We start from the raw sequence: 56,293 nt of genomic DNA on the forward strand, positions 1-56,293 counted from the left end.
ATGGTCGGCAGCGGGCGCGGCGCAGAACTTGGTGTTTTGTTTGCACGCGGTGATGCTCTGCAACGCCTCGCCGAAGTTGACGTGGTTGCCTTTGACAAGACCGGCACTTTGACCCTTGGCAAACCCGAAATCGCTAACATTGCGACCCACCCCGACACAACTCGGGAAAACGTCCTGCAATTGGCCGCTGCCGTCGAAAGCGGCTCGGAACATCCGATTGCCAAAGCCTTTCTGCGGGGAGCAGAGGGGTTGACCTTGCCTAAGGCCACAAATGTCAAAGCGCAAGTCGGACACGGGCTGAGCGCAGAGGTTGACGGCAAAACGGTCTACCTCGGCTCCATCGGCTTTGCCGAAGACCTCAAGCTGGATCTTGCGCCCTTTGCGGACGCACTTAATACGGCGGCTGAAAAAGGCCAGACGCCGGTCTTTCTTGCCGTCGAAGACGCGGTTCAAGCGGTCTTTGCCCTTGCAGATCAGATCAAACCAGAGGCCAAAGCCATGATCCGTACCCTTCAAGACAATGGCGTGCGCACGGCCTTGATCTCTGGTGACAGAGACGAAGCAGCCCGCCATATTGCCACGCAACTCGGCATCGACGAAGCCTTTGGCCGTGTCCTACCGGCAGAGAAGTCTGCAAAGATCAAAGTCTTGCAAGACAAGTTCGGCACCGTCGCCTTCCTTGGCGATGGTATGAACGACGCCCCGGCCTTGGCGCAGGCGGACGTTGGGATCGCCATGGGTGACGGGACTGACATTGCCATTGAAAGTGCCGATGTGGTGTTGATGTCGGGCGACTTGTCTTTGTTGCTAAAAGCACGCGCGCTGTCCAAGGCAACGCTCAAAAATATCCGCGAAAACCTCTTTTGGGCCTTTGGCTACAACGTTCTGCTGATCCCGGTGGCCGCAGGGCTGTTCTATCCTTGGCTCGGCTGGCAGCTGTCACCGATGTTGGGCGCAGGAGCGATGGCGCTAAGTTCGATCTTTGTGGTGATGAACGCCCTGCGGCTGCGTGGCTTTGGCACCTCACAGTCCCAACAAGGAGCAAGCGCATGAACATCGGTGACATTTCCAAGGCCTCTGGCCTGCCGACAAAGACCATCCGCTATTACGAGGATATCGCCCTTGTCACCCCGAAACGCGGCGACAACGGCTACCGCAGCTTTTCCGAAACGGACCTGCGCCGCCTGCAATTCCTCGCCCGCGCACGCGCGCTGGGGTTCAGCATCGATGAATGCCGCAGGTTACTTGCGCTATATGACGACGCAGAGCGCAGCAGCGCCGAGGTCAAAGCGCTGGCACTGGAGCACCTCGCAGATATCGAACGCAAGATGGCCGACCTGCAAGGAATGCACGACACCCTCAGCACCCTGATCAAAGGGTGCGCAGGGGATCACCGCCCCGATTGCCCGATCCTTGAAGACCTCGCTGGCGAAATGACCTGATCCAGCCGGGCTGGTCATTTAGGTGCAATGCACTATCTCGATCATTGGCGGCTGAAAGCCCGAAAATGAGAACAAGAGGCACAAATGGGCAAGCATCTTCATTGGTTTCGCAAAGACCTGCGGCTGGCGGACAACCCGGCGCTGAGCCGCGCGGCCAAGGGGGACGTGCTGCCTGTTTACCTGTTTGACCCATCGGAACTGGCGGCAATGGGCGCGGCCAGCAAAGTCTGGCTTTTTCATAGCCTGCACGCGCTCAACCAATCGCTTGACGGGCAGTTGCGCCTCCTTTCAGGCCCGTCGCAAACAGCCTTGCCCGAATTCGTTGCCCAGAACGAAATCACCACGGTCACATGGACCCGCCGCTATGACCCGGCAGGCATTGAAATGGATCAAGCGCTAAAGGCGACGCTGCAAGGCAATGGCGTTGAGGTCCATAGCCTAAACGGTTCCCTGCTGTGGGAGCCTTGGGACGCCAAGAAACCTGACGGCACCCCCTACCGCGTCTTCACTCCGTTTTATAAACGCGGCTGCCAAGCTGCCGCCCCGCCGCGCGCACCTTTGCCCGCGCCCAAACTGGATTTGGTGAAAAAGCCCCACGACGACCTCGCACTGCTGGATCAACTCCTGCCAGATCGCGACTGGCACGTTGACATGATGGATGGCTGGAATCCTGGCGAAGCCGGTGCAAGGATTGCGCTAGAAGCGTTTATTGATGGGCCGCTCGATGGTTACAAATCAGACCGCGACGTGCCCGCGGCGAACGCCACTTCGCGCCTTTCTCCGCATCTGCATTTTGGGGAAATCTCTCCGAACCAGATCTGGCACGCGATAGCAAAGCAACCCACCACCCACGACACCGCGCATTTCAAATCAGAACTGGCGTGGCGCGAGTTTTCCTATCACCTGCTCTACCGCCACCCGGACCTTGACCACAAAAACCTGAACGACAAATTTGATGCCTTCCCATGGCGCGACGATGACGCAGCGCTCCAACGCTGGCAGCGCGGCCAGACCGGCATTCCGATTGTCGATGCGGGCATGCGAGAGCTGTGGCAAACGGGCTATATGCACAACCGCGTGCGCATGATCGTCGCGTCTTTCCTGATCAAGAACCTGTTGATCCACTGGCGCGAGGGCCTCGCATGGTTCCACGACACACTGGTAGATGCCGACCCCGCCAATAACGCCGCCAGTTGGCAATGGGTCGCCGGATCAGGGGCCGACGCCGCGCCCTATTTCCGCATTTTCAACCCGGTCACACAGGCACGCAAGTTTGATGCAGAGGCCACCTATATCACAACCTACGTGCCAGAACTTGCGGCGCTGCCGGTGAAACACCGGCATGCCCCATGGGAGGCCCCGGCCGAGATCCGAAAGGCGCTCCAGGGCTATCCAGAGCCGCTTGTGGACCTCAAAGATTCGCGCGCCCGCGCCCTCGCGGCCTTCTCATCCCTGCCCTAGGCCATGTTATCGCAAACGGTGTCGCCACCGTTATCGCCAACGGTCCCATACACCCCGCCGTTATCGCTAACACATTGACGAAAAAGGTGTTTTTTCTTTTTCTTGTGACAATTGAGGTCTATACCGCCCCCAAACCGGAATGATCGAGCGAGGACACTCAGATGACCGTCACAGTTGGTATCAATGGCTTTGGCCGTATCGGACGCTGCACATTGATGCACATTGCCGAAGCGGCGCGCGAGGATGTGAAAGTGGTGAAGGTCAACGCGACCGGCCCCATTGAAACCTCAGCCCACCTGATCCGCTATGACTCTGTCCACGGTCGTTTCGCCAATGACGTTGTCGTTCAAAATGGCACCATGGATGTCGGCCAAGGCCCGATGCGGATGTTCTCGACCTACGATATGGATGACCTGGACTGGACCGGTGTCGACATCGTTCTGGAATGCACCGGCAAGTTCAACGATGGCCAAAAGGCGGCCAAACACCTCGAACGCGGCGCAAAGAAAGTCCTGATCTCTGCCCCAGCGAAAAACGTGCAGAAAACCGTGGTCTTCGGCGTCAACGACAATCTGCTGACCGCCAATGACAATATGATCTCTAACGGCTCCTGCACCACCAATTGCTTGGCCCCGCTGGCCAAAGTCCTGCACGAGGCGATTGGCATCGAAAACGGTCTGATGACCACGATCCACAGCTACACCGGCGACCAGCCGACGCTCGACCGTCGCCACGCCGACCTCTACCGTGCCCGCTCTGCCGCCATGGCGATGATCCCGACCTCCACCGGGGCGGCCAAGGCGCTTGGTGAAGTGCTGCCTGAACTTAAAGGCAAACTCGACGGCACCTCGATGCGCGTCCCGACACCAAACGTTTCTGCCGTGGACCTGACCTTCGTGGCCTCCAAAGACGTCACGGTCGAGGATGTGAACGAAGTGGTGCGCGAAGCTGCGGCGACCCATATGAAAGGCGTCTTGGGCTATGACCCAGAAGCCAAAGTGTCCATCGACTTCAACCACACCACCGAAAGCTCTATTTTTGCGCCCGACCAAACCAAGGTTGTTGGCGGCCGCACCGTGCGCGTTTTGGCATGGTATGACAACGAATGGGGCTTCTCTGCCCGTATGGCAGATGTCGCGGCCAAGATGGGGCAACTGATCTAACAGCGGCCCACCGCCCACTATCTTATGTATAGTTGCGCCCTTCCGGGTCCCTCTGGCATAGTCTTGCCATCGGGCAAGAAGGGCACAACCAATGACAAACTCACTCGCGATTAGTCTCGCGGCCTCGCTGATTGCAGCAGTTGGGGCAGATCAGGTTTGGCTAGACGGCGACGGCGCACTGATGACAGCGCGCAAATTCGCCGAGATGGTCGAATACGTAGCGTTCTGGCGCTAGACACTTATCAAGCTACACCGCCGTCATCGACACCTTAACCGCGACCCCGCCGGTCAATGGCTCTTGCCAGTTAAGCCGGATTTGATCGCCATTGCTCCCCTGTTGCAAATCCACATAAGGCACCGCCCAGCGCGTCTGATTGGCAGATGTGCGCAAACGATCCGTTGTCACAACCGACTGCACCGACCGCGCCTGCCCGCCAAAGGGCAACTGCCCGCCGGTTTGCACGGTCCAACTGCTCGCCGCTGAATTCTGATCGTGGGTGACCATCAGCGGATTGTAGATCGGCGTCGTAATCTGATGGAAGGTATTGCCGTCCACTAGGATGTTCTTGCCCTTGGACATATCCAGCGACGCAAAGCTTTCATCCACCCGGTCCACCCGATCAATCGCGCCATCGACGCTGCGGAACTTGTTGCCGGTCACACTCAGCCCGCCAATGAAATGTCCGGCACCATAGGGTTTGACCACCAAATAGCCAAACCAAGACGCCACATCACCTGACAGGAATACATTGTTGTCGATGCTTAGGGCTGCGAAGGAAAAGCCACTGCTAAAGTCAGGGGTCGCATCCCGCTCGTTTGTCCATTCGATCGAACAATTATCGACATAGTTGTCGGCAATCGTGGTCGAGCAATAACCCGAACAGACAACAATCCCCGCCGTCCGCACGCCATCTGGTTCGGAATCTCCTTGGAAAAAATGGTTGCCAATCACCATATTATTGGACCCGCCCAAAACCGCGAAATGCCGAAACTGCGTCGCGCGGTTGTTGCGCAGTTTCACGTCGTTGGCGTTGGTGTTCAGCACAATGGTGCTACGATCCTGCGCCCGTTCATCTGCTTCGTCTGTCAGGAACTGGCAGCGGTCAATCAACATGCCCTGACAGCCCTCTCCATGGCTTGTGATCCCCCGGTCCTTGGGCCGCGTGATCCAGCTGTCGCGCACATGAAAGATCACCCCGGCGGGCGGCAAAAGGATGCCACTTGCCTTGCTGTTACACAGCAATTCCACATGTGACAGAGAGAACCGCTGCAGCTTGCTGAAGCCCGAGAAATCCATGATGTATTTGAAACGCGTGAATGTGTAAGTCTGCGTGCCGACGGCGTCATAAAGCGGCGCACTCAACTCGATCTCTTGCGTCGCGTTGTTCTTGGACTTCACATAGACCTCACGCCCAACGCCATTGCCCGTCACCAAAGACCCAACCTGCACATTGGCCACATTGGTTACATTGGTCAGGACGCGCGCATTCGACGTCGAATAGGTCCCGCTGGAGGTGGCAACATCATCCTCCCAAGCGCTGTCGCCCGACACGTAAAACTGCGCATTGATGATATTGCGCCGCTGGGCATAACTGTCCCGATTGGGCACCAGCGCCTGCATATCCATCGGCTCTGTGATGGTAATCTTGCGCCCACCGCAATCCAGCGACTCGTGTTCGGCGCTATTGAGCAATGACTGAAACGCCTTTTCAAAGGCAAGTTGTTCATTGCCAAAAGCATCAATATAGGCGGGCAGATCGAAGTTCTTGGTCAGGCTAAAGATTGCCTCGCGCGGCATGGTCACGGTGCCCTCAAAACGGACGCGCTCGGTGAACACCATCCCCCCTGACAAAAGGTATGTCCCAGCCGAGACCAGCACCGTGCGCCCGTTCGCAGCCGCATTAGCCGCCTCAAAGGCGGCGGTATCATCGGTCGTGCCGTCGCCAACAGCCCCGTAATCACGCACATCAACCATCGCCATCATGTCGCGATGAAAGGCCGAAGTCAGATCGACCACCTCAATATCGTCAATCCGCACGACACCCCCGGTCGCACCAGTCAGATCAAGCCCGATATGAGCGTAAATCGGCGTGGTCCCCCAGGCCATATCAACCCCACCCCGATTGCCAGACCCGATAATGGCCGTGACCTCGACAACCTCTCCGTATGAAGTCAGTGCAACAGTCGGCCCCACCTCGACCAAACCGGGCACATGGCTTTCGGTCCCATCCCCGGCCCAAGCAGCAATGCGCACATTGGGCAGCGCGCCACTCATGGCTTTGACCCGCGCCTTGATTTGCAGATAACACCCCGGTTGCAACGGCGTTTGCCCCATGTAACGCAAGCGCTGCGTGGCTTGGTTTTTCAACAGCTCCAAACAACCCGCAAAATCTGCATCCGCCGGCACATAGGCCGCATTCACCGCCCCATCGTAGGTCTCTGATCCGGGTGTCCCGTCCTCGCTTGACCAGACATTCAGCCCTGCCGAAAACGCAGGCGGCATCAATAGCAAACCCTCAGTGATAGCCTTGTTCATCCAATTCCCTTTCCTGATCCAGCGATAAGCGACAAGCGGCGGCGTGGATCAGGGTAGGCAAAAAGGGATTAAGCGCGGGTCATCTATGCGTTCGGTGACGGTTCAATGGGGTTAGGCAGCGGGCCCCAGCGGCACCATCCAAACACCATTGATGCGCCATTCTCCATCGATCTGGACAAGCTGGTATTCCAGCAAATGAGAGGCCCCGGACTGGTCGAGAAACAGCACCTGCTGACGGTAGCCGATTTCATCCTGCCGGGTCTGAAAATACCGGACCTCTTTTGGTTCAACCACCATGGGATAGCCCCTACGCACCATGGCCTCAAACCGATCTTCGTCTCCAAAAATCCTTTGGATCGAGGGGCTTGCGTAGGAAAACGCTTTCGCGAAATCATCCTCAGAAAAGGCTGAAATCTGCGCATCAATTGTGGCTTGGATGTCATCACCCTGCGCGTAGGCAACGCTCCCCAGCACCACTAAGACAACCGCAAACAATTTCCGCATCTTCAGCCCTCCATTCCGAACAACTAGCGCGATTTTTACCAAAGGCCAGAGGCCGTTCTATCCGCAGCAAGACCGCGCCGTTGCATTGCCTTTGCAGCAATCCTCCAAAAGGTAGCGCGCCAAACCACCCATCGCTTCAAACCGCACCGCATAGCGCACGCTTCGGGACTGCTTTGTCGACGTGACCAGTCCCGCGTCCGCCAAGGCCGAAAGGTGAAACGAGGCGCGCGACGGCGTCGCCCCCAACCTTTCGGCAATCTCCCCCGCACTCAAGCCGTCAGGCCCTGCTTCCACCAAGGCTTTGACAACGCGCAAGCGGCTTTCGTTGGACAGCGCCGCAAAGGCGGTCAGGGCAGATGTCTCATCCATATTTCAAAATCTCTTGAAACGTTAGCTTTCCCATGCAATATATTTCAAGAATCATTGAAATGAAAGCTCTAAACAGAAAGAGGACCCATGCACCTAAATGATCTTGCCGATTTTCTGGCCGAACAGCCTGCCGACTTTCCGGTTGTCTATCACACCGCTGATGCGACCATCGGCGCGGGCTATCACCTGACCGAACTGAAATCAGCGCCCGTCACCAGCATTGATTGCGGTGGCAATGTCGCGCGATTTTCCGAAGTCACGATGCAACTGCTGGATGGGCGCGACGGCGCTTACATGAAGGCGGGCAAACTGCTTGGGATATTGCGGCACAGCCTAAAGGAAATCCCCGCCCTAAACGACGCAGAGGCGCGCGTGGAATTTTCTCATTCTAACAATGGATTAGAACTATTCGCCCTTGGGGAGCCAAAAGTGGACCGGAAAGTAGTGACGCTGCCGCTGATCGCGCTGGGCGCACAGTGTAAACCTGCTGTGGCGGCACGAAGCCGGTCAGTCTCACCCGCCCAAAGCGGCTGCTGCGGCGCAGCCTCAGGCTCAGGCGGGGGCTGTTGCTAATGAAAAGCCCGGGCAAAACCCGGGCTTTCTCATAAATGCAGACTTAATCCTTAGCTGGCGAATTCCCCAGCCAAGGCGCTGTTGATCAGGTTGATGGTCTCTTGCACGCCGTAAAGCGCAATGAAACCGCCAAACCGTGGCCCCTGAGAGGCACCCAGAAGAACCTCATAAATCGTCGAGAACCACGCCCGCAGCGGTTCAAATCCGTGGATCTTACCAATGGCAAAAACCACAGATTGCAGGAACTCATCGCTGGCAAAATCCGCCACGGGCAGCGGATCATCATTGCCAACAATCTTGTTTTTCTCTGCAATCGCCGCCAATGCCGCGTCTTCAGAGGCCAAGGCCGCTGCCAAGGCCTGCAGTGCCGCGCGTTCCTGATCGGTTGGCGCGCGGTAGGTCTTGGTGGGCTTCACAAAGTCATGGAAATAACGCACGGCAAACCCAGCTGCCGCATCCATCGCGGGGTGTGTTTCCGCCGTCGCCTCCGGGGCGTATTTGTTGATAAAGCCCCACATTGTATCTTTGTCTTCGGCAGAGGACACGCTGGCAAGGTTCAACAGCATCGAGAACGGCACCACCATGTCTGACGCAGGCACGTCCTGCCCGTGGATATGATAAACCGGGTTGTTCAACTGCCCCTTCAGGTCTTGGCCCGGATAGGCACGCAGCTGCTGGTGATATTCATCAACTGCCTTCGGGATCACATCAAAAAACAGCCGCTTCGCGGTCTTTGGCTTTTGATACATAAAATATTGCAGGCTTTCCGGCGCAGCATAGGTCAGCCATTCCTCCATCGACAGGCCATTGCCTTTCGATTTAGAAATTTTCTGCCCCTGTTCGTCGTTGAACAATTCATAAGACAGGCTTTCCGGTGGGCGTTGCCCCAAAGCGCGGCAGATTTTGCTGGATTGCGTGACAGAGTCGATCAGGTCTTTGCCCGACATCTCATAATCCACGCCCAGCGCGGCCCAGCGCATCGCCCAGTCAGGCTTCCACTGCATCTTAACGTTGCCGCCGGTGACCGGAATTTCGATTTTCTCGCCATCCGGTTCCTGATAGACAATCGTGCCTTTCGCAACATTGCGTTCTAGAGTCGGCACCTGCAGCACATGGCCCGTTTTTGGGCTGACCGGCAGGAAGCACGAATAGGTCGCCCGGCGTTCTTCACCCAGGGTCGGCAACATGATTTCCTGAATTTTTTCAAAGCGTTCCAAAGCGACCAGCAAGGTTTCATCAAACTTGCCGCCGGTGTAATAGTCGGTTGCAGAGGCAAATTCGTAGTCAAACCCAAAGCTGTCCAAAAACGCGCAAAGCCGCGCATTGTTGTGCTGCGCAAAGCCTTCGTGCGTGCCAAATGGATCACGCACTTTGGTCAGCGGCAGATGCAAATCCTGCGCCAGTTCTTCCTGGTTTGGCAGATTGGTCGGCACCTTGCGGAAGCCATCCATATCGTCCGAAAAACAGATCAGCTTGGTCGGAATATCCGACATCTGCTCAAACGCGCGCTTGACCATCGTGGTACGCGCGACCTCTCCGAATGTACCGATATGCGGCAGGCCCGATGGCCCGTAACCCGTTTGGAACAGCACATAGCCCTTCTCCGGCGCTTGCTTTTCATAGCGTTTGAGAACCCGGCGCGCCTCTTCAAAGGGCCAGGCTTTTGAACTCATCGCAGCATCGCGCAGATCAGACATTGTACTCTCCAGTAAATCGCCGCCCTGCCCCATGCAGAGGCGACCGGCGTTGCATAGTTTGCTCTTGCAGCATGGTCAATGTTTGTTGACCCGCTGGGTGCTGAAACGGAAGCGACCCTTAGTCTTTTGAAGGGCCAAATGCAGGATTTCGCCGCCCAATTTCCTTTCGCGCTTGCCCGCCCTACGCACGCACCATATCTTATTTCCAAGCACTTATTCCAAGAAAGCCAAAACAATGACCCAAGAAGCCCCGCACCCATGGACACCTGCAGACTGTCTGGTGGCGGTCATGGTGGCAATTTCCGCCTCTGATGAAAACATCCGCACGGCGGAACTGATTAAGATCCAATCGGCGGTCAATAACCTGCCGGTGTTTGGTGACTATGATATCGACCGGCTGACCGTGGTCTCACAGACGGTCTTAGACCTCTTTGAACAGGAAGACGGGCTGGCAGCGCTGTTTGGGCTGGTGCGTGACAACCTGCCAGAACGACTGTTTGAGACGGCCTATGCGCTGGCCTGCGATGTGGCGGCAGCGGATGGGATGATCCTGGAGCCGGAACTGCGGCTGTTGGAAGAAATCCGCTATGAGTTGTCAATTGACCGGCTGCATGCGGCGGCAATCGAACGCGGCGCACGAGCGCGACATATTACGCTTTGATAAATGGGGAATGTTTGGGGCTTTGCCCCTCTGCGCTGCGCGCATTCACCCCAGAGTATTTGAACAAAGGTGAAAGGCGCGGCGATTTAAGCCGCGCCCTTTTCTTATACGTCCTTTATCCGCGACCGCGATAGGTTGGCACGCCCTGGTCTGGAATCCAGACATGCGCCAACTCTGGGCCGGTCTGGTAAAAAACATCAATCGGAATGCCGCCACGCGGATACCAATAGGCCCCGACGCGCAGCCATTTTGGGTCCAGCAGTTCTTCCAGCCGTTTGCCGATGGTCACAGAACAATCTTCGTGGAAAGCACCGTGATTGCGGAAAGACCCGAGGAAAAGTTTCAGCGACTTGCTTTCCACCAGCCAATCCCCCGGCACATAATCAATCACGATATGCGCGAAATCAGGTTGCGCCGTTAGCGGACAAAGCGAGGTGAACTCCGGCGCGGTAAAGCGCACGGCATAGTCATTGCCCTTTTGTGGATTGGGTACACGTTCCATGACCGCCTCTTCAGGGGTCGCGGGCAGTTCTGTTTGGCCGCCCAATTGGGTCAGGCCTGCATAGATGCTTTCATCAGCCATTTTGCTCTCCTATCAAACGCCGCGTTTGTTGCCCCAAATCAGGACATGCAGTTGCGGCAGGATTTTTGGGGCGAACCAACGGTCCGCCAAGGTGCGATCAATCAGCCACTCATATCGGTGCATAATGCCGTCCATATCAATCTTGGCATCTTCAGCATCGGGCGGCGGCGGGGTGTGGTTTCCGGGTTGAATATATAGCGGCAGCTCAGGGTAGCGCGCGGCGGCCTCTTTGGCCCAAAGATAGTCGGCCTCGTCAAAGATCACGATTTTTAGCACGGTTTCAGCGTTACCGGCTGCCTTTACGCAGGCATCAAACGTGTCCCAATCCACCTCCTCGCCAGACGAGGGCGGCTTGGGCGACAGGATCAGCGGGGACAGCTCTGAAAACCAGTCCCGCGCAACAGAGCCTTGGGTCTCCAGCGCGAAATCAAAGCCCTTGGATTTGCCATGTGCGATTAGCGGACCAAAATCCTGAATGGCCGGATTGCCGCCCGAAAGTGAGACGGTAAGGGGCACACCGCCTGATAGGCGCTCGACCTCATCCCAGATGTCTTCCGTGGTCATCTTAGCCCAAGTGTGCCGATATTCGCTGTCGACCGCATGCAGGCTGTCACACCATGAACAACGGTAGTCACAGCCGCCCGCGCGCACAAAAACGGTTGGCGCGCCAATCACGGCCCCTTCGCCCTGAATGGTCGGGCCAAAGATTTCTGCAATCCGCAGGATGGTCATGGTCGATACTCTGCCCATGTTTTGGGGGTCTCAGACACGCGCACAGCGCTGACCGCATCCCACCGCGCTTTGGCCCAGTCATAGACCTCTTTTGCCAGCCGTTCTGACGTCACCATATCGTGGCCAAAGACATCGTTCAGATGGCGGTGATCCAGCGTTTCGTCGATCCAGACTTTCAAAGGCGCGAGTTCGCGGTAATCCAGCACAAAGCCCACGGCATCGAGTTCCGGCGCAGATAGTTCCACCTCGACAATATAGTTGTGCCCATGCAGCCGCGCACAGGGGTGATCGTCGGGCAGACCTTTCAGTTGGTGAGAGGCCGAGAAATGAAATTCCTTGGTAATGCGATACATCACGCACCCCCTTCTGCGTCGATGGTGACGGATTTCCAATAGTCCGGGTCGGCATATACGGTCGGGTCCTCGACTCCGGCGATGTGGAAGGCCTCGCGCCGTTCCACGCAGGTGCCGCAGCGCCCGCAGTGGGTCTCTCCACCTTTGTAGCAGGACCATGTGTCGGCGAAAGGCGTGTTCACCTTCGCGCCTTCAAGCACGATGTCAGATTTCGGGATATGTACGAAGGGCGTGTAGAGCTTGACCTCAGCATAACCTTCAAGCGCCGCATCCTGCATTTTCTGGAAGGCATCGATAAAGCCCGGGCGGCAATCTGGATAGATAAAGTGATCCCCGCCATGCACCGCTGCCGCCACGGCATCCGCGCCCTTGGCCGCGGCCACGCCAAAGGCCACCGCCAACATGATCGCATTGCGGTTCGGAACCACGGTGACTTTCATATTGTCTTCGGCATAATGCCCATCTGGCACGTCAAGATCATCCGTCAAAGCAGAGCCTGACAGAAACGCGCCGATCGCGGTCATATCAATCAAGTCATGCGGCACGCCAAGGCGTTCCGCTGCGCGGGCCGCATAGCCCACTTCTTTCTTATGGCGCTGCCCGTAATCAAACGAGATCAGCCCCACCAATTCGTGTTCCGCAGCCACTTTGTAGGCCAGCGACACGGAATCCAATCCGCCTGAGCAGATGACAAGAGTCTTCATAATTTGATCCTTGTTTTAGCAAACCGGGTAGGCTGCGACCGGTATCCGAGACCATCCCGAACGGGCGGGATGTAGCAAAGGTTTGACCGGATGGAAAGGAAATTTCAGAGCGGTGACCGTTAGGTCAGCCGTTCTAGCCGACCTTTGCGTTTTTGCACGTTCTTATAGTCCCACTGCAAAAGCTTGCTTTGCGCAAGCCACAGGCGCAGCTTTCCAAGGTCAATATCTTCGACAGCCTGAAACCGCACTGAGGCATCTTTGAACTTGCCCGTTCCGGGTGTCAGACCCGGTTCATCAAAATCCGCACCGCTCCAGAACATCAGACGGATACAATCCTTAAGTTTTGAGTAGCCAACAATCGGATTGCCATCCAGAAACCAAACTGGGTGCGCGTGCCAGATTTTCCCTTCGGCGTCGGGCAATTCAGTTTGGATTGCAGCATGCAACGCATCGCAGATCGCACGGTCTGTCGCGGTCATATATCCGTGAAATTCAGCAATCGTTTTTGGTTTCATGCGGTCATCTTAGGGCAAGCCTGTCTTTGGGCAACATGCATTGCGCATCTGGCGCGCGCCATCCCGCCCCCTCAACTCGCGTATAGCGCACCCCAGCGTTCAATCAGCGCCTGCTGCAGTTTTTTCGCCCGTGAATTCCAACTGCGTGCACCCTGCGGGCGTTCACGTTGGGCGCGGGTCAGGCTGTCGCGCAAATCGGTGTCGGCGGCAAAGATTGCAAAGGCCAGCTCTTCACCAGAGGCGGTTTTCATATAGCCCCCCAAGCCGCTCACGAAATTAAGCGTCCCGGTTTTGGCGCGCACGGCAATGGGGTGGTTTTTCACCGGACGCCCTTTAGCATCCTTCATCGTGAATCCCTTGAGGATCGGATGGACCCGGCTTTTCTGCGCGAGGATCGCTAGCGCCTTTGCCAATTCATCGGCACGGATGCGCGACTGATCACCAAGGCCAGAATGATCAACAAACTTCGCAGCCGTGATGCCCAGCGTTTCTGACGCCCAGGCCTCCATCTCTCGCCCAGATGCGCGCAGCGACGCGGCATAGACCCCGCGCGCCTTGGTGGCAGCAAGGCCGACCATTTCAGCGGTGATATTGGTGGAATAGCGCAACATGCCGCGCAGAATTTCTTCAAGCCGCGCACTTTCTAGGATCGCGACCACCTCTCCTGTGGGGCGGCTTGTGGTTTTCACAGGCGGCGGCATTGTGATGCCCTGCGTCTTGGCGAGTTCGCGGAATACCTCGCCCGCATAGACTTCGGGCTGCCGGGTCGGCAACCAGCGTCCGCCTTCTTTGTTCAACGCATGGCGCGAGACCGTCCAACGGTCGATGCCATCGCTGTTTTCATAGGAAAACACGGGTGCTTTGCGATCACTGAGCGCGATCCGGGCGACGCGCACCTTGGGCCGGTGCTTTTCGCTGCGCGCCTCCATGGCGGTCTCAAAGTCGCCATTGACCTTTTTCCAGTCAAAATAGACGCGGTTGAAGTTGAGGCAAATCCCCGAAACCGAGGTCGCATAGCCCACATGTTTGGGCTGGCCGGGATCGATGGCTTCGACATAGGGCAGCGCGCCGCCATAAACGACAAACCGCCCGTCCACACGTTTGATCCCATGCGCCGCCAGCTTTGCCACCAAACTCGCCATACCATCGGTGTTCAGTGTCGGATCACCACCCCCCACCAAAGCGAGATCACCGGTGAGGACGCCATCAACAATCGGGCCATTTACCACGACCATTGTTTGAAAGCGGTGATCCGCCCCTAACAAATCAAGCGCATAGAGGGCTGTGACAGCCTTGGCGACACTGGCCGGGGGCAAGCCAAGCTGCGGTTCTGAGGCTTCTAAGATGCGCCCGGTGCCAAGCTCCGCCACCGCGAAACTGACAGCGCCCCCAAGATTTGCCGCCTCCAACAGCGCGTCCGGCGTGCCCGGCGCGCGGGCCGCGACGCTGCCCGGACGCGGTATTGGGCGCAAGGACGTGCTGGGCGCATTGGCCCAAAGGGGGGTGGCGAGAAGGCTGGCAAGACCGCCTAATAGGGCGCGACGTGTAGGTGCTCTGGACATGAAGCGAATTTAGTCAGCCCGCCTGCGAAGGCAAGATCGAAGACGATTGGGCGGCGGTCATTCACCGAAATTTCATGTGCGTGAAAGCGCGCTACCGCTCTGGCTTCGCCACCCATTTGCCCGTCGCCCGGATCTGGGTGGAACTGAGGTTCACCATCGGCACATTGGCAAAGCACCAAGCGGGTGCCGGGGTTGTCGCCAAAGTCTGACTGTAGCGCCCTTTGATCTGATAGGCGCGGTAGACATCGGCGGCTTTCGCAGTGCGCGCGGCGATCCGGTCTCCGGGGCGGGCCAGAACGCCCACCGGCACAGAATCCATGATCAGCCGCCAGTCTTTCCAGCGATGAAACTGCGCAAGATTATCGGCCCCCATCAGCCAGACGAAACGCACGCCGGGATAGCTGTCTTTCAGGCGCAACACGGTTTCCGCGGTGTAGCGCGTTCCCGCGCGGGCCTCAAAATCGCTGACGGTGACGCGTGGGTGCTGCATGATCTGCTGCGCCGCCTGCATCCGCCGCGCAATGGCCGCCGGGCCGCGCGCCTTCAACGGATTGCCCGGCGTCACCAGCCACCAGACCCGGTCCAAATTGAACCGCTTCAAAGCCTCCAGCGTGATATGCACATGCCCCTGATGGGGCGGATCAAACGAGCCACCCAGCAGACCCACGGTCATGCCCGGTTCCAGATGTGTCACGCGTTTTCTGATGCCACTGCCCATATGCGCAATAGAATCTGCTGCCAAAAGTTTGTCCAGAGCCAAAGCGCACCCCGCTTTACATCTTTGGAAACACAGGAAAGATAGGCAACAAACCGAGGAAGACGCGACACAAGGCACCATGACAACGCCCATCACCATAAAGCAACTCGATCCGACCGATCCCATTGCCATTGCCTGCCTTGAAAGCTACTACACCGAACTCGCCGCGCGGTTTGAGCGCGGGTTTGATGTGTCTTTGTCCCGAGACCCAGAGGCCCAGAACATGATGCCCCCATTGGGTGCCTTCTTTGTGGCCATGTCAGGCGGTGCGGCGTTGGGGTGTTGCGGGCTGAAAGGCGACGGGTCCGAGGTGGCAGAGATCAAACGGCTTTGGGTCAACCCCACCGCGCGCGGCATGGGGCTTGCGCAGCGGTTGCTGGCGGAATGTGAGGTCGCGGCGCGCGGGTTGGGCATCACGGTGTTGCGGCTGGATACAAACTCCGCCCTGCCCGAGGCCGAACGGCTGTACCGCAAAACCGGCTGGACGCAGATTGAGCGGTTCAATGATGATCCCTACCCGGATTTGTTTTTCGAGAAAGCGGTGCCGGTTGGGTAAACCCCACCCTACGGGTCGCATGTAGGGTGGGGTTCCACTCCACCCTCCCACGTTGTCCCGTAGGCCGGGCTTCAGCCCGGCATCCATCCCCGATTGTTTGCCACATCGGTGCGTGAAATCACGCACCCTACATTTGGTATTCCATATTGAGCCGCCCGTAGGGTGCGTGCGAGTACGCACCGCGCCAGCGTTTCAAAGCCGGGCTAAAGCCCGGCCTACGCATTTTGTTTTGTCTGACATCCCCACAAAGGGCGGCGCACCCCAAACCACATCTGTTTGAACCGCCCCACCCCATCAACAAAGGGCGGCGCCTGACCCTGGGTGGGTGCGAAGCGCCCTCCCGTGGGGAGGGTCGGGCGCTGACCGGCGGTGCCAGGCTTAAGGCTAAGCAAGGCGTCACGTACGTTTAGGCATTGGAAAGTATACAGGTAAGCTTATGTCACGAGAAGAGGCTACAAATTGGTCATCCAACGTATAGACCATATCTTTTTTGACATCTTTATTGAGTTTATCCAAAAATACGGACTTTGATGCCCAGTGAAATTCCGTGACGATTGTATTCGAAGCTTCGATTAACCACCTCAGATAGCGCTCATATCGAACTTGATTATCTTCAACCCCGTCAAATTTAGAAAAGTGAAAGTTTAGAAAAGAGGCAAAAACCAAGTCATCACAAGCAATGAAGGATGAATTGGCCTTGGTTTCGTGAAACAAGAAGCGGTTCTCAGCGTTCGTACCGATGTGGGGCAACCATTTTTTGACTTCTCGGATTGGGGTATGACCAGTCAGATGCTTTCGCATCTCGTAGGCGAGCTTCATAAATTCACTTGCCTCCAATTGGTCGTCAATTTCATTCCAACGGTTGAGAATTAACTCGGTCGTCTCACACTCATTCATTTTTTGCTTTTTTTTGCATTGCAACAGAAGTTGCGAAACCTTTGAAAGCGTACTTTGCTTCCACCACTTTTAAATTGAGAATGCGAACTAACGCATGTGACCTAGATGACGAAGCTTTTTTGAAAACGCTATCATCTGGCCAAGGATGCAATGACATCAAAAGAAGATGTTGAAATTGCATTAATTCTTCAGCGAATAGACCCAAGGTCAACAGAGCTGCTGTTAAATCACCACCAAGTTCTTCTCTGTCTTCTTTTGTAAATTCGATTTGTGTAAAATTTATTTCCATATTTGACATCTAGACACAGCTTCCTAGCGAATTCCACCTCCCCATTTGCCATCCCCCACCCCATCCGCTATCACACGCTCCAACGCGACAACGCGCATCAGAATCCCCTAATTTCCGGAGCCCGACATGGCAGCTTATCAGTACGTCTATCACATGCAGGGGGTCTCCAAGACCTACCCCGGCGGCAAGAAATGTTTTGAGAACATCCACCTCTCCTTTCTGCCCGGCGTGAAAATCGGTGTCGTCGGTGTCAACGGCGCGGGTAAATCCACGCTGATGAAAATCATGGCGGGTCTGGACAAGGATTTCACCGGTGAGGCCTGGGCCGCAGAAGGTGCCAAAGTGGGCTACCTGCCGCAAGAGCCGAAGCTCGACGAAAGCCTGACCGTGCGGGAAAACGTCATGCTGGGTGTGGCCGAGAAAAAGGCCATTCTGGATCGCTATAATGAGCTGGCGATGAACTACTCGGACGAGACCGCCGAGGAGATGGCCAAGCTGCAAGACGACATCGACGCGCAGAACCTCTGGGATCTGGACAGTCAGGTGGATGTTTCCATGGAAGCGCTGCGCTGCCCGCCGGATGACGCGAAAATCTCTGACCTGTCCGGGGGTGAGCTGCGCCGCGTTGCGCTCTGCAAACTGCTGCTCGAAGCACCAGACATGCTGCTTTTGGACGAACCGACCAACCACTTGGATGCAGAAACCATCGCCTGGCTGCAACAGCACCTGATTGACTACAAGGGCACCATCCTTTGTGTGACCCACGACCGCTATTTCCTTGACGATATTACGGGCTGGATTCTGGAACTCGACCGTGGCCGCGGCATTCCTTACGAGGGCAACTATTCCAGCTGGCTGGAACAGAAAGCCAAACGTCTGGAGCAGGAAGCCCGCGAAGACAAATCCAAGCAGAAGACGCTGGAGCGCGAACTCGAATGGATGCGTCAGGGTCAGAAAGCTCGTCAGGCGAAATCCAAGGCGCGTATTTCGGCCTATAACGAGATGGCGTCGCAGTCCGAGCGCGAAAAGGTCGGTCGCGCGCAGATCGTCATCCCGAATGGTCCGCGTCTGGGGTCCAAGGTGATCGAGGTTGAAAACCTGTCCAAGCACTTTGGCGACAAGCAGTTGATCGAAGGGCTGGAGTTCTCTTTGCCGCCGGGCGGCATTGTCGGCGTGATCGGCCCGAACGGCGCGGGTAAATCCACGCTCTTTAAAATGCTGACCGGTCAGGAGCAGCCTGATGGCGGCTCTGTCACCTATGGCGACACGGTGAAATTGTCCTATGTCGACCAGTCGCGTGACGATCTGAACGATAAAGACACCGTTTGGGAAGCGATTTCCGGCGGGGCGGAGATCATTGAGTTGGGCGACGCGCAGGTGAATTCCCGCGCCTATTGTTCCAGCTTCAACTTCAAAGGCGGCGATCAGCAAAAACCGCTGAACCTGCTGTCAGGCGGTGAACGCAACCGCGTGCACATGGCGCGTCTGCTTAAGGAAGGCGGCAACGTGCTGCTGCTCGACGAACCGACCAACGATTTGGACGTGGAAACTCTCCGCGCCTTAGAAGACGCGCTGGTGGACTTCGCAGGCTGTGCGGTTGTGATCTCGCACGATCGTTTCTTCCTCGACCGGATCTGCACGCATATTCTGGCCTTCGAAGGCGAGGCGCATGTGGAGTGGTTTGAGGGGAACTTCGAAGACTACGAAGAAGATAAGAAGCGTAGGCTGGGCGCGGACGCGCTGGAACCGAAGCGCTTGAAGCATAAGAAGTTTTCGCGGTAAGATTTTGAGGCGGCTTTCGGGCCGCCTTTTTTATTCTGTTTTTCGTTGTATTCACAAGTGAATGTTCTCATAATGTTCTTAGACTGAGAATCGGACAGCGGGACGCTGAACCCGAAACTCTTTCAGCGCTTAGCAGCGCTATGTCGAAACCCTAGCGGGAAGTAGGCTAAGGCGGCCCTAACCACGTGACGTGCGAGGGAAAACTGCCGGCGGCAGCTCCAAGTGATCATAGGAGAAGCCAACATCCTGCCTCGTTAGGGCAGGTTAAATATACTGAGTAGACAATGGCTGCTCATCCGGATGGGCTTCACTGAGGAAACTCTGATGAGGTTTTCGTTCAAAATAGAAGGGCGAGTATCATATGGTGACATTATTGGAACCATTTCACTCTTGCTAGCGATGCTAGGTTTTTTCCTATAACGCTGGGCGGCAGAACTGCCGCCCTTCTTTTTTGCTTTCTACCGTAGGGTGGGCTTCCAACCCACCATCCTCGGTCGCAACCGTCTCGCGACGGTGGGGTGAAACCCCACCCTACAAATCGAACACCTGTAGGCCGGGCTTTAGCCCGGCATATCTGCCATTTCGGACAACGGGTAACGTGGATGGCGGGCTAAAGCCCGCCCTACGGAGCTTCATTGTAAATCGCGCTTTCATCGCACCAACGCGAACACCCAGGCCACAATCCCCGTCCGGCAGTGTCCAAACGAAATGCATGTGATCTGGCAAAACTACGCACGCATTGATGTCAAACGGGCGTTGGGCGCGGGTTTCGGCAATCGCTTTTCGCAACAGATTGATCTGATCCACCAACAATGTTGCACCGCGCTGCGCCAAAACAACTGTGCAAAACACTGTAGCGCCGGGGATTTTGGGGCGGATGTAATTGGGCATGCCTTAAATTGGCTGTGGCGTGGTTAATAGAAGACTGACGCTGCCGGGCTGAATCCCGGCCTACGACCGCCCCCCACTTCCTCAATTGGAACCTTTTTCGTCCGGTAAGCGTTTGTAATCAGAAGGAATTGATACCGGCTTTTAGGCTGGATCAAAACGAGGAAGGAGATGCCATGCATCGCGAAAAACCCCGCGCGCCGGCAGCGACAAAGACGCCGAAGAGAAACTACAGAGCGCCACCCAAGTCCTATCGCCCCCCCGGCACCGAGCGTGTCGGCCCCTTTGCCTTTACAGACTGGGCGCTGATCTAGCTCCCCCCGGTTCGCGAACGCCTTTCGCGTCGGACCCACCACACAGAACCGCAGCGTGCGCTTGATCGCCTCGCCGCGGTTTTTCTTTGAAAGTTTGATCCCCATCAAAACGGTGTGCAGTTCGTCGGTCTAGACTTGCTTGAAATCAGGCAGAACGGAGAAGCAACATGTCTCATACACCACACGAATTGGCTGCGGAATTTCCAGAGCACATCGCAAAACTGTCCGATCTAAAGCAATCCGATGCGCATTTCGCGCGGCTTGCCGAGGACTATCACGAGGTGAACCGCGCTGTGCATCGGGCGGAAACCAATGTGGAGCCGGTGGGCGATATGGACGCCATAGAAATGCGCAAGAAACGCGCCGCGTTGAAGGATGAGATTTACCGGATGTTGACGGCGTAGGCTGGGCTTTTACCCCAGCATTCCGAGCGGCACTTGCAGAGTAAGGTGGGGAGGAACCCCGCCTTACAATTTATACGCTTTGCCGAACCCTGCGTTCAGCAACCCGTCGACAACTTCAAACCGCACAAAGTGGAAATCCGCGAAGTCGACGTAGAGCTTTGCCTTTGGGCATTGCTTTAGGTATTGCGCGCGCATTTCCGTATGCGCGTCGCTGCCTTGAGTCACAAAGGCGGCCCAGCAATGTAGGGTCAGACGGGGATGGGTCAGCGGATCGCCCTTCTCCCCAGGTTCCCCAATCAATAGCGCGCAGGCTGGTGCGGTGCGCAGGGCCTGCGTGTGCATAGCCAGGTCTGAGACCAGCGTGATTGGTGTTCCCCCGGCATCCAGCGCCAGGGCAATGCGCGTGACCGAAGGGGTGCCATCCGCACGCGTCACGGCAAGCGCCGCGTGATCGTTTTGCATCAGTGTCGCGATCAGCGCGCGCGCCTCATCATCCATGGGGCGGAAGGGATCATTCTTTTGCATGAGGACGATGTAACACAGCTTTGCGCCGTGCACACGTATGCTCACAAGCGGGTCAGCAGGGTGAAATATCTCTGGTTCACTGGCGACAGGTGGCCCACCTGTTTGCTAGGAAGGAGGTCACAATGCCTAAGAAAGAGAAACATCCTGCTCCGCCACCTGACGCAGAGCGCAAGCCGAAGCCATACCATTTCACCGATTGGGCCGCGATCTAATGTCTTATGTCATCGCCATTGCTGTTGCATTCTTCGCTGCATTTGTGGCTGGGTTGCTGGCGCTACCAGAAGCCCTTGGCGCCCACCCGTGGTGGAGTGCGAAGGTGCTTTGGACGGGCGGTTCCGTTGGCGTGGTTGTCGGGATCTTGACCGCATGGCGCGTCTCTTCGCGTAGAAAGTACCAAACGGTCGCACTGATCGGCCTTGTTGTCGCCACCATCGCCGCCTTTGCCACTGCGCGCTATGGGCAAGCCCAATTCGCGGCCACCTATGCCGAAGACGCCTTTGCCGGAAAACTCTGGTTCTTTGGCTGGCACAGCACTTGCGCCTTCGCGATGGCAACCCTTTCGCTTTTGGGTTGGATCATTGCCGACACGTTGCGGTCGCGCGCCTGACGCTTCTTCTCAATCTTACACGCTAAAGGCGAACATCACTAAGTGGCCCTTGAGGCGCCACAATCCCGCCCTAATTCCCCCGGATAGTTGTAGCTGTCAAATGACGCATAGTTTACGCATTTGCGCCGCAGAAGCGGCACCGACACGACAAACCTCGGGAGTCCCCCATGGCAATTGTGATGTTCCTTTTTGGCAGCGTGCTTGGCACCGTTGGCGTCCTTATTCAGTGGGCCCTCGGATTTGAAATGTCGACGTTTTTGCTGACCTATGGATTTTGCGCCATCGGCCTCCCCCTCCTGACGCTTATTTCTCTCTCGTCCCATCGTGACGCCGACGCGGATAGCGCGGCTTCATAAGTTCAGTTCCATCATAGCGTGACGGGGAAGAATACCCTGTCGCGCCACATAGAAACGCCCGGCCCCGGTACAGTCCCTCCACCGTGGTGCGGGCGTTTCCATGTTCCGTAACCAGTGATCACCGTCGTGGTGGAAGGCACCCAGATTGGGTGCCTTTTTCATGTCCCGCCCGTTTAGCCAAAGACACGGTGGATCGCGCTGAGCGCCAATCCAAACGTCAGAAATTGCTCAAAGGAGGTGAGCGCCTCTGTCCGCATCCAAGCCGGGATCGAGGGCACATCGTATTTGGCAGGTTCGGTCAGTGTCATATAAGCCCCAAGAAAACCCCCAAAGGCACCCGCGACCAGAAGCCCACCCAACCAAGTGACCTCTCCTCCCTGCCAGCTTTGCAGGGCGAAGCTCATGATCAGCGCCTGAATGATCATAGTCAGAAAGCCGAGCGGCATGATGATTTTGTCACGTAAGATGCCGACGCTGTCGTAATGCGCCTTGTTCAGCACAAAGTGTGATGTGCCCTGCACAGCGAATGTGATGACGACAAAAGCAAGGACGGAAAGAACGTGGACGATCATGGGTGACCTTTCTTGTTTGGGTGAAATGGGACCCTGCCCGCAATTCACTTTTATTTTGCAAGTGATTTACAGATTGCGTGAGTCGCTTTTGATTTGCAAGTGATTTTGAAACCCCTACATTGGCTGCATGGCAAAGACAGGTTCAATGGAATGGCAAGGCTGCCCTGTGCGCTATGCGGCGGGGATTTTCGGCGACAAATGGAGTTTCGTGTTGCTGCGCGACGTCCTGCTGCACGGCAAGCGTTACTATGGGGATTTCCTCGCCTCCGAAGAAGGTATTTCCACCAATGTCCTCGCCAGCCGACTTGCTGACCTAGAGGCCTCAGGCATGCTGACACGCCATCAGGACCCGGAAAAACGGAGCCGTGTCTTTTATTTGCCGACCCGCAAGGCGCGTGACCTGTTGCCTGCGCTTTTGGCGATGATGGTCTGGTCTGTTGACCATGATCCAGACACCAAAGCGCCTGAAAGTTTTGCGCCCTTCGTGAAACAGGACATGGCACGCGCCGTGCGCTGGTATGAGGCGCAGATCGACAAGGCGAATGCCCCTTTACTGGATAAACTCTGACGCCGGGTCAATTTTTTGCTTTCAGACGCTGGACCTTGTCCCTGCCGCTGGATAACGTCGATCCATTGGGAGAACATGGCTATGGAAGACCAACAGACTGAGCCAAAGAAACTCAGCCGCATTCAGCAGCGCAATCGCGAATTGATCATCGATGCCGCGCTTGATGTGTTCTCTCAGCATGGGTTTCGCGGGGCGACGCTGGACCAGATTGCGGAAAGCTCCGGCCTCTCAAAGCCCAACATTTTGTATTATTTTGCGGGCAAAGAAGACATCTATGTCACGCTGTTGAACCAGATGCTGTCCAGTTGGTCCGATCCATTGCAGGCGCTTAAGGCGGATGGCGATCCGATCACCGAAATTCTGGCCTATGTGGATCGCAAGATGGACATGACCCGCGCCTACCCTAGGGAAAGCCGGTTGTTCGCGAATGAGATCATTCAAGGCGGTTCACGAGTGATGGAGCATCTGCAGGCAGACGTCAAAGCGCTGTTTGATGAAAAGGTCGCCGTCATACAGGGCTGGGTGGATGCAGGACGGCTGGCACCGGTTGATCCACGCCATTTGATCACCTCGATCTGGGCGACAACTCAGCATTATGCGGATTTTGATGCGCAGATTCAGGTGCTGCTTGGCCCCGGAGACCAAGTGATAGACCAAGGCACCGAATATCTGACAACCCTTTTCGCCAAAGCCCTTAAGCCAGAGCCTCAGGCCGCCGAATAACCTATTCGTCGCTGGTACAGGGCTAAGGTTTACGTCCCTGTGCCAGAATTTTTTGCGCCTCGCTGCGCAGGATATCTGCCAAAATCTCACTTCCAGGTCGTGGTTCAGGCAATTGCGGTTGCACCAGTACGATTTCGCGCGCAGCGGCGTCATCTGACAGAAAATGCAGGCTGACGTCTGTTCCTCGCTGAGCCTCTGTTGCAGCGTAGATATTGGGTAGGATCGCGATCCCCGCCCCCATGGCCGCCATAAGGCGGATCGCATCAAGGCTGGTGCCTTCGTATTCGTCTGACACCCGCCCCCCGGCCCCGGCGGCCATCCCCGCCACGACATGGGACAGCCGGTGCCCCGCGCCCAGCGTCAGAAAGGTCTGCCCGGCGAGATCTGCAAGCGACAAAGTCGCGGGCAAGTCGGCCAACGGATGATCCTGCGCCATGGCGGCCCACAGGCGTTCTGTAAACAGGTGTGTTTTCTGCGCGCCGGGGTGATCTTCGGGGGTCGAGATGATCATATCCAGCCGCCCGCTGCGCAGCCCCTCGTCCAAATCACGCGTGCTTTCCTCACGCACGATCAGGCGGAAATGGGGGTGCTCTTTGTGCAAACGCCGCACCACGCCGGGCAGCAGGTAAGGCCCGATTGAGGGCAAAACCCCAAGGCGCAAACGGCCATGGAAAATGCCGCCGCCCTGTGCGGACGCCCGAAGGTCTTGGATTTCATGCAGAATTTGGCGCGCACGCCGGACGACCTCCTCGCCCACAGGTGTGACTTTCGCCCCTTTTCGCCCGCGCTGAAACAGGGTGACACCAAGATCGGCTTCGACCTCTGCCAACTGAGACGAAAGGCTTGGTTGGCTGACATTCAGCTGCTCTGCGGCCAAGCCAACTTGGCCGGTGTCGGCCACGGCCACTATATATTCTAACTGACGCAGCGTGGGTCGCATTTACATAGCCCCAACCTATGAAAAACAGAGAAAACATATATTTGAATCTATGTTATGATCAACCCATATCAGCGCCAAAGGCTTAAACTGTCGGGGACACCATGGATAAGGCACTTTCGAAAATTCAAAACTTTATGAAGCTTGAGGCCAGCGCGGGCTTGATCCTGATGGGCGTGGCGGTCCTCGCGATGCTGGCGGCGAATACGGGCTTTGCCCCGCTTTATGACAGCATATTGGGGGCCAATATCCGCATCGGCATTGCCAGCTTTGAGATTTCAAAGCCCGCCCTGCTGTGGATCAACGACGGCTTGATGGCGATCTTCTTTTTCCTTGTCGGGCTAGAGATCAAACGCGAAGTGCTGGACGGCGAATTGTCGAGTTTCGATAAGGCGGTGCTGCCGATCCTTGCTGCGATTGGCGGTATGGCAGTGCCTGCGGCTGTCTTTGTGATGCTGAACTTCGGCACACCAGAGAACCTGAATGGCTGGGCGGTACCGACAGCCACAGACATCGCCTTTGCCCTTGGCATTCTGGCGCTGCTTGGAACGCGCGCGCCTGTCGCATTGAAAGTCTTCCTGTTGGCGGTTGCCATCATCGACGACCTAGGCGCAATTGTGATCATCGCGGTCTTCTACACCTCTGATCTGTCGACCAACGCCCTGACATTCTCGATGCTGGGCTTTGCCTTGGCGGTGGGGCTGAACCGGATGGGCGTGCAGAAACTGACGCCTTACCTGATTATCGGCATTGTCATGTGGGTCTTTGTTCTGAAATCCGGCGTGCATGCGACCTTGGCCGGTGTGATGATCGCGCTGACCATTCCTTTGAAACGCAAGGATGGCGACAAGGCACTGCTGCACCGGCTTGAGCATGGGCTGCATCCCTGGGTCGCGTTCCTGATCCTGCCAATCTTTGCCTTCGCCAATGCGGGTGTCACGCTGAAAGGTCTGTCGATGGATGACCTGACACAGCCGCTGACACTGGGCATTATCCTGGGGCTGTTTGTCGGCAAGCAAGTTGGTGTTTTGGCCGCGACCTGGATTGGCATCAAAAGCGGGCTGGCGAGACTGCCCGAGGGTGTCAATTGGCGGCACGTCTATGGGGTTGCCTGCCTGACCGGTGTTGGCTTCACCATGAGCCTGTTTATTGGATCGCTGGCCTTTGGTGCAGACGAGACGATGAATGCGGTGCGGCTGGGTGTCGTCTGCGGGTCGATCTTGTCGGGCCTGCTTGGGTTTGCCGTGTTGCGAAGCGCGGCGCAGGATCCGGCCACAAAACCAATCACATCTAACTAACCAAGTTTCCAAGGGGACAGCTATGGAACTTTCAATCGCCTCTCTGGCGAGCAATCTGCTCGCGCCTACGATCCTGTTTTTCATCCTCGGCCTGATCGCCGCCGTGGCCCGTAGCGACCTGTCGATCCCGGAAGGCGCGGCCAAGATCATGTCGATCTATCTGCTGCTGGCCATTGGTTTCAAAGGCGGGGCAGCGGTTGCCAAAAGCGGTGTCGACGGGCAATTGATCGCAAGCCTTCTGGCCGGGATTGTGCTGTCGTTTGTGCTGCCTTTCGTGGCCTACGCCCTGCTGAAGGCTATGACGCGGCTAGACGGGTTAAACGCGGCGGCTGTTGCGGGGCATTATGGGTCGATTTCCATCGTGACCTTTGTGACCGCCGTCAGCCTGCTTGAGGCGCGCGGGATTGCGTCGGAGGGCTATATGGTCGCCGTTGCCGCCGTGATGGAGGTGCCTGCGATTATGTCTGCCCTTTGGCTGGCCGCGCGCAAAGGCGGCACTTCGGCGGTGGATTGTTCGCTGCTGCGGCACATCCTTGGCAATGGGTCGATTGTCTTGTTGATCGGGTCCTTCACCATTGGCGCCGTCACCGGCGAAAGCGGCCTGAACGATTTGCATCCCTTTATTGTTGTCCCCTTCACGGGCGTACTGGCGATCTTCCTACTGGACATGGGCCTGTCTGCCGGTCGCAGCCTGATGGAAAACAAAAAGGAGATTTCAGGCGGCTTGCTGGCCTTTGGCTGTGTCATGCCGATTATCGGCAGCCTGTTCGGGCTGGCGCTGGCAAAGCTGGTGGGTGTGTCCCTGGGCGGAACATTCCTGATGATGGTGCTGAGCGCCTCGGCCTCTTATATTGCGGTTCCAGCCGCGATGCGGCTAGCGCTTCCGCAAGCCAAATCCGGTATCTACCTGTCACTGGCGTTGGGGGTCACTTTCCCCTTCAACCTGACGCTGGGGATGCCCCTATATTTCCTGCTGGCCAGCCTGTTCTGATCTGGCGCGCAAAACGTTCCAACGAAAACGGCGATATCTCGCTGGTCTGCCCAAAAGCACAATTTGGGCAGGCCATCCTGCTCTTCAATCGGCTAAATTCAACGGGCTTTGACGCAGCACCTAAAAAGGCGGTGATCTAGGTCTTTTCACCATGTGCTTTCCCGCATGACGTTCTATGTTGAAAGGGAACGCGGGGGATGGGATCGCGTGGTTGATCCCCGTTTTCACCGTGGCTCTGTACCGTGTTTGAGGACGAATATGACCATCGTTGCCCCTGTAAAATCCCGACTGTGCCGCCTTCTTTTGGTTGCGATGGTGCTGCCATCGGCGCTTGGGGCGTTTGAGTTCAAGATGGGCACGCCGGGCGCGCCAGAGTCGTTGTCTGATGACCTGCGCGCAACGTCTTTGGTCGCGGGGCTGAGAAGCGACAAAGACGCTCAGCCAATTGATGTTTTGGCGGCAGCGCGGTCGGACTACCAACGCTTGTTAGCTGTGCTTTATGATGCGGGTTATTATGGGCCGGTGATTTCGATCCGCGTGGACGGCAAAGAAGCCGCCGACATGTCGCCCCTGCGGGTGCCGCAATCCATTGGGCGGATTGATATTCAGGTCACGCCGGGAAAAGCGTTCCGGTTTTCCGAGGCCAAAATCGCCCCGCGCGCACCGCAAAGCACCCCGCCTGAGGGGTACGCCAAGGGAAAGCGCGCCCGTGCTGGTGTCATCCGTGAGGCGGTGGACACTGCGATCAGTGACTGGCGCGATATTGGCCACGCCAAAGCCGCAGTGTCGTCGCAAATGCTGACTGCCAACCACGCCCGCGCACAGATGTTGGCGGATATCCGTCTGTCGCCGGGGCCACAGCTGCGGTTTGGTAAGTTGATCCTCCCGCCCGAGGGCAATGTCAGGTCTGAACGCATTCGCGAAATTGCAGGCATTCCAAGTGGGCAGATGTTTTCCCCAACCGAACTACGGCGCACCGGCCAGCGCCTGCGTCGGACGGGCACGTTTCGGTCGGTCGTGGTGAAAGAGGCAGAGGTGCCCAACGCGGACGGCACATTGGATATCGAACTGGAATTGGTAGAGGCCAAACCGCGCCGTTTTGGTCTTGGCGCTGAACTTGGCTCAATCGAAGGGCTGTCGCTATCGGGCTTTTGGATGCATCGCAATCTGCTTGGTGGGGCGGAACGGCTGCGCTTTGACGCCGAGGTATCGGGCATTTCCGGCCAAACGGGCGGGATTGATTACCTGCTCGGCGCGCGATTTGATCGCCCAGCCACATTTAACCCCGACACAACATTCTATCTGGAAAGCCGTCTGGAACGCGAAGATGAGCCGGATTACCTGGAAAACAGCGCTTTGCTTGAGGCAGGTCTGACCCGGGTTCTGAACGATGAATTCAGCGGTTCGATTGCCGTCGCCTATAGCTATTCGGACATCACCGATGACCTTGGCGAACGACAGTTGACCTATCTGCAATTGCCCACCGTTCTGACCTACGACAATCGCGATGAGGAACTCGACGCGACCAAAGGCTATTTTGCCGAGGTCGAACTGACGCCGTTTTTTGAATTCAACAGCAGTTCTACAGGCGCGCGGCTTTACGCAGATACGCGAGGGTATTTTTCGCCGGGACAGTCAGACCGGCTGACAGCGGCGCTGCGCTTTCAGATCGGAACTGTTGTGGGCGCGGATATCACCGACATTGCGCCCAATATGCTGTTCTTTTCTGGCGGTGCTGGCACGGTGCGGGGACAGCCCTATCAATCGCTGGCGGTTGACCTTGGCGGCGGCACCATGGTGGGCGGGCGGTCCTTCCTAGGAGCCTCTGCCGAGGTGCGCACCAAAGTCAGCGACAGTTGGTCGGTCGTCGCCTTCTCTGATGCGGGCTACGTCGGCGAAGACAGCTTTGGCAACGGTGACGGCGACTGGCATTTCGGCGCGGGATTGGGCGTGCGGTATCACACGAGCCTTGGCCCCATTCGTTTGGACATCGCAGCGCCAGTTGGTTCGAATGCGGGCAATAATGTCGAGTTTTACATCGGGATCGGGCAGGCCTTCTGATGCGCGTATTTGTGAATTTCATTTTCCCTTTGCTGTTGGCGGTTGCCTTTTGGGCCGCCCCGCCGGTCGCTGCACAAGACAGCACATCGGAGGTGGCAGAGAAATCCGCGCTGGAAAACTGGTTGCAAGACACGCTGTCTGAGGCAGGCCGCGAGGTGACCATCAACGGGTTTGCCGGGGCATTTTCGTCGAACGCGACCTTTGACGAACTGACCATCGCCGATGACGAAGGCATCTGGCTGCGCATTTCCAAAGCGAGCCTTGTGTGGTCGCGCAGTGCGCTTCTGTCGGGCCGCGTCGATATCAATGAAATCTCAGCAGAGAAGGTGGAGGTGCTGCGCAAACCTTTGGCGCAGGCTGCTGTTTCGGCAGAGGACAGTGAGTCTTGGCAATTCACGGTGCCGGAACTGCCCGTCTCCGTCGAAATCGACGCGTTGGACATCAAAGACATTTCCTTCGACGCAAGCGTCTTGGGGCAGGCCCTGAACCTCGCGCTGACGGGCAAAGCGACCCTTGCGGGTGGCGCTGCGGATGTGGATATCAAGGCGCTGCGCAGCGACGATTTGGGCGAGTTCAATTTCGCTGCCAAATTCGCCAATGAAACGCGCCAATTGACCCTTGATCTGGGCTTCCGTGAAGCTGCGGGCGGGATGGTCGCGACCTTGCTGAAAATCCCCGACACACCGGCGCTGGCGTTTTCTGTCAAAGGTGACGCGCCGCTTGAGGAGTTCACCGCCGACATCGCGCTGCAAACTGATGCGGACACGCAGTTTGGCGGCACCGTTAGATTGACGGAAACCACAACAGAAACCGGACCCGAGCGCCGTATCCAAGCCGCACTATCAGGCGACCTGCGCCCGCTGTTCATCGCGGATTATCACCCGTTTTTTGGCGCACGGTCAGAGCTGACATTGGATGTTCTTCGACCGACCAGCGGGCTGACCGATGTGCAGGTTTTCAGCCTGCAGACAGGGTTATTGCAGCTGAATGGCGCGGTGCTGCTGGATGTGGGCGGCCTCCCGAAAGCCTTTGATGTGACCGGGCAGATCACTTCTGATACCCCGGTGCGTTTGCCGACTTCGGACGTGCCGACGACACTGCGGTCCCTGCGATTGGAGGCCGATTTTGACGATACAAGATCCAACGTCTGGAACGCCGATATCTCCATCAGCGACTTTGAACGCGACAGTATCCGCCTGCCCTCACTTGCACTGATTGGCACCGGCAATATCGATCGACTGCCGGTCCGCGAAATCTCTGGCACGTTCTCCGCGACGGCAGATGGGCTTGCATTTGACGCTGCTAAGCTGGCAGAGGCCTTTGATGGCACCTATCAGGCCAGCGCGGCGTTTTCCTGGGTGCAGGATGGCTTGCTACGTTTTGACAAACTGCAACTGCGGTCAGACGCCGTGCAACTAGCGGCGGCTGGTACGCTGGGCACCTTGGCCGAAGGCTTCCCGCTAGAAGGACGCGGGACCCTGATTGCCAATGACCTCTCGCGCTACTCGCTGCTGGCAGGACGTGACATCGCGGGGTCTGCACATCTTGACCTGTCCGGGCGCTACGACATCCTTGGCGGTGGCTTTGACGCCGCTGTGTTTGGCGCGACCGAGGACTTAAAAGTCAGCGAACCGCGCCTTGATCCGTTGCTGGCGGGCCGCGCACGTCTGCGGGTGGTGGCCGAACGCTCTCCTGAGGGGACCGAGCTGCGGGTCCTCAACCTGCACACGGATGCGGCGCAGATCGATGCGACCGGATCAATAGATGCCAATGCCGGACAGTTGCAGCTTGAGGCAAGGCTTGTTGAATTGGCGCTTGTCGAACCGAAACTATCGGGGCCGGCGGATGTCAGCACGGACTTTGGCTGGACCAGCGATCAAGGGATCAGCATGCGTGATCTGGTGGCCAATGTCGCTGGCACGTCAATCACCGGCTCGCTGACCTCTCCGGAGGATGCGCTTTTCGCAGCCTTTGACGGTGACCTGCATGTCACTAGCCCGGATATCGCGGTCTTCTCGGATCTTGCTGGGCGGGCGCTTCGTGGGGCGATTGATATTAACCTCAAAGGCTCTGCCAATCTGAACGAGGCGCGATATGCGCTGCAATCGGTTCTGACGGCCGATAATTTGCAGACTGGGATTGCCCAGCTTGACCCCTTATTGCGTGGAGAGATGAAAGGGCAGATCGATATTGGCCTCGCTAACGATCTGCTGCGGATCACCGAAATCCGCCTGCGCAGCCCGCAGGCTTTTGTGACCGCCCAAGGCGAAGATGGGCGAGACCGGGTTGAATTTGAACTGGGTCTTGAGAACCTCGGCCTTTTGGTGCCGGAGTATAGCGGCCCGTTGCGGGCAGATGGACAATTGCGGTTTGATGAAAACGCGCCGCGAAACATCGCGGTCCGCGCCACAGGTACAGGCCCCGGTGGCATTGCGTTGCAAGCGAATGGTACGCTGTTTGATCTTGGGCAGCGCCTTGATATCGCTTTGACGGGCTCGGCACCCCTTGCGCTGGCAAACCCTTTTATCGCGCCCAATTCCATCCAAGGGGCGTCACGGTTTGATCTCCAACTGCGCGGTGCGCCGTCAGTGGCGGCGTTAAGTGGGCAGCTCGACCTTAGCGACGGGCGCATGGCCATGCCTGACAGCGGGATTGTGCTGTCTGGGCTGGCAGGCGACGTGCGGTTTGCCGCCACAGAAGCGCGGCTGAACATTCGTGCGCAGTCAGGCGAAGGTGGTACGGTGACCGTGCAAGGGCCGGTTTCGTTGCAAGCGCCCAATCGCGCAAACCTGTCCATCGCTTTGGCAAATTTCGGCATCTCCGACCCGGAACTGTTTCAAACAAGCCTTGATGGAACCGTGACCGTGGATGGCCCATTGCAGGGGCAGGCCCTGATCGCAGGGCGGGTTAACCTTGGACGCACAGAGATCGTCGTACCCTCGGGCAGCCCGATAGGCAGTTCTGGTCTTTTGGATGTCACCCATGTCAACGCACCACGCGATGTGCGCGCGACTTTGGATCGCGCGGGTGTTGGCCCTCGGGACTCGGGTGGGTCCTCGGCGGCCTATCCGCTGAATATCGTGGTGGTCGCGCCGAACCAGATCTTTGTGCGTGGGCGCGGGTTGGATGCCGAATTGGGCGGGCAAATCCGGCTGGGCGGCACCACGGCCGATGTTGCGGCAAGCGGCAATTTTGGTTTGATCCGGGGGCGTTTTGATATTCTGGGCCGCCGTTTCGTGATGAATGAAGGGCTGATCGACATGCGCGGTTCGCTTGACCCTTTCTTGCGTTTTGTGGCCGAAACACAGACGGATGACGGCGCCGTGCGGCTGATCCTTGAGGGGCTGGCCTCCTCGCCCGACATCCGGTTTGAAACCGACGGCGGCCTGCCGCAAGAAGAAGCGATTTCGCGGTTGTTGTTTGGGCGCGGCCTGGACAGCATTTCCCCACTGCAAGCGGCTTCGCTGGTGTCAGCTGTTGCCACCCTCTCGGGGCGCAGTTCTGGTGGGTTGACCGGGCGGCTTCGGTCTCAGCTTGGGCTGAGCGATTTTGACGTCACGCAGTCAGAGAGCGGTGCCGGGCAGCTGCGTGCGGGGGCCTATTTGAACGAAAACACCTATTCAGAAATTGTGATCGACAGCGTGGGCAATCAAGAGATTAACCTGAACCTTGATATCACGCCGAACCTGACCGTGAAGGGTGGTACGGGGTCAAACGGAAATACCGGCGTCGGGATTTTCTTTGAGAAGGATTATTGATGCGTGGCGTCGAGATAAAGACTTCGGTTGATCGATGTTGATTTGGGAATAAGCTGTTCGCATGAGCAAAACTATCACGCCCATTGCAGCCTTTGACATCACGCCGGATGCGGTCACGCCTGTGACATCAGACTGGCCCGCGCCCGCGCCAGTTGCGGGATATCGCTGGCTGCATTTCGATTTGAACCACCAAGATTTTGCAGATTGGGTTGCGGACCACATGCCCGAAATCGCGGGGCTGGCGTTGCAGCAAAGTGAAACCCGCCCACGGTGTGAGATGACCGAAGACGGGCTGATCTTGAACCTGCGGGCCGTGAACCTGAACCCGGAAAGCGCGCCCGAGGATATGGTGTCGCTGCGCATGTGGATCACCGAGACGACGATCGTCTCTGCCCGTTTGCGCAAGGTCTGGGCCGTCGATGCGATCCGGCAAAAGGCGGTTGAAGGCAAGGCGCCTGAAAGCCTTGGTCAGTTCTTGGCGGAGTTGACCCACAAGCTGACGCATCGCATTGAAACAGTGTCGGTTGGCCTTGGCGAAGATATCGACCAGCTGGAAGATGACCTTGAGAACGGTGTGCACCTGCGTGCCGACAGACTGAACAGCCTGCGCCAGACGGTCATCAAATTCCGGCGCTTTATCAACCCACAGCGCGAGGCGATTGCCGAACTCTCAGGCCTAGACAGTTGGGTTTTTTCGGCGCGCGAATTGGGGTTGCTGCGTGAAACCAGCAACCGCACCCGGCGCATTGTCGAAGAGTTGGATGCACTGCGCGACCGGCTGAGCGCGATGCAGGACCACATTGAAGCAGAGCGCGCACATGCTTTGACACGCAACAGCTACGTGCTGTCCGTGGTTGCGGCGATCTTCCTGCCTTTGGGCTTTTTGACGGGACTGTTTGGCGTCAACGTCGCAGGCATGCCGGGCACGGAAACAGACATGGCCTTCTGGCTTCTGACGCTTGGGTCCGTGGCAAGCGGCGTGGCCCTTTTCCTGATCTTTAAGTTCGCAAAGTGGCTGTAGAAGCCCGCTGATCAGCAGAATTCACAATATTTTCCCACCAAATGTTCACGTTTTCTGTGCTCGGTCTTTTTTTTAATTGGTCAGTCAATTAAAAATAAACACACGTAGATTCGCGTTCTTTTGTTTTCAGATCAAAGGTCAGACATGCCCAAGGTAGGAATGCAGCCGATACGGACCTCTGCCCTTGTGCAGGCGGTCATTGATGAGATTGGGGAAACCGGCACTATGGATGTGACGGTCAGCCAAATCGCGCGCCGTGCCGGGATGTCGAGCGGGCTTGTACATCATTACTTTGGCAGCAAGGACAATATGTTCATCGCCACCGCGCGCAGCATCCTGCGCAAATTCTCGGATGAGGTACGCGCAAATTTGCAAGGTCAGGCCGACCCGCGCGAGCGTCTAGAAACGATTATCCGCACCAGCTTTTCCGAGGTGAACAAACACCCGGAAACCGTGGGCGTTTGGCTGAACCTTTATGTCTACGCGCAGAAGTCGCACGAGGTAGCGCATCTTTTGACCATCTATCGCGCGCGCATGCGGTCCAATCTTTTGCACGAGTTGCGCCAACTGCGCCCGGATCAGGCCGAGGTGATCGCCGAAGCCATCGCCGCACATATTGACGGCACCTATATTCGCTGGGGCTTGCATGATGCCAAGACCCGCACCGCCACCCCTGAACAAAATGCATTGGACAGCCTCGCCCTTTTGCTGGGCTAAGCGCCGAATATGCAGTCCCACCCCTGTATTCTTGGAGTTACACATGACAGCTTCTCTGCAACCCAAAGCCAGCCACTATGTGGGCGGTCAATACGTCGAAGACACTGCTGGTACGCCTTTGGTGTCGACCTACCCTGCGGACGGGTCCACCAACGCCAATTTGCATGCGGCAACCCCGGCGATTGTGGAACAGGCGATTGCCGCCGCTGATGCGGCGCGCGCGGGCTGGGCTGCGATGACCGGTTCCGAACGCGGCCGTATCTTGCGCCGTGCGGCAGAGATCATTCGCGAACGCAATCACGAGCTGTCCGTCTTGGAAACGCGGGACACCGGGAAACCGCTGCAGGAAACGCTGGTGGCAGACGCAGCCTCTGGCGCGGATTGCTTGGAATATTTTGGCTCTATTGCCGCAGGTCTAACGGGCGAACATATCCAACTGGGGGCGGATTTTGCATATACAATCCGCGAACCGCTGGGCGTCTGCGTTGGCATTGGCGCTTGGAACTACCCAACACAGATCGCCTGCTGGAAAGCTGCGCCCGCCTTGGCCTGCGGCAACACCATGGTGTTCAAGCCGTCCGAAGTGACCCCGCTCGGTGCGCTGAAACTGGCGGAAATCCTGACCGAAGCCGGGTTGCCCGATGGTGTGTTCAACGTGGTGCAGGGCTTTGGCGAGGTTGGCGGCGCATTGGTTGGCGACGCGCGCGTGGCGAAAGTTTCCCTGACAGGCTCCGTGCCGACAGGCCGCAAAGTCTATGCGGCTGCGGCGGCAGATATGAAACACGTCACCATGGAACTGGGCGGCAAATCGCCCTTGGTGATCTTTGACGATGCCAATCTTGATGACGCCGTCAGCGCGGCCATCAACGCGAACTTTTACTCCTCGGGTCAGATCTGTTCCAATGGCACGCGCGTCTTTGTGCAGTCGGGCATCAAAGATCGTTTCTTGGCCGAACTGAAACGCCGAACAGAAACGGCCACTATCGGCGACCCAATGGATGAGGCCACAAACTTTGGCCCAATGGTCTCGCAAACGCAGGTCGACATCACGCTTGGCTACATTGCCAAAGGTGTCGAAGAAGGCGCGACATTGGTGACCGGCGGCAAGGCGCATGCGTTGGGCGGCCTTTATCTAGAACCCACAATCTTTGCGGATGTCACTGACGAGATGACAATCGCGCGTGAGGAAATTTTTGGCCCGGTGATGTCGGTTCTAACTTTTGAGGACGAAGCCGAGGTTCTGGCCCGCGCCAATGATACCGATTTCGGTTTGGCCGCTGGTGTGTTCACACGCGATCTGGCCCGTGCGCACCGCGTTGTTGCCGGGTTTGAGGCAGGCACCTGCTGGATCAACACCTACAACCTGACCCCGATTGAGATGCCCTTTGGCGGTGTCAAAGCCAGCGGTGTTGGGCGCGAGAACGCGCAATCTGCCATCGCGCATTACTCTCAACTGAAATCCGTTTACGTGGGCATGACCCCCGTCGAAGCCGCGTTTTAAGAGGGCCCCATGGAAGCAGATTTTGTTGTCGTCGGCGCGGGCAGCGCCGGGTGTGCATTGGCCTATCGGCTGGCGGAATCAGGCGCGTCGGTGCTTGTGGTGGAACATGGGGGCACAGACGTTGGCCCCTTCATCCAGATGCCTGCCGCGCTGTCCTATCCGATGAATATGAAGACCTATGATTGGGGCTACCGGTCAGAACCAGAGCCGCATTTGGGCGGACGTCGATTGGCGACACCCCGAGGGAAGGTGATCGGTGGGTCATCCTCGATCAATGGGATGGTCTATGTGCGCGGACACGCGCATGACTTTGACACTTGGGCTGAGATGGGCGCGGATGGGTGGTCCTACGCCGATGTGCTGCCCTATTTCCAACGTATGGAAACCTGGCATGACGGCGGGCATGGTGGTGATGCGGAATGGCGCGGGAAAAACGGCCCGTTGCATGTGACACGTGGACCACGCGCGAACCCGTTGTTTGACGCATTTGTTCAAGCCGGGAAGCAAGCAGGCTATGAGTTGACAGATGACTATAACGGTCACAAACAAGAGGGCTTTGGCCCGATGGAGCAGACCGTCCACAAGGGCCGCCGCTGGTCTGCGGCCAATGCCTATCTGCGCCCTGCCCTGAAACGGCAGAACTGTGATCTTGTCCGCGCCTTGGTCGAAAAGATCGAGGTCACCGAAGGTCGTGCAACGGCAGTTGTTTGCGCTGGTGGCAAACGGATCGTCGCCCGTCGTGAGATCATTTTGTCGGCGGGGTCTATCAACTCTCCGAAGCTGTTGCTGCAGTCGGGCATTGGCCCAGCCGCCGAACTTGCACAGCATGGCATCACGGCGCATGTGGATCGCCCGGGCGTGGGTAAGAACCTGCAGGACCATCTGGAACTTTACCTACAGATGGCATCGTCGCAACCAATCACGCTTTACAAGCATTGGAACATCTTCTCCAAGGCGATGATTGGGGCGCAGTGGCTGTTCACCAAAACTGGGCTGGGCGCGTCAAACCAGTTTGAAAGTGCCGCTTTCATCCGCTCTGCGCCCGGCGTGCCCTACCCGGATATCCAGTATCACTTCCTGCCGATGGCGATCCGCTATGATGGGAAGGCTCCCGCCGAAGGGCATGGCTTCCAAGCCCATGTTGGCCCGATGCGATCCCCAAGTCGGGGTGAGGTCACCTTGGCCTCGGCAGACCCGGCAGCGGCACCCAAGATCCAGTTCAACTACATGTCGCACGAAAAGGACTGGGAAGATTTCCGCACCTGCATTCGCATGACGCGCGAAATCTTTGCGCAGGACGCGTTCAAACCTTTCGTCAAACACGAAATCCAACCCGGCGCAGATGTGCAGACCGATGATGAGCTAAACGGCTTTATCCGTGAGCACGTCGAAAGCGCCTATCATCCTTGCGGCACCTGCCGCATGGGCCGTGCGGATGATCCGATGGCTGTGGTAGATCCCGAAGCACGGGTGATTGGCGTGGATGGTCTGCGCTTGGCGGACAGTTCGATCTTCCCGCAGGTGACCAATGGCAACCTCAACGCACCGTCTATTATGACGGGGGAAAAAGCCGCCGATCATATCCTGGGCAAGACGCTGCCAGCGTCAAATGCGAAACCTTGGGTTCATCCGAACTGGGAAACCCAGCAGCGGTAACTCTTGTCAGAAACAATAAATGGCCCGCCGGTGGAAACACTGGCAGGCCATTTTTCATGTTTACATGTCAGAATTTGATTAAACCTCGGCCGCCAATTCTGCGACGCCGGTTTTCAGAAGCGACAGGATATGCGGCGCAAAGCTGTGCCAGATATCCATCTCAAACCGATCCTCGGCCTTGCGCCAAAGCAGAACGGTCACGCCATCAAAGTTCAACCGCCGCGCGTCTCCCACCGGGATCATTTCCGGGTCACGCGCCATGCCCAGCGTCAGCAGGTCCAGCACCTTTGGCCCCGATAGCTCAAGCGTCACTTCGCGACCCGACACATCGACCAAACTGTGTGGAAGCGTGTCGTAAAGCCGCTCGCCCGCCGACAGGATTGCAGGCAGATCGTCGACTTCGGCCTTCATCAGCCATTCGTCTGGACCCAAGCGCACCGCTGATAAGCGGTCGGTCTCGGCGCAGGTGCCAATGCCAGATGGCAGGCTGACACCAAATGCGCCGGTCAAAGGCGTCACGTCGCCCTTCGCCCGCAGTGACAGCCGGGCAACAGGCGCGCACAATGACACCTGTGCCGCGACAGAGGCCACAAGAACGCCCGGTTGATGCTGAGAAACAGGATGCAGCATGATCAGGACTCCTTTGCGATTTTCAGGCGCGTGTTTTCTGGGTCAAGAAAGACCGTTGAGGTGATCTTGGCTTTGATGGTGCGGTCAGGCATCGGGATATAGACGGTTTCGCCCATTTTATCGTGCCCACCCGCGACCAAGGCTAGAGCAATCGGTTGGCCAACCGCATCTGATTGATAGGATGAGGTCACATGGCCCACCATGGTCATCGGCTTGGGTTGGTTCGGGTCAAAGACGATCTGCGCGCCCTCTTCCAGTTTGCTGTCATCTTCGGTCAGAAGACCAACAAGATGTTTGCGCCCTTTGGCAACCAGATCGGGCCGCATCAGGCCGCGTTTGCCAACAAAATCAGGCTTGGCTTTACCGATGGCCCAGCCCATACCGCAATCCTGCGGGGTCACAGTCCCGTCGGTGTCTTGACCAACGATGATATAGCCCTTTTCGGCCCGCAGAACGTGCATGGTTTCCGTACCATAGGCGGTGATGTCATAAGCCTGACCGGCTGCCCAAAGTGCTTCCCAGAGCTGACGGCCCATCGGTGCGGGCACGTTGATCTCAAACCCGATTTCGCCCGTAAAGCTAAGGCGGAACAGGCGCGCGGGCATGCCAGCGACAGTGACTTCGGCGCAGGACATATGCTGGAAGTCTTCGTCGTTGATGTCGATGCCTTCGACCAACGGGGCCAGCAGGCGCGCGGCGTTTGGACCATTCAATGCGATCGTGGACCAGTTTTCGGTGGTCGACGTCAGCCAGACGTTCAGGTCAGGCCATTCGGTCTGAAGGTAGTCCTCCATCATGTTCAATACCCGCGCGGCTCCGCCTGTCGTGGTGGTCACGTGGAACAGGTCTTGGCCAAAGCGACCGATCACACCGTCGTCGCGGATAAAGCCGTCATCGCCAAGCAGCAGGCCATAGCGACAGCGCCCGATGCCCAGTTTTGTCCATGGGTTGGTGTACATGCGGTTCATAAATTCAACCGCATCGGGGCCTTTGACCTCGATCTTGCCCAAGGTGGACGCATCAAAGATACCCACGGAATTGCGTGTCGTCACGCATTCTCGGCGCACCGCGGTTTCCATGTCCTCGCCCGGCTTCGGGAAATACCATGCGCGGCTCCATTGCCCAACAGGCTCAAACACCGCGCCATTTTCCCGCGCCCAGCCATCGATCTGGGTTTTGCGCGTCACCTCAAAATGTTCGCCCCGGTGGTAGCCAGCAAACGCGCCAAATGTGGTGGGCGTATAAGGCGGGCGGAAGGTGGTCAGGCCAACTTTGGGCTGTGGTTTGCCCAGCGCGTCTGCGGCAATGTTCAGACCGTTGATGTTGGACATCTTACCTTGGTCGGTTGCCATGCCGTTTGTGGTGTAGCGTTTGACATGCTCGATAGAGCGCATGCCCTCGCGCACCGCAAGGCGCAGGTCTTTGGCGGTCACGTCGTTCTGGTAATCCACAAAGGCCTTGGCTTTGCCGGGGCTTTTGTCGGTCAGCAATTCCTTGTGGGTGACACCTGTGCCGGCGCGGTCGTTTTCCACCGCGTAGCTGTGTGTGCCCGATGCGGCGCGATCAAGCGCGTCCAAGGTCTGTTCACCGGCTGTCACACCATCCTTCAGCGCGGCCTCAATGCCCCAAAGCCCACGCGATGCACCTGCAATGATGCAATCCTCTGGCGTTTCATTGGGCAGGAAGGTCGTCAGGTCCGTATCCCAGGTCAACGATCCCTTGGTGTGCGAGAAGAGATGCAGCGACGGCGTCCAGCCGCCCGACATCAAAAGCGCGTCGCAGGTCACGTTGGAGCCAGCGCCGACAGAGCCGCCATCCACCGGGTTCAGGCGCACGGATTTCACCCGCAACCGCCCAGATGTTGCTGTCACCGTATGGGACAGTTTCACGGGGATGCCGCGCGATTTTGCACCGGCGATCAGGTCTGCATCAACCTCAGCACGCGTGTCTGCAATGACCTGAACCTTGGCACCGCTGTCAGCCAGATCAAAGGCCGCAAACCATGCGCTGTCGTGGCTGGTGATCACAGCCGGGGATTTGCCAACCAAAACGCCAAACCGGTTCAGATAGGTCTGGGCCGATCCTGCCAGCATCACGCCGGGGCGGTCGTTTCCGTGGAAGACCAGCGGTTTTTCCAATGCGCCCTGCGCAAGGATCACGCGTTTTGCGCGCACGCGCCACATGCGTTCGCGCGGGGTGTCGTCTGGCAGAGCCGACAGGTGATCGGTCACGCGTTCGCAGAGGCCAACAAAGTTCTGGTGGTAATAGCCAATTGCCGTGGTGCGGGTCATGACTTTGACGCCAGTGGCCTTCAATTCAGCCAGTGTCGCTGATAGCCAATCCCACGCCGGAGTGCCGTCGATCTTAGCCTGTGGTTCACTTAACAATGTACCGCCAGCTTCGGAATGCTCATCCACGATGACCACTTTCAACCCGTCCTGCGCGGCAACCTTGGCCGCCGCCAGACCGGCCGGACCGGTGCCGACGATCAGCACATCACAGTGCAAATAGCGCGACGCATAATGATCTGGGTCTTCCTCGGTTGGGCTGACGCCAAGGCCTGCTGCCTGCCGAATAAAGGGCTCATAAACCTTGTCCCAGAACGAGCGCGGCCACATGAAGGTTTTGTAGTAAAAACCTGCAGAAAACATCATATAGGCCGCGTCATTTACGGCGCCTACGTCGAATTTCAGCGACGGAAACTTGTTTTGCGACTGGGTTTCCAGACCCGGCCAGATTTCTTGCATGGTCGCGCGGGTGTTTGGCTCAAACCGGCCGGGGCCACGGCGGGTGCCAATCAGCGCGTTGGGTTCTTCAGAGCCAGCCGCCACAGCGCCACGCGGGCGGTGATACTTGAAGCTGCGCCCCATCAGGTGTTCACCATGGGCCAAAAGTGCCGAGGCCACAGTGTCGCCCACGCCCCCCTGATAGGTCTTGCCATCAAAGGTAAAATCTACGGGCTTGCCGGTATCGACCCGGCCTTTGCCAGCAACGCGATAGCTGCTCATTCTGCGTCTCCGATCAGGCTTTCAAGATCAGGTTTTGGCGTGTTGGCCGGGTATGTGGTCAGGAACTTGTCCGACACCGTGTCGCGCACAGCATTGAAAAAGCGGCCGCAGCCATGGAAATGCCGCCAGCGTTCATAGTGCGGCCCCTTGGGGTTGGCGCGCAGAAACAGGAACTCTTCCCACTGGGCGTCTGTCTGCTCTGAAGGCATCTCTGGGCGCACGATATGCGCCTGACCAGCATAGGTGAATTCCGACTCTGGCAGGGTTTCTTTGCAATAGGGGCAATGGATCAAAAGCATGGTTTGTCTCCCTAATGTGCCACGGCCGCGGCGGCGGCCTCGTCGATCAAACGGCCTGTGCGGAACCGTTCCATCGTGAAAGGTGCGTTGATCGGGTGGGGTTCGTTTTTGGCGATGGTCCAAGCAAAGGTATGGGCCGCGCCCGGCGTGGCCTTGAAGCCGCCGGTGCCCCAGCCGCAGTTCACGTAAAGCCCATCAACCGGCGTTTTCGAAATGATCGCAGAGCGGTCCGGCGTCACATCCACGATGCCGCCCCATTTGCGCAGCATCCGCATGCGGTTGAAGATCGGGAAGATCTCGACAATCGCCGCCACCGTATGTTCGATCAATGGCAGACCACCGCGTTGGCTGTAGCTGGTGTATTGGTCGGTGCCCGAGCCAATGACCAACTCGCCTTTGTCGGACTGGCTGATATAGGCGTGCACGGCGTTGGACATGACCACACAGGGGAAGATCGGCTTGACCGGCTCTGACACCAGCGCCTGCAGCGGGTAGCTCTCCAACGGCAGACGCACGCCTGCCGTGTCCATCACGACGGAGGTATGGCCCGCGGCAGAGACCGCGACTTTCTTGGCCTTGATAAATCCTTTGGCGGTTTCCACGCCTTCAACCGCGCCATTCGCGCCGCGCCGGATTGCCGTGACCGGGCAGTTCTGGATGATATCAACACCACGTTGTGCGGCCGAACGTGCATAGCCCCAAGCAACCGCATCGTGCCGCGCCGTGCCTGCCCGTTCTTGCAAAGCGCCCCCCATAACCGGGTAGCGCGCGTTGGGCGAGATCGACAGTGGCGGACAGTATTCTTTGCATTCCTGCGGGGTCAGCCAGCGGTTATCAACGCCATTCAATCGGTTTGCGTGCACGTGGCGCTGAAAGCTCTGCACGTCGTGCACATTATGCGCCAGCATCAGAACGCCACGGCGCGAATACATGACGTTGTAGTTTAGGTCTTGGCTTAGTCCCTCCCACAAATCAACCGCGTGATCATAAAGCCGCGCGCTTTCGTCATAGAGGTAGTTGGAACGAATAATTGTCGTGTTCCGTCCGGTGTTCCCGCCACCCAGCCAGCCTTTGTCAATCACGGCGACATTGGTGATGCCGTGCTCTTTGGCGAGGTAATGCGCAGCGCCAAGGCCGTGGCCACCGGCCCCGACAATGACAACGTCATATTCTTTCTTTGGCTCAGCTTCGGGCCATTGCTCTGTCCAGTTCTTATGTCCAGTCAGCGCGTGTTTCACGAGGTTTAAGGCGTTGAAACGAGTCATGGGCAGCCTCTTAGAGAAGGGATCGGCACGAAGAATAGCGCGCGGGTGCGGGGATCGAATTGTATGATTGCGACGCAGATATCGGATGATAGCGCCAGCGCTGCGTTTGAATTGGTACACGAGACGCAGATGTCCCATTCAGCGCGAAAAAAAGCCCGGCGTTCTTGGGGAGACCGCCGGGCTGTGTCAGTTATTCACCGCGCGGGTAACGCGCGTTTTCCTCGACCACGTTCAGGTCCATATGGTTGCGCATGTACCGCTCTGACGCCTTAAGCAGGGGCTGGTGATCCCAAGGGAAATAGTTGCCGTTGCGCAAAGCTTCGTAGACGATCCAACGCCGCGCTTGGGATTTGCGAACGTCCGCATCAAACTGGGCGAGGTCCCAGCGTTCGTCGGCCATCGCTTGGAACTCTGCCAGCGTCTCTGCATGGGCTGGATCATCGGCGAGGTTTGTCAGTTCGTGCGGGTCAGACTCAAGATCAAACAGCTGTTCTGGATCGAGCGAACAGCGGGTGAATTTCCACTTGCCCTGTCGCAGTGCGACCATAGGCGCGTAGGACGCTTCGGCTGCATATTCCATCGCCACAGGTGTTTCGCGTGTGCCCCCCTGCCCCAGTTTCACAAGGCTCTCGCCTGTGGTCCATGGCATGACCTCATCCATAGAGACGCCAGCCAGATCGCACAGGGTCGGGCAGACATCGATATTACTGACCGGCGTGTCAACGCGGCCCGGCGTCATATTAGGTGCGGAGACCATCAATGGCACGCGCGAGGAGCCTTCAAAGAAGGACATTTTGAACCAAAGACCACGTTCGCCGAGCATATCGCCGTGATCTGACACAAAGAGAATGATTGTGTCTTCATCCATCCGCGTGCCACGCAGCGCTTCCATCACTTCGCCGATCTTGTCGTCCAGATATGAGATATTCGCGAAATAGGCCCGGCGCGACCGGCGAATGTCGTCGTCAGAAATCGAGAAGCTGCGCCAGTCATTGGCGTCAAAGATGCGCTTGGAATGGGTGTCTTGATTGTCATAGCCCAGATCGCCCACCTCGGGCATCAGGTGCTCACAATCTTCATAAAGGTCCCAGTATTTCTTGCGCGCCACATAGGGATCGTGCGGGTGTGTGAAGCTGACGGTCAGGCACCACGGGCGGTCGTCATTGCGGCGGCCCAGATCATAGATTTTACGGGTGGCGTTATAGGCGACCTCATCGTCGTATTCCAATTGGTTGGTGATCTCAGCCACACCAGAACCAGTTACGGACCCCATGTTGTGATACCACCAGTCGATGCGCTCACCCGGCTTGCGGTAGTCCGGCGTCCAGCCGAAATCCGGCGGATAGACATCGGTTGTCAGACGTTCTTCGAAACCGTGAAGCTGATCTGGTCCCACAAAGTGCATCTTGCCGCTGAGGCACGTGTGATAGCCCGCGCGGCGCAGGTGGTGGGCATAGGTCGGAATGGCAGAGGCGAACTCTGCCGCGTTGTCATAGACTCCCGTGGTCGACGGCAATTGCCCCGACATAAAGCTGGCTCGGCCCGGCGCGCAGAGTGGTGAGGCCGTATACGCATTGCGGAAACGGGTCGATTTATCAGCAATCGCGCGGATGTTCGGCACATGTAGAAAGTCTGCTGGACCGTCCGGGAAGAAGGTGCCGTTCAACTGGTCGACCATGAAGATCAGGATATTGGGGCGTTTTGTTTCGGTCATAATATTGTCCTGTCGGGGCCTCGGTGCGCGGGTGGCATCAAGGTGCATCATTGATGATTTTGAAGGCGCGCCATGGCACACGCAACAATTCAATAAAAATTGCGTGGCGTCGGGCTGTCGCTATCGTATTATGCTAATCACATATCCAAAGCCAAACTCTACAATCAATCAAGTTTATAGGTGATCGTGTTATGGCCGACATAAGGAATACTTATACCAATTTCGGCAGGTATAGCGCGGACCTGTGTCTGTTCCTGCTGGTGGCGCAGCATCAACAACTGTCGATGGCAGCCAAGGCGTCCGGTCTGTCACAACCACGGGTAAGCCAGCGCATGCGGGCGTTAGAGGACTCGCTTGGTCAATCGCTTTTTCTACGCGAACGACGTGGGGTTCGTCTGACTCGCGAAGGGCGTGCGCTGCACGCCGCGCTTCTATCCCCTTTGACCGAGGCCGCAGGGGCCTTCGCCGCCTTTCAAAACCGCGCCAGGCGCAATCAGGTTGTGATCCTGTCTGACAGCGCTTTCGCCAGCTTCCTCTTACTGCCCGAGTTTGCCTCTTTGACGGCCGCCTTTGAAGAGATCGGAATTTCACTGTTAACGGCACAGCAACCGGATGCGCGCTTTTACCCGGATGCGGATATTATGATCCGCATGGCACCGACGGCAGACGTCGGCGACACCGACGCGCTGTTGTTTCGGGAAAGGGTGTCTGCGGTCTGTAGCCCTGAATTCCTTGATCGGACGCCCGGCATTGCCACAGCACAAGATTTAACAGGCTTGAAAATGATTGAATTGGCGTCGGGCACCGACGCGCCTTGGTTTACCTGGGATGACTGGATGCGTGCCGCCCTTGGCAGCCCGTTCACCGCCCGCAACACCGTGGCCTTCAATAGCTATGACCATGTCATCAGCGCCGCGAAATCCGGCTTGGGGCTGGCGCTCGGCTGGGAAGGTCTGCTGAAGGTCGATGAGCCGGGTTCAGGGCTTGTGCGGGCGGTGCCGAACCAGATCGAAAGCAAACACGGCTATGTCCTAAGCCTTCTGACTGAGCGGCAAAGCCCGGCGAGCGCTGCGGTCTTTGACTGGCTGAAGGCGACGTTCACGATGTCGCCTGTTCCCGCCTGACCGCCAAGGGCGTGCAGCCTTCGTTGCTGCGGAACACGCGGCTGAGATGAGAGGAATCGCAAAACCCACAATCCAACGCGATTTGCGCGATGGATTTTTCGGTTGTCGTCAAAAGGTGACGCGCCAACGAAAGCCGCATTTGAACAAAGGCCGCTTGCGGGGAGATGTCCAACTCTGTGCGGAAGTGCCTTTCGATCTGGCGTTTGCTGTGACCGATGCTTTGGGCGATGTCCTGAATCGACAACGGCGTGTCGATGTTTTGCTGCATCATCAAAAGTGCGCGCATGACAATCGGATCGCGCGTTTTGTAGCCCATGGTCACGCCGGGCTGTGGTTTTTCAGCCTGCTGGGCATCGTCAATGATCATAATGTGCAGGCTTTTGTTGGCCTGCGCCCGGCCCACATGACGATCCACCAGATAAGCCGCAAGATGGGCGGAACTGACACCGCCCGAGCAAGTCAGTCGATCCCGGTCGACAACAAAAATCTGGTCAGCGACCGGGTTCAGGCCTTCGAATTTTTCAAGAAAATCCGCGTGGTGAAACCAGCTGACGCAGCAGCGATAGCCATCCAGCAACCCAACTTGGTGCAACATAAAAGCGCCCGTGCAGATGCCCGCCAAAGGCACACCAGAATCGGCCGCGCGGTGCAAAAACTGCGCGCAGGCCGGGCTGAGGCCGGGCATATCCTCATCCAGCAGGCCGCCTACGACCACGATGTAGTCAAACCGCGCTGGGTCTCCCAACCGTTCTTGCGGCACCACCGGCACACCACAACTGGAATGCACCGGGTCCATCGTGTCCGACAAAACCGTCCAATTGCAAAGAATAGGCCGGCTACGGTCGCCCTCGTCCGCTGCCAGCCGCAGCACATCCACGAAATTCGCAAACGCGCAGAGCGTAAAGCGGCGCGCCAAAATGAACCCAACGGACAACCGAGAGCCGCGCGGACGCGGGCGCGTGCCAAAAGCAGGCTTTGCGCTTCGGTCGATATTGGCCTTATGCGGCGTTGCTGGCATCAATGCCCCACTGTGTTGATCGCTTTGACCTGTCGTAGCTTTAATCCTGAATTGACGCAATCATACTGTTTTTTCCGGACGTCTTTGGCGTAGCCTATTGGATGAAACCGGTAGGGGGACTCTCTTTGACCTATCCGCATTGCGCAAATCGGCGCGAAACATGTGGGGGCTGAAGATGTCGCAAGGGTTCTGCAAGCAGCCCCTCCCTGCCCTGACTTAAAAGAACGGCGGAGAAACCCATGTCTAGTTTTCCTGAACGCGCCAATGTTGTGATCGTGGGCCTTGGCGGCATCGTTGGCGCGTCGGTCGCGCACCATCTGATCGAACGCGGATGGGACGATATTGTCGGCATCGACAAATCCGGCATCCCGACAGACATCGGGTCAACCGCACATGCGTCGGATTTTTGCTACTGCACCAGCCATGATCTGCTGACGACATGGACAACCATGTACTCTGTCGATTTCTACGAAAAGATGGGGCACTATTCTCGCATTGGGGGCCTGGAGGTCGCGCGCGTTGGTGATGACGAACGCATGCAGGAACTAAAACGCAAATGCGATTCCGCCCGCGCTTTTGGCACACGCGCACATATGATCTCGGCGTCGGAAGCCAAGGAAAAATTCCCGCTTCTGGAAGAGGACCAAATCCAAGGTGCGCTGTGGGACCCGGATGCAGGGCTTGTGGTGCCACGGTCGCAGACAGTGGCAGGCAAGCTGGTAGATCAAGCCGAAAAAACCGGGCGCTTGCGGGCCTTTGCCAACACGCCTGCGTTGGAACTGATCCACGAAAACGGACGTGTTGTTGGCGTGAAAACCCATCGCGGCACGATCTATGCCAATCACGTCGTGGTCTGCGCGGGCCTTTGGGGCCGTTTGATCGCAGAAATGGCGGGCGAGGACCTGCCGGTGATGCCGGTTGACCACCCGCTGACCTTCTTTGGTCCTTACAACGAATACGAAGGCACCGGGCTTGAAATCGGCCGCCCTCTGCTGCGCGACCAAGGCAACTCTGCCTACCTGCGCGACACCGGCGATCCGAACACCACCGAGGGCGGTCAGATCGAATGGGGCTACTACTACGAAAAAGACGTGCGCATGGTGCATCCGTCTGAATTGCTGGAAAAAGATCAGGCGCGCCTATCGCCGTCGCAGCGTGATCTGGAACTGGAAGACGTCATCGAGCCATTGGAGCGCGCGATGGAGCTGACGCCAATTCTGGCGGAGCTTGGGTTTAACGAGAGCCATTCTTTCAACGGCCTGCTGCAAACCACAACGGACGGCGGCCCCTCGATGGGCGAAAGCCGCAAACTGCGCGGGCTTTGGTATGCGGTTGCGGTTTGGGTCAAGGATGGCCCCGGTATGGGCAAACTGATCGCCGATTGGATGACAGATGGGCGCACAGAGATCGACCACAACTCCGTCGATTATTCCCGGTTCAATGACTACCAGCTAGAGAAAGACTTCATCGCGGGCCGCTGCGAAGAAACCGCCGCAAAGATCTACAATCCACCGGTGCACCCGCGCGAACCATTTGCCAATGGGCGGAATATCCGTCGTTCTCCGTTCTATGAGCGCGAAGTGGAACTTGGCGGCCACTTCATGGAGCTTGGCGGCTGGGAACGGGCGCATGGCTATGCGTCAAACGCGCATCTGCTAGAGAAGTATGCAGATCAGGTGCCGGTGCGAGAAGCCGAATGGGACAACCGCCATTTCTGGCGCGTCTCTAATGCCGAGCAGCTGGAAATGTCTTCCGATTGCGGCATCATCAACCTGTCGCACTTCCACCTGACCGACATCACCGGCCCAGATCACGTGGCGCTGCTGGAATGGCTATCGGCTGCGAAAATTGGCGGAGATCGCAATATCAACCGCGGCATCTATACCCACTTCTTGGATGAAGAAGGCATGGTCCGGGCTGACTTTACCATCCTGAGATTTGAGGACCGCTGCCGCCTGATCAACGGAGCCGACGCTGGTCCGCGCGATTTCCAATACATGAAACGCGTGGCGCAGGACAAAGGCTTTGATGTCGAAATCAAAGACGTCACCACCGACTTTATCACCATAGGCATCTGGGGTCCAAACGCGCGCGAGAACCTCTCGAAGCTGGTGGAAAACCCGGAGGACCTCTCGGTTGACGCCTTCCCATTTGCGACGTTGAAGCCGCTTAAGATCGCGGGCAAAGACGTGACCGCCTTCCGCATTTCCTATGTGGGTGAACAGGGTTGGGAATTGCATATGGATTATGAAGATGGGCTTGCTGTCTGGGACGAACTTCGTTCGCTCGGGATCACGCCGGTTGGTGTTGAAACCTATGCAAACACCCGCCGGATGGAGAAATCCCTACGGCTGCAGAACGCCGACCTGCTGACACAGTATAACCTGTTCGAAGCCGATCTGGCGCGCCCAAAGGTGAAAGAAGCGGACTTCGTCGGCAAGGCGAAACACCTTGAGTACCATGCGCGCGACAAACAACCGGCGATGCTTTGTACCTTGGTGATGAACGACAACACCGACAGCAACGGCGTGGCACGTTACCCGGTCGGCACGCTGCCGATCATGGACAAAGACACGGGTGAAGTACCAGTGGATGAGCTTGGCCGCCGGTCATACGTGACATCCATGGCGTTTGGCCCGACGGTTGGCAAAAACATCGGCCTCGCCTACCTGCCGCAGTCTTACTGTGAAGTCGGCAAGGTGGTGCACACCACCTATATGGATGAGGTCTATGAACTTGAGGTTGCCGGTGTAGGCTACGCCCCACTCTACGATCCCGAGAACTTGAAACCGCGCAGCTAAGTTGTCGGGTTTTGCTCCCCTACGAGCGGGTGGCTATCCGACTGACAGTGTCCGAAGTGTTTACATGGCGCGCCGACTTTGTCGGCGCGCCATTCCTTTTTGGTCGGAGATCAGGTGATCACAGACACTTAGTGGCATAGGACGGCGCGAAATAAAAAATGCCCGCCAGCCGAAGCTGACGGGCATACTCGCGTGGCACAGTCGTTCCCTGGAAGTTGAGATAGTGCCATGCGGGGGAGATTCTATCGTCCCATCCAACCGCCATCGACGGTTAGCACCGTTCCATGGACGTAGTCAGAAGCTGACGAAGCAAGGAAAACAGCTGGACCACCAAAGTCTGACGGTGCCCCCCAACGCCCGGCCGGGATGCGCGCAAGGATGCCCCCCGAGCGATCGGCATCCTCTCTGAGGGCTTGGGTATTGTCCGTTGCTATATATCCGGGGGCAATGGCATTGACGTTGACACCATGCGCAGCCCACTCATTAGCAAACGCTTTCGTCAATTGACCAATGCCGCCCTTGCTCGCCGCATATCCCGGCACGGTGATCCCGCCTTGAAACGTCAACAAAGAGGCCGTGAAGATGATCTTGCCGCTCTTGCGTTGGACCATCGATTTACCAATTTCACGCGTCAGACGGAACTGCGAGGAAAGGTTCACTTCGATGACTTCATCCCAGATCGCGTCGCCGTGCTCTGCCGCAGGCGCTCGACGGATCGTGCCGGCGTTGTTGATCAGGATATCGATCTGCGGGTGATCCTTTTGCACCTGCTTTGCAAAGGCCAGAACCGCGGCTTTGTCTGCAAAGTCACATGCATAGGCCGAAAACGCGCGCCCTGCTGCATGCACTTCTGCACCTACGTCACTTCCTTTTGCCTCAAGTGTTGCGCTTACGCCAATGATGTCTGCACCTGCTTTGGCAAGGGCTACGGCCATGGCCTTACCAATGCCGCGTTTGCATCCAGTCACAAGCGCCGTTTTGCCCGCCAAATCGAAAAGCTTATCTTGCGTCATATTTTTTGATCTCATTTTAGAGAGGCTGGTTCAGCGGTAGATTGCCGTGGGCAACCACATTGACAGCGCCGGAATGAACATCAGCATCAACAGGACGGTTACCAACGGCACGAGGAACGGGGCCGTGGCGACGACGCAGCGTTCAAAGGGCACCTCTGACACTTTGGCCAAAACATAAAGCACTAGCCCCACAGGTGGCGTCAGCAATCCGATCATCAAGTTGAGGATCAGGATAATGCCAAAATGAACCGGGTCGATCCCGATTTGCATCGCGACGGGCAAGAGAACCGGTGTCAGGATCGTGATCGCGGCGAGGGTCTCCATGAAGCAGCCTACAACAAGCACGATCAACATGATGATGAGCAAAATCGCGGTCGGATTGTCGGTCACGATCAGCAAAGATTCCGCAAACATTTGGGCGACCTGATTGGCAGTCAGGATCCAAGCGAAAATCGAGGACGCTGCGACAATCATCATGATCGAGGCTGTCGTTTCCACGGTATCCATCGAGACACGCAAAATGCGCTTTCTATCTAGTGTGCGATATACAAACAGACCAAGCACCAAAGAATAGGCAACCGCCGCGATCGCGGCCTCTGTCGGTGTGAAGATACCGGTCAGAATACCCCCCACAATAATAATGGGTGTGAACAGCGGCAGGACAGCACTCCAGAGCGTGCTAAGGAATAACTGCATGCTGAAACGCTCATCTCGTGGGTAGTCCCTGAGTTTGGCGTAGACCGCGACCATCACCATCAAGGAAAAGGCCATCAGCAGACCCGGGATCAAACCGGCTGCAAATAGTTGACCGATCGACGTATCCGCGATCACGCCATAAACAACCAAAGGCAAAGATGGCGGGATAATTGGGCCTATTGTCGAGGAAGCCGCCGTGATGCCAACCGAAAAATCAGTGTCATAGCCAGCTTCGCGCATCGCCTTGATTTCAATGTTGCCAAGGCCACCTGCATCGGCAACAGCCGCGCCTGACATGCCTGCAAAGATGACGCTTGCACCGACGTTGACGTGCCCCAGGCCGCCGTACATCCACCCCACGGCAGAGCGGGCGAATGCGAAAATCTTGGCGGTGATCCCGGCAGAATTCATCAAGTGGCCAGCCATGATAAAGAACGGCACAGCGATAAGCGGGAAAGAGTTAATGCCATTCACCATGTTGTGTAGAACGACGACGTTGGGCAGCCCATCGAGCATAATGAAAAGCAGCGAACTGACGCCCAGCGCCACTGCGACAGGCGCACCTGCAATCAACAGGACGAAGAGCGCCACGAAAAGAAGTATAAGTTCCATGAGTGGTCTTTTCTTAATCAGGGACGTCGTGGAGCGAGCGCTCTTCGAGGTCACGCAAAAGGTCGGCGGGCGATTGCTTGAATTTCCGCAGTAGCCAGACTGTCGTAAACAGTGTCATCAGCGCGAGTGCGCCAGCGACGCTCCAGTACAGCAGGCTCTTTGGAATTTCGACCGAGGCCATCTTGGTGCGCGTTTTCTGCGCGAGTTCGACAGCGAGGATCGCCAGATACCCATAATACACAAGGCAAATCACTTCCATCGCGATGCTCAGCCATTTGCCAGCGGCGGGTGACAGATAGCGATAGAAGAATTCCAGAAAAATATGGGTGCCCTTCTTGGTGACAGATATCGCACCAAGGAAAGCGACCAAAATCAGCGTGTAGCGCGCAATTTCTTCGGTCCATGCGATGCTGTCGTTCAGCACGTAACGTGTGAAGAACTGCAAAAAGACAATGAACGCCAGACACCAAAGTGCGAACAGACCGGGCAGATCAAAGACGCTGAAATCGGATACATCCGCCTCTTTGTCTATAAAGTCGATATTGGGGGGCGCAGATTCTGCGCTCCCCTTGCCCGAAGAATTTTCAACGGCATGGTTTTCCATCAAATTGGCAACCTATCAAAGTTCGCCAAGGCGACGGAAGTGGTCCATTGTGTATGGCACGCTGTCACCTGTCAGCATTGGGCGCACAGCATCTTGGAATGGGCCTTTGTCGACTTCATTCACCGTGATGCCCTGCTCACGGAACCAAGCAACCAGATCCAGTTCAGACTGATAGATTTCCTCGGAAACCTTCATTGCCGCCTGCTCTAGGATGTCGCGCACAACTCCGGCATCGTCACCCACGCGGGACAACGCGTCGTCAGAGGCGATGATCAGCAGAGAGTTCAGGATGTGGCCCGTCAGGTTGATGTTGGACTGAACTTCGTAGAATTTTTTGAACTGAATGGTTGGCAGCGGGTTTTCCTGCGCGTCGACAACACCTTGTTGCAGAGCCAAGTACACCTCAGAGAAGGCCATCGGAGTTGGGTTTGCGCCAACCGCATTCGGGAACATCAGCATGACCGGGGAGTTTGGCACGCGGATTTTCAGACCTTCCATATCGGCAGGCTTCAGGATTGGTTTGTTCGATGTCACGTGACGCTGACCGTAATAAACCAGTCCGAGAACGTGGTTGCCGGTGGCATCTTTGTAACCTTCAGAAAGCTCGGCAAACAGGTCGCTGCCACGATAGGACAGCCAATGATCATAGCCGCGCATAATGAACGGATAATCTGAAATAGCGATTGGCCCATAATAGCGTTCAACAAAGCTTGGACCTGTGTAGATCACGTCGACGGAACCAATTCCGAGACCTTCGTTGATTTCAACTTCTTTGCCCAATGTGGATGCTGCAAATACTTTGATCTCGACACGACCGTCAGTCAGTTTGGCAACCTCATCGGCCGCCCATTCGGCGACCTGGTGATAGGACGAGCCCGTTTCATAAACGTGCGCCCATTTCAGAGTTTCGGTGGCAAATGAGGCGCTGGCGCTCGCGATGGTCAAGCAGCCCGCAGCAATGAGTGTTGGAATAGTCTTAAAAGGCATTTCTTCCTCCCTTAGAGGCCCAGATTTTGGGCGACACGCTATCAACCCCCCTCCGGTCGTTGACAGCAACTTGAATATTCAATATACAAGTTATCGAAAATGGCAAGCACCCTTTTTACAAAGAGGCATTCAGCGTAAAAACTGCGGAGCAACCCTACAAAAAGAGTGTCCGAAATTGCCCCTTACAAGAAAGCGCGCCCATAATTCCCCGCCTTCGCCCAGCGCGCGCATTAAGCAGAAGGCCAAGCCAACCTTGGCCCAAGAGCTATATCGCAAGCTGCATCAAGAGATCGTTACGATGGAATTGCACCCCGGCGCGCCCATCTCTGAAACCGAACTAGCGGCGGACTTCGGCGTGAGCCGCACGCCAATCCGCGAGGCGTTGTTGCGATTAGCGCGGGAAGACCTCGTTGAGGTTGTGCCGAAATCGGGCACATTTGTATCTCGTATTCCGGTATCGAACCTGCCGGAGGCTCTGATCGCACGGCGGGCGCTGGAAAACATGACAGCGAAAGCCGCCGCAAAATTCGCCGCGCGCAGCCAAATCCTAGAGCTGCATGTCTTTCTTGAACGACAACAAGAGTTCGCGGACTTGAACGACATGGAAGGATTTCACCTGGCGGACGAAAGCTTTCACAAACAAATCGCTATTGTGGGCAGACTCCCCGGACTTTGGACTTTTGCCCAGCAAGTTAAACTGCAGATGGACCGTTTTAGGCGCCTCACCCTACCCGAGCCGGGTCGAATGTATATGGCACTAGAGGAACACCGCGCCATCGCGGCGGCCATTGAAGCTGGGGAGCCCGATCATGCCAGCTTGGAAATGGATCGCCATCTGACCGGCCTGCAGCTTCATATTAAGAAAGTTGTTCAATCCCATCCCGACTTTTTCATCGTGGATACAGATTTGGACGATCTCGTGAGTATTTAGACGTTTAAGATCAAACACAGGACACTACGCACCCATGGACATTCGACAAGCTTGCAGCCCGACGGAAACAAAATCCTTCGGCACAAAAGAGTTGCGCGACAACTACCTTATGGAGGGACTCTTCAAAACCGCTGAGGTCACAATGGTCTATAGTCATTTGGACCGTACAATTGTCGCCGGTGCGGTGCCAACGGATGCCCCGCTTGATCTGATTGCCGTCGATCAACTTAAGTCCGAGAACTTTCTGGACCGTCGCGAAATGGGGATCATCAATATCGGTGGTCCGGGTTCGGTCGAGGCTGATGGCGTAGTCTACGAGATGAGCGGTTCTGAGTGCCTTTATTTGCCCATGGGGACCAAAGACGTGTCTTTTGCGAGCGAAGAAGCCAGCACCCCGGCAAAGTTTTATTTTATCAGCACGCCTGCGCATCACCGCTACGAGACACGGCTCTTGACGCAAGAGGATGCAAATCACGTGCATCTGGGATCTCAGGCTGACGCAAATGTAAGAACCATTCTGCAGTACATTCACCCGGATGTATGCGACAGCTGTCAGTTGGTGATGGGCGTGACCAAAATTGCCGAGGGCAGCGTTTGGAACACCATGCCCTGCCACACCCATGACCGACGCTCTGAGGTTTACCTCTATTTCGGCATGGCGGAAAAAACACGCGTATTTCACTTCATGGGAGACCCCGAAGAAACGCGGCATTTGGTGGTCGCAAATGAACAGGCGATCCTGTCGCCCGGTTGGTCCATCCATAGTGGCGCGGGAACCGGTGCATATGGCTTTATCTGGTCCATGGCAGGAGACAATAAAGAGTTCACCGACATGGATTTTGTCGCGATGGAAACGTTGCGCTGATCTGCGCCCTACCCGGAGAAATCATTGCCGCCCCGAACGATCGCGGGGCGGCTTCCGCAGTATCAGACTTCCGCTTCAACCCCTGCAAGGCAGCCACAAAGCTACGATCTCGGATAGCCATTTGGGCAGTGCGGTTGCTCCCAACATCAAAACGCCGTTCTGCTGCATTGCACTGACAACGGGTATGTCTGAACGAGAAAAGTTAACGGCCTCTGGTTCGGCTACCCTCCGCTTGCATCGGTCTTCAGCACAAGCCGTAATGAGATTTCATCATATCTGCGACCGCCCACCTTCAACGCGTTCGGAAGGTAGGCATATTGCTCAATGTCTGACGTCAGCGCCTATGGGTCCAAATAGCGATATTTGATAAGAGAGTATTCTTGGCTCATCGTAACCACTGAGGAGTGGGCGATGAGAAATGTCCGTCGTCAGAGTTTTTGGAACCAAGAGCGGCGTAAACTAAGAGAGTGTTTGGCTCATCTGGTTGGTTTGATTATGCGGCACGTTGCCTGTGTTGCAAGCGTCGCGTTTCGAGTGTCTTTTGTTTGATCCTTTCTCTTTGTTTTAGAATGGCTTTGTCACGTCCGAAGTATACGTCTGATGGCGTGACGTTATTCAGGCTCTCGTGATAGCGCTGATGGTTGTAGTGATCGACGAAGGCTTCGATCTGGGCTTCGAGATCACCCGGCAGGA

Annotated in this window: 54 protein-coding genes and 1 pseudogene (2 of these 55 only partly in view); 27 read left to right on the forward strand and 28 right to left on the reverse strand. The window is 57.0% G+C overall.

The annotated features are described in order from the left end of the window. From BUA39_RS04925 to BUA39_RS16780, 5 genes are all read left to right on the forward strand, one after another. On the forward strand, positions 1-1,053 hold the final stretch of the coding sequence (locus BUA39_RS04925) for a heavy metal translocating P-type ATPase (protein WP_072791479.1). Its footprint begins 1,197 nt before the window's first position; 1,053 of the gene's 2,250 nt are visible here — the last part of the coding sequence; its start codon lies beyond the left edge, outside the window; it ends in the stop codon at positions 1,051-1,053. Beyond that, positions 1,050-1,442, forward strand: a complete 393-nt coding sequence (cueR, locus tag BUA39_RS04930; RefSeq protein ID WP_072791480.1) for a Cu(I)-responsive transcriptional regulator — start codon at positions 1,050-1,052, stop codon at positions 1,440-1,442. The genes BUA39_RS04925 and cueR overlap by 4 nt, the downstream gene beginning before the upstream one ends. Positions 1,443-1,526: 84 nt before the next feature. Further along, on the forward strand, positions 1,527-2,903 hold the full coding sequence (locus BUA39_RS04935) for a cryptochrome/photolyase family protein (protein ID WP_072791482.1): 1,377 nt from the start codon (positions 1,527-1,529) through the stop codon (positions 2,901-2,903). A 161-nt stretch (positions 2,904-3,064) separates the two neighbouring features. After that, positions 3,065-4,066, forward strand: a complete 1,002-nt coding sequence (gene gap / locus BUA39_RS04940; protein ID WP_072791483.1) for a type I glyceraldehyde-3-phosphate dehydrogenase — start codon at positions 3,065-3,067, stop codon at positions 4,064-4,066. Positions 4,067-4,157: 91 nt separating this feature from the next. Beyond that, positions 4,158-4,301, forward strand: coding sequence for a hypothetical protein (locus BUA39_RS16780; protein ID WP_165610482.1), 144 nt, complete (start codon positions 4,158-4,160; stop codon positions 4,299-4,301). Positions 4,302-4,313: 12 nt separating this feature from the next. Here BUA39_RS16780 and BUA39_RS04945 read toward each other — a convergent pair whose 3' ends face one another. From BUA39_RS04945 to BUA39_RS04955, 3 genes are all read right to left on the reverse strand, one after another. Further along, positions 4,314-6,602: a glycosyl hydrolase family 28-related protein gene (locus BUA39_RS04945; RefSeq protein ID WP_072791487.1), complete on the reverse strand. Its 2,289-nt coding sequence runs from the start codon at positions 6,600-6,602 to the stop codon at positions 4,314-4,316. A 111-nt stretch (positions 6,603-6,713) separates the two neighbouring features. Then, complete coding sequence (locus BUA39_RS04950; RefSeq protein ID WP_072791489.1) at positions 6,714-7,106, reverse strand: DUF4864 domain-containing protein; 393 nt, start codon at positions 7,104-7,106, stop codon at positions 6,714-6,716. Between the two features lie 57 nt (positions 7,107-7,163). Beyond that, entirely contained in the window at positions 7,164-7,475 is a 312-nt protein-coding gene (locus tag BUA39_RS04955; protein WP_072791491.1) for an ArsR/SmtB family transcription factor, read from the reverse strand. Between the two features lie 87 nt (positions 7,476-7,562). On the opposite strand from BUA39_RS04955, the gene BUA39_RS04960 reads away from it, so the two are divergent. Then, positions 7,563-8,048 (forward strand): DUF6428 family protein, encoded by a 486-nt coding sequence (locus BUA39_RS04960; RefSeq protein ID WP_072791493.1) that lies wholly within the window; start codon positions 7,563-7,565, stop codon positions 8,046-8,048. Positions 8,049-8,098: 50 nt separating this feature from the next. On the opposite strand, the gene BUA39_RS04965 is transcribed toward BUA39_RS04960, so the two are convergent. Then, the gene (locus BUA39_RS04965; protein ID WP_072791495.1) at positions 8,099-9,745 is read right to left on the reverse strand and encodes a lysine--tRNA ligase; all 1,647 of its coding nucleotides are present in this window, start codon (positions 9,743-9,745) and stop codon (positions 8,099-8,101) included. Positions 9,746-9,980: 235 nt separating this feature from the next. On the opposite strand from BUA39_RS04965, the gene BUA39_RS04970 reads away from it, so the two are divergent. After that, entirely contained in the window at positions 9,981-10,406 is a 426-nt protein-coding gene (locus BUA39_RS04970) for a tellurite resistance TerB family protein (RefSeq protein ID WP_072791496.1), read from the forward strand. Positions 10,407-10,521: 115 nt separating this feature from the next. Here the strand turns inward: BUA39_RS04970 and queF are convergent, their stop codons facing one another. The 7 genes from queF to BUA39_RS05005 all read right to left on the reverse strand — a co-directional run bounded on the left by queF (position 10,522) and on the right by BUA39_RS05005 (position 15,573). Continuing rightward, positions 10,522-10,989, reverse strand: a complete 468-nt coding sequence (gene queF, locus BUA39_RS04975; RefSeq protein WP_072791498.1) for a preQ(1) synthase — start codon at positions 10,987-10,989, stop codon at positions 10,522-10,524. Positions 10,990-11,001: 12 nt separating this feature from the next. After that, entirely contained in the window at positions 11,002-11,721 is a 720-nt protein-coding gene (gene queE / locus BUA39_RS04980) for a 7-carboxy-7-deazaguanine synthase QueE (protein WP_207546193.1), read from the reverse strand. Beyond that, positions 11,718-12,074: a 6-pyruvoyl trahydropterin synthase family protein gene (locus BUA39_RS04985; protein ID WP_072791501.1), complete on the reverse strand. Its 357-nt coding sequence runs from the start codon at positions 12,072-12,074 to the stop codon at positions 11,718-11,720. Before BUA39_RS04985 ends, queE begins: the two co-directional genes overlap by 4 nt. Then, entirely contained in the window at positions 12,074-12,778 is a 705-nt protein-coding gene (gene queC, locus BUA39_RS04990) for a 7-cyano-7-deazaguanine synthase QueC (RefSeq protein ID WP_072791503.1), read from the reverse strand. The genes BUA39_RS04985 and queC overlap by 1 nt, the downstream gene beginning before the upstream one ends. Positions 12,779-12,897: 119 nt before the next feature. Next, positions 12,898-13,293 carry a DUF1801 domain-containing protein gene (locus tag BUA39_RS04995; RefSeq protein ID WP_072791505.1) on the reverse strand — a complete coding sequence of 132 codons (396 nt, stop codon included), beginning with the start codon at positions 13,291-13,293 and terminating at the stop codon, positions 12,898-12,900. 71 nt (positions 13,294-13,364) lie between these two features. Then, a complete protein-coding gene (gene dacB, locus BUA39_RS05000) occupies positions 13,365-14,855 on the reverse strand; it encodes a D-alanyl-D-alanine carboxypeptidase/D-alanyl-D-alanine endopeptidase (RefSeq protein WP_072791507.1) in 1,491 nt (496 codons plus the stop codon). Between the two features lie 91 nt (positions 14,856-14,946). Continuing rightward, positions 14,947-15,573: a nicotinate-nucleotide adenylyltransferase gene (locus BUA39_RS05005; RefSeq protein ID WP_072791752.1), complete on the reverse strand. Its 627-nt coding sequence runs from the start codon at positions 15,571-15,573 to the stop codon at positions 14,947-14,949. 118 nt (positions 15,574-15,691) lie between these two features. Here BUA39_RS05005 and BUA39_RS05010 point away from each other — a divergent pair, with 118 nt between their 5' ends. Beyond that, complete coding sequence (locus BUA39_RS05010) at positions 15,692-16,168, forward strand: GNAT family N-acetyltransferase (protein ID WP_072791508.1); 477 nt, start codon at positions 15,692-15,694, stop codon at positions 16,166-16,168. Between the two features lie 396 nt (positions 16,169-16,564). Here the strand turns inward: BUA39_RS05010 and BUA39_RS05015 are convergent, their stop codons facing one another. Both BUA39_RS05015 and BUA39_RS05020 read right to left on the reverse strand, forming a co-directional pair. Beyond that, a complete protein-coding gene (locus tag BUA39_RS05015) occupies positions 16,565-17,065 on the reverse strand; it encodes a hypothetical protein (protein WP_072791510.1) in 501 nt (166 codons plus the stop codon). Next, on the reverse strand, positions 17,058-17,363 hold the full coding sequence (locus BUA39_RS05020; RefSeq protein WP_131814566.1) for a hypothetical protein: 306 nt from the start codon (positions 17,361-17,363) through the stop codon (positions 17,058-17,060). The genes BUA39_RS05015 and BUA39_RS05020 overlap by 8 nt, the downstream gene beginning before the upstream one ends. A gap of 117 nt (positions 17,364-17,480) precedes the next feature. Between BUA39_RS05020 and ettA the strand changes: the two genes are divergently transcribed. Continuing rightward, entirely contained in the window at positions 17,481-19,136 is a 1,656-nt protein-coding gene (gene ettA / locus BUA39_RS05025) for an energy-dependent translational throttle protein EttA (RefSeq protein ID WP_072791514.1), read from the forward strand. A gap of 531 nt (positions 19,137-19,667) precedes the next feature. On the opposite strand, the gene BUA39_RS16695 is transcribed toward ettA, so the two are convergent. Then, the gene (locus tag BUA39_RS16695; RefSeq protein ID WP_131814567.1) at positions 19,668-20,027 is read right to left on the reverse strand and encodes a transposase; all 360 of its coding nucleotides are present in this window, start codon (positions 20,025-20,027) and stop codon (positions 19,668-19,670) included. 173 nt (positions 20,028-20,200) lie between these two features. On the opposite strand from BUA39_RS16695, the gene BUA39_RS16875 reads away from it, so the two are divergent. Next, a complete protein-coding gene (locus BUA39_RS16875) occupies positions 20,201-20,338 on the forward strand; it encodes a hypothetical protein (protein ID WP_207546194.1) in 138 nt (45 codons plus the stop codon). A 167-nt stretch (positions 20,339-20,505) separates the two neighbouring features. Further along, entirely contained in the window at positions 20,506-20,742 is a 237-nt protein-coding gene (locus BUA39_RS05040) for an HP1242/YdcH family protein (protein WP_072791518.1), read from the forward strand. Between the two features lie 63 nt (positions 20,743-20,805). On the opposite strand, the gene BUA39_RS05045 is transcribed toward BUA39_RS05040, so the two are convergent. Continuing rightward, on the reverse strand, positions 20,806-21,312 hold the full coding sequence (locus BUA39_RS05045) for a HugZ family pyridoxamine 5'-phosphate oxidase (protein WP_341349531.1): 507 nt from the start codon (positions 21,310-21,312) through the stop codon (positions 20,806-20,808). Positions 21,313-21,478: 166 nt separating this feature from the next. On the opposite strand from BUA39_RS05045, the gene BUA39_RS05050 reads away from it, so the two are divergent. Together BUA39_RS05050 and BUA39_RS05055 are read left to right on the forward strand one after the other, a co-directional pair. Then, positions 21,479-21,874: a hypothetical protein gene (locus tag BUA39_RS05050; protein ID WP_072791521.1), complete on the forward strand. Its 396-nt coding sequence runs from the start codon at positions 21,479-21,481 to the stop codon at positions 21,872-21,874. A 167-nt stretch (positions 21,875-22,041) separates the two neighbouring features. Beyond that, positions 22,042-22,230: a hypothetical protein gene (locus tag BUA39_RS05055; RefSeq protein ID WP_072791523.1), complete on the forward strand. Its 189-nt coding sequence runs from the start codon at positions 22,042-22,044 to the stop codon at positions 22,228-22,230. 173 nt (positions 22,231-22,403) lie between these two features. Here BUA39_RS05055 and BUA39_RS05060 read toward each other — a convergent pair whose 3' ends face one another. After that, the gene (locus BUA39_RS05060) at positions 22,404-22,802 is read right to left on the reverse strand and encodes a hypothetical protein (RefSeq protein ID WP_072791524.1); all 399 of its coding nucleotides are present in this window, start codon (positions 22,800-22,802) and stop codon (positions 22,404-22,406) included. 145 nt (positions 22,803-22,947) lie between these two features. Here BUA39_RS05060 and BUA39_RS05065 point away from each other — a divergent pair, with 145 nt between their 5' ends. Both BUA39_RS05065 and BUA39_RS05070 read left to right on the forward strand, forming a co-directional pair. Further along, positions 22,948-23,370 carry a winged helix-turn-helix transcriptional regulator gene (locus tag BUA39_RS05065; protein WP_165610483.1) on the forward strand — a complete coding sequence of 141 codons (423 nt, stop codon included), beginning with the start codon at positions 22,948-22,950 and terminating at the stop codon, positions 23,368-23,370. 75 nt (positions 23,371-23,445) lie between these two features. Continuing rightward, the gene (locus BUA39_RS05070; RefSeq protein WP_423219926.1) at positions 23,446-24,093 is read left to right on the forward strand and encodes a TetR family transcriptional regulator C-terminal domain-containing protein; all 648 of its coding nucleotides are present in this window, start codon (positions 23,446-23,448) and stop codon (positions 24,091-24,093) included. A gap of 22 nt (positions 24,094-24,115) precedes the next feature. Here BUA39_RS05070 and BUA39_RS05075 read toward each other — a convergent pair whose 3' ends face one another. Further along, entirely contained in the window at positions 24,116-25,033 is a 918-nt protein-coding gene (locus BUA39_RS05075) for a hydrogen peroxide-inducible genes activator (RefSeq protein WP_072791529.1), read from the reverse strand. A gap of 101 nt (positions 25,034-25,134) precedes the next feature. Between BUA39_RS05075 and nhaA the strand changes: the two genes are divergently transcribed. The 8 genes from nhaA (at position 25,135) to betA (ending at position 38,033) form a co-directional block, all read left to right on the forward strand. Further along, on the forward strand, positions 25,135-26,328 hold the full coding sequence (gene nhaA, locus BUA39_RS05080) for a Na+/H+ antiporter NhaA (RefSeq protein ID WP_072791530.1): 1,194 nt from the start codon (positions 25,135-25,137) through the stop codon (positions 26,326-26,328). A 22-nt stretch (positions 26,329-26,350) separates the two neighbouring features. Next, on the forward strand, positions 26,351-27,319 hold the full coding sequence (locus BUA39_RS05085; protein WP_072791532.1) for a sodium-dependent bicarbonate transport family permease: 969 nt from the start codon (positions 26,351-26,353) through the stop codon (positions 27,317-27,319). 258 nt (positions 27,320-27,577) lie between these two features. Further along, positions 27,578-29,380, forward strand: a complete 1,803-nt coding sequence (locus tag BUA39_RS05090) for an autotransporter assembly complex protein TamA (RefSeq protein WP_084604708.1) — start codon at positions 27,578-27,580, stop codon at positions 29,378-29,380. Next, positions 29,380-33,138 carry a translocation/assembly module TamB domain-containing protein gene (locus BUA39_RS05095; protein WP_072791534.1) on the forward strand — a complete coding sequence of 1,253 codons (3,759 nt, stop codon included), beginning with the start codon at positions 29,380-29,382 and terminating at the stop codon, positions 33,136-33,138. The genes BUA39_RS05090 and BUA39_RS05095 overlap by 1 nt, the downstream gene beginning before the upstream one ends. 61 nt (positions 33,139-33,199) lie before the next feature. Next, positions 33,200-34,159 carry a zinc transporter ZntB gene (locus BUA39_RS05100; protein WP_072791536.1) on the forward strand — a complete coding sequence of 320 codons (960 nt, stop codon included), beginning with the start codon at positions 33,200-33,202 and terminating at the stop codon, positions 34,157-34,159. A gap of 144 nt (positions 34,160-34,303) precedes the next feature. Next, a complete protein-coding gene (betI, locus tag BUA39_RS05105; protein WP_072791537.1) occupies positions 34,304-34,876 on the forward strand; it encodes a choline-binding transcriptional repressor BetI in 573 nt (190 codons plus the stop codon). A 43-nt stretch (positions 34,877-34,919) separates the two neighbouring features. Further along, positions 34,920-36,377 (forward strand): betaine-aldehyde dehydrogenase, encoded by a 1,458-nt coding sequence (gene betB / locus BUA39_RS05110; protein ID WP_072791539.1) that lies wholly within the window; start codon positions 34,920-34,922, stop codon positions 36,375-36,377. Between the two features lie 9 nt (positions 36,378-36,386). After that, positions 36,387-38,033: a choline dehydrogenase gene (betA, locus tag BUA39_RS05115; protein ID WP_072791541.1), complete on the forward strand. Its 1,647-nt coding sequence runs from the start codon at positions 36,387-36,389 to the stop codon at positions 38,031-38,033. Between the two features lie 78 nt (positions 38,034-38,111). Here the strand turns inward: betA and BUA39_RS05120 are convergent, their stop codons facing one another. From BUA39_RS05120 to betC, 5 genes are all read right to left on the reverse strand, one after another. Beyond that, positions 38,112-38,663 (reverse strand): sarcosine oxidase subunit gamma, encoded by a 552-nt coding sequence (locus BUA39_RS05120; protein WP_072791543.1) that lies wholly within the window; start codon positions 38,661-38,663, stop codon positions 38,112-38,114. A gap of 2 nt (positions 38,664-38,665) precedes the next feature. Continuing rightward, entirely contained in the window at positions 38,666-41,671 is a 3,006-nt protein-coding gene (locus BUA39_RS05125) for a sarcosine oxidase subunit alpha (RefSeq protein WP_072791544.1), read from the reverse strand. Next, positions 41,668-41,970, reverse strand: a complete 303-nt coding sequence (locus BUA39_RS05130; RefSeq protein WP_072791546.1) for a sarcosine oxidase subunit delta — start codon at positions 41,968-41,970, stop codon at positions 41,668-41,670. Before BUA39_RS05130 ends, BUA39_RS05125 begins: the two co-directional genes overlap by 4 nt. 11 nt (positions 41,971-41,981) lie before the next feature. Next, positions 41,982-43,235 (reverse strand): sarcosine oxidase subunit beta family protein, encoded by a 1,254-nt coding sequence (locus BUA39_RS05135; protein WP_072791548.1) that lies wholly within the window; start codon positions 43,233-43,235, stop codon positions 41,982-41,984. Between the two features lie 190 nt (positions 43,236-43,425). Further along, the gene (gene betC, locus BUA39_RS05140; RefSeq protein ID WP_072791549.1) at positions 43,426-44,949 is read right to left on the reverse strand and encodes a choline-sulfatase; all 1,524 of its coding nucleotides are present in this window, start codon (positions 44,947-44,949) and stop codon (positions 43,426-43,428) included. Between the two features lie 191 nt (positions 44,950-45,140). On the opposite strand from betC, the gene BUA39_RS05145 reads away from it, so the two are divergent. Then, positions 45,141-46,073 (forward strand): LysR family transcriptional regulator, encoded by a 933-nt coding sequence (locus BUA39_RS05145; protein ID WP_072791551.1) that lies wholly within the window; start codon positions 45,141-45,143, stop codon positions 46,071-46,073. Here the strand turns inward: BUA39_RS05145 and BUA39_RS05150 are convergent. Then, positions 46,048-47,091 (reverse strand): GlxA family transcriptional regulator, encoded by a 1,044-nt coding sequence (locus BUA39_RS05150; protein WP_072791552.1) that lies wholly within the window; start codon positions 47,089-47,091, stop codon positions 46,048-46,050. The genes BUA39_RS05145 and BUA39_RS05150 overlap by 26 nt on opposite strands. A 239-nt stretch (positions 47,092-47,330) precedes the next feature. Here BUA39_RS05150 and BUA39_RS05155 point away from each other — a divergent pair, with 239 nt between their 5' ends. Further along, entirely contained in the window at positions 47,331-49,892 is a 2,562-nt protein-coding gene (locus BUA39_RS05155) for a GcvT family protein (protein ID WP_072791554.1), read from the forward strand. A gap of 242 nt (positions 49,893-50,134) precedes the next feature. On the opposite strand, the gene BUA39_RS05160 is transcribed toward BUA39_RS05155, so the two are convergent. From BUA39_RS05160 to BUA39_RS05175, 4 genes are read right to left on the reverse strand one after another with little or no spacing between them, the layout of a single operon-like run. Further along, positions 50,135-50,905 carry an SDR family NAD(P)-dependent oxidoreductase gene (locus BUA39_RS05160; protein WP_072791556.1) on the reverse strand — a complete coding sequence of 257 codons (771 nt, stop codon included), beginning with the start codon at positions 50,903-50,905 and terminating at the stop codon, positions 50,135-50,137. 30 nt (positions 50,906-50,935) lie between these two features. Beyond that, complete coding sequence (locus tag BUA39_RS05165) at positions 50,936-52,213, reverse strand: TRAP transporter large permease (protein WP_072791558.1); 1,278 nt, start codon at positions 52,211-52,213, stop codon at positions 50,936-50,938. A 13-nt stretch (positions 52,214-52,226) separates the two neighbouring features. Continuing rightward, positions 52,227-52,817: a TRAP transporter small permease gene (locus tag BUA39_RS05170; protein WP_084604710.1), complete on the reverse strand. Its 591-nt coding sequence runs from the start codon at positions 52,815-52,817 to the stop codon at positions 52,227-52,229. Positions 52,818-52,832: 15 nt separating this feature from the next. Next, the gene (locus BUA39_RS05175; protein ID WP_072791559.1) at positions 52,833-53,804 is read right to left on the reverse strand and encodes a sialic acid TRAP transporter substrate-binding protein SiaP; all 972 of its coding nucleotides are present in this window, start codon (positions 53,802-53,804) and stop codon (positions 52,833-52,835) included. Positions 53,805-53,874: 70 nt separating this feature from the next. Between BUA39_RS05175 and BUA39_RS05180 the strand changes: the two genes are divergently transcribed. Together BUA39_RS05180 and kduI are read left to right on the forward strand one after the other, a co-directional pair. After that, on the forward strand, positions 53,875-54,735 hold the full coding sequence (locus tag BUA39_RS05180) for a GntR family transcriptional regulator (protein WP_165610484.1): 861 nt from the start codon (positions 53,875-53,877) through the stop codon (positions 54,733-54,735). A gap of 34 nt (positions 54,736-54,769) precedes the next feature. Next, positions 54,770-55,600, forward strand: a complete 831-nt coding sequence (gene kduI / locus BUA39_RS05185) for a 5-dehydro-4-deoxy-D-glucuronate isomerase (RefSeq protein WP_072791563.1) — start codon at positions 54,770-54,772, stop codon at positions 55,598-55,600. A 493-nt stretch (positions 55,601-56,093) separates the two neighbouring features. Here the strand turns inward: kduI and BUA39_RS05190 are convergent. Then, a pseudogene (locus BUA39_RS05190) lies at positions 56,094-56,293 on the reverse strand (IS3 family transposase); it runs 1,221 nt beyond the window's last position.

This window comes from Cognatishimia maritima, assembly GCF_900129685.1.
Lineage (GTDB): Bacteria > Pseudomonadota > Alphaproteobacteria > Rhodobacterales > Rhodobacteraceae > Cognatishimia > Cognatishimia maritima.

Excerpts from the sequence above, each read along its gene's own strand:
- BUA39_RS05055 (WP_072791523.1), top strand. The coding sequence starts at position 22,042 with ATGGCAATTGTGATGTTCCTTTTTGGCAGCGTGCTTGGCACCGTTGGC.
- BUA39_RS05005 (WP_072791752.1), bottom strand. The coding sequence starts at position 15,573 with ATGGGCAGTGGCATCAGAAAACGCGTGACACATCTGGAACCGGGCATG.
- BUA39_RS05135 (WP_072791548.1), bottom strand. The coding sequence starts at position 43,235 with ATGACTCGTTTCAACGCCTTAAACCTCGTGAAACACGCGCTGACTGGA.
- BUA39_RS16780 (WP_165610482.1), top strand. The coding sequence starts at position 4,158 with ATGACAAACTCACTCGCGATTAGTCTCGCGGCCTCGCTGATTGCAGCA.
- BUA39_RS05095 (WP_072791534.1), top strand. The coding sequence starts at position 29,380 with ATGCGCGTATTTGTGAATTTCATTTTCCCTTTGCTGTTGGCGGTTGCC.
- BUA39_RS05040 (WP_072791518.1), top strand. The coding sequence starts at position 20,506 with ATGTCTCATACACCACACGAATTGGCTGCGGAATTTCCAGAGCACATC.
- BUA39_RS05170 (WP_084604710.1), bottom strand. The coding sequence starts at position 52,817 with ATGGAAAACCATGCCGTTGAAAATTCTTCGGGCAAGGGGAGCGCAGAA.
- betA (WP_072791541.1), top strand. The coding sequence starts at position 36,387 with ATGGAAGCAGATTTTGTTGTCGTCGGCGCGGGCAGCGCCGGGTGTGCA.
- BUA39_RS05175 (WP_072791559.1), bottom strand. The coding sequence starts at position 53,804 with ATGCCTTTTAAGACTATTCCAACACTCATTGCTGCGGGCTGCTTGACC.
- BUA39_RS04950 (WP_072791489.1), bottom strand. The coding sequence starts at position 7,106 with ATGCGGAAATTGTTTGCGGTTGTCTTAGTGGTGCTGGGGAGCGTTGCC.
- BUA39_RS05130 (WP_072791546.1), bottom strand. The coding sequence starts at position 41,970 with ATGCTTTTGATCCATTGCCCCTATTGCAAAGAAACCCTGCCAGAGTCG.
- kduI (WP_072791563.1), top strand. The coding sequence starts at position 54,770 with ATGGACATTCGACAAGCTTGCAGCCCGACGGAAACAAAATCCTTCGGC.
- BUA39_RS05015 (WP_072791510.1), bottom strand. The coding sequence starts at position 17,065 with ATGAATGAGTGTGAGACGACCGAGTTAATTCTCAACCGTTGGAATGAA.
- betI (WP_072791537.1), top strand. The coding sequence starts at position 34,304 with ATGCCCAAGGTAGGAATGCAGCCGATACGGACCTCTGCCCTTGTGCAG.
- queF (WP_072791498.1), bottom strand. The coding sequence starts at position 10,989 with ATGGCTGATGAAAGCATCTATGCAGGCCTGACCCAATTGGGCGGCCAA.
- BUA39_RS04995 (WP_072791505.1), bottom strand. The coding sequence starts at position 13,293 with ATGAAACCAAAAACGATTGCTGAATTTCACGGATATATGACCGCGACA.
- betB (WP_072791539.1), top strand. The coding sequence starts at position 34,920 with ATGACAGCTTCTCTGCAACCCAAAGCCAGCCACTATGTGGGCGGTCAA.
- BUA39_RS05155 (WP_072791554.1), top strand. The coding sequence starts at position 47,331 with ATGTCTAGTTTTCCTGAACGCGCCAATGTTGTGATCGTGGGCCTTGGC.
- BUA39_RS05090 (WP_084604708.1), top strand. The coding sequence starts at position 27,578 with ATGACCATCGTTGCCCCTGTAAAATCCCGACTGTGCCGCCTTCTTTTG.
- BUA39_RS05050 (WP_072791521.1), top strand. The coding sequence starts at position 21,479 with ATGTCTTATGTCATCGCCATTGCTGTTGCATTCTTCGCTGCATTTGTG.
- BUA39_RS04965 (WP_072791495.1), bottom strand. The coding sequence starts at position 9,745 with ATGTCTGATCTGCGCGATGCTGCGATGAGTTCAAAAGCCTGGCCCTTT.
- BUA39_RS05120 (WP_072791543.1), bottom strand. The coding sequence starts at position 38,663 with ATGCTGCATCCTGTTTCTCAGCATCAACCGGGCGTTCTTGTGGCCTCT.
- BUA39_RS05010 (WP_072791508.1), top strand. The coding sequence starts at position 15,692 with ATGACAACGCCCATCACCATAAAGCAACTCGATCCGACCGATCCCATT.
- BUA39_RS05165 (WP_072791558.1), bottom strand. The coding sequence starts at position 52,213 with ATGGAACTTATACTTCTTTTCGTGGCGCTCTTCGTCCTGTTGATTGCA.
- BUA39_RS05125 (WP_072791544.1), bottom strand. The coding sequence starts at position 41,671 with ATGAGCAGCTATCGCGTTGCTGGCAAAGGCCGGGTCGATACCGGCAAG.
- BUA39_RS05145 (WP_072791551.1), top strand. The coding sequence starts at position 45,141 with ATGGCCGACATAAGGAATACTTATACCAATTTCGGCAGGTATAGCGCG.
- BUA39_RS05020 (WP_131814566.1), bottom strand. The coding sequence starts at position 17,363 with ATGTCAAATATGGAAATAAATTTTACACAAATCGAATTTACAAAAGAA.
- BUA39_RS04955 (WP_072791491.1), bottom strand. The coding sequence starts at position 7,475 with ATGGATGAGACATCTGCCCTGACCGCCTTTGCGGCGCTGTCCAACGAA.
- nhaA (WP_072791530.1), top strand. The coding sequence starts at position 25,135 with ATGGATAAGGCACTTTCGAAAATTCAAAACTTTATGAAGCTTGAGGCC.
- ettA (WP_072791514.1), top strand. The coding sequence starts at position 17,481 with ATGGCAGCTTATCAGTACGTCTATCACATGCAGGGGGTCTCCAAGACC.
- BUA39_RS05085 (WP_072791532.1), top strand. The coding sequence starts at position 26,351 with ATGGAACTTTCAATCGCCTCTCTGGCGAGCAATCTGCTCGCGCCTACG.
- BUA39_RS05100 (WP_072791536.1), top strand. The coding sequence starts at position 33,200 with ATGAGCAAAACTATCACGCCCATTGCAGCCTTTGACATCACGCCGGAT.
- BUA39_RS04960 (WP_072791493.1), top strand. The coding sequence starts at position 7,563 with ATGCACCTAAATGATCTTGCCGATTTTCTGGCCGAACAGCCTGCCGAC.
- betC (WP_072791549.1), bottom strand. The coding sequence starts at position 44,949 with ATGACCGAAACAAAACGCCCCAATATCCTGATCTTCATGGTCGACCAG.
- BUA39_RS05075 (WP_072791529.1), bottom strand. The coding sequence starts at position 25,033 with ATGCGACCCACGCTGCGTCAGTTAGAATATATAGTGGCCGTGGCCGAC.
- BUA39_RS05070 (WP_423219926.1), top strand. The coding sequence starts at position 23,446 with ATGGCTATGGAAGACCAACAGACTGAGCCAAAGAAACTCAGCCGCATT.
- BUA39_RS04945 (WP_072791487.1), bottom strand. The coding sequence starts at position 6,602 with ATGAACAAGGCTATCACTGAGGGTTTGCTATTGATGCCGCCTGCGTTT.
- dacB (WP_072791507.1), bottom strand. The coding sequence starts at position 14,855 with ATGTCCAGAGCACCTACACGTCGCGCCCTATTAGGCGGTCTTGCCAGC.
- BUA39_RS05060 (WP_072791524.1), bottom strand. The coding sequence starts at position 22,802 with ATGATCGTCCACGTTCTTTCCGTCCTTGCTTTTGTCGTCATCACATTC.
- BUA39_RS16875 (WP_207546194.1), top strand. The coding sequence starts at position 20,201 with ATGCATCGCGAAAAACCCCGCGCGCCGGCAGCGACAAAGACGCCGAAG.
- BUA39_RS04985 (WP_072791501.1), bottom strand. The coding sequence starts at position 12,074 with ATGTATCGCATTACCAAGGAATTTCATTTCTCGGCCTCTCACCAACTG.
- BUA39_RS05160 (WP_072791556.1), bottom strand. The coding sequence starts at position 50,905 with ATGACGCAAGATAAGCTTTTCGATTTGGCGGGCAAAACGGCGCTTGTG.
- cueR (WP_072791480.1), top strand. The coding sequence starts at position 1,050 with ATGAACATCGGTGACATTTCCAAGGCCTCTGGCCTGCCGACAAAGACC.
- queC (WP_072791503.1), bottom strand. The coding sequence starts at position 12,778 with ATGAAGACTCTTGTCATCTGCTCAGGCGGATTGGATTCCGTGTCGCTG.
- BUA39_RS05150 (WP_072791552.1), bottom strand. The coding sequence starts at position 47,091 with ATGCCAGCAACGCCGCATAAGGCCAATATCGACCGAAGCGCAAAGCCT.
- BUA39_RS04970 (WP_072791496.1), top strand. The coding sequence starts at position 9,981 with ATGACCCAAGAAGCCCCGCACCCATGGACACCTGCAGACTGTCTGGTG.
- queE (WP_207546193.1), bottom strand. The coding sequence starts at position 11,721 with ATGACCATCCTGCGGATTGCAGAAATCTTTGGCCCGACCATTCAGGGC.
- BUA39_RS05065 (WP_165610483.1), top strand. The coding sequence starts at position 22,948 with ATGGAATGGCAAGGCTGCCCTGTGCGCTATGCGGCGGGGATTTTCGGC.
- gap (WP_072791483.1), top strand. The coding sequence starts at position 3,065 with ATGACCGTCACAGTTGGTATCAATGGCTTTGGCCGTATCGGACGCTGC.
- BUA39_RS04935 (WP_072791482.1), top strand. The coding sequence starts at position 1,527 with ATGGGCAAGCATCTTCATTGGTTTCGCAAAGACCTGCGGCTGGCGGAC.
- BUA39_RS16695 (WP_131814567.1), bottom strand. The coding sequence starts at position 20,027 with ATGCCCAATTACATCCGCCCCAAAATCCCCGGCGCTACAGTGTTTTGC.